The 57,406-nt window shown below is 71.7% G+C and carries 46 protein-coding genes, 1 tRNA gene and 2 rRNA genes (2 of these 49 only partly in view); 21 read left to right on the top strand and 28 right to left on the bottom strand.

All coding sequences use genetic code 11. From position 1 onward, the window contains the following. On the bottom strand, positions 1–577 hold the 5' portion of the coding sequence (gene miaA / locus OHA81_RS23495) for a tRNA (adenosine(37)-N6)-dimethylallyltransferase MiaA (RefSeq protein WP_329198898.1). 362 nt of this gene lie to the left of the window's left edge; the window shows 577 of its 939 coding nt (coding positions 1–577); it begins with the start codon at positions 575–577; the stop codon falls past the left edge of the window. Positions 578–741: 164 nt separating this feature from the next. On the opposite strand from miaA, the gene OHA81_RS23490 reads away from it, so the two are divergent. Together OHA81_RS23490 and OHA81_RS23485 are read left to right on the top strand one after the other, a co-directional pair. Then, the gene (locus tag OHA81_RS23490; RefSeq protein ID WP_329198896.1) at positions 742–948 is read left to right on the top strand and encodes a hypothetical protein; all 207 of its coding nucleotides are present in this window, start codon (positions 742–744) and stop codon (positions 946–948) included. A 23-nt stretch (positions 949–971) separates the two neighbouring features. Next, the gene (locus OHA81_RS23485; RefSeq protein WP_329198894.1) at positions 972–1,229 is read left to right on the top strand and encodes an antitoxin; all 258 of its coding nucleotides are present in this window, start codon (positions 972–974) and stop codon (positions 1,227–1,229) included. 69 nt (positions 1,230–1,298) lie between these two features. Here the strand turns inward: OHA81_RS23485 and OHA81_RS23480 are convergent, their stop codons facing one another. Next, positions 1,299–2,048 (bottom strand): class III extradiol dioxygenase subunit B-like domain-containing protein, encoded by a 750-nt coding sequence (locus OHA81_RS23480; protein ID WP_329198892.1) that lies wholly within the window; start codon positions 2,046–2,048, stop codon positions 1,299–1,301. Between the two features lie 78 nt (positions 2,049–2,126). Continuing rightward, positions 2,127–3,647, bottom strand: coding sequence for a tRNA (N6-isopentenyl adenosine(37)-C2)-methylthiotransferase MiaB (gene miaB, locus OHA81_RS23475; protein ID WP_329198890.1), 1,521 nt, complete (start codon positions 3,645–3,647; stop codon positions 2,127–2,129). A gap of 119 nt (positions 3,648–3,766) precedes the next feature. On the opposite strand from miaB, the gene OHA81_RS23470 reads away from it, so the two are divergent. Next, positions 3,767–4,762 (top strand): TAXI family TRAP transporter solute-binding subunit, encoded by a 996-nt coding sequence (locus OHA81_RS23470; protein WP_443056627.1) that lies wholly within the window; start codon positions 3,767–3,769, stop codon positions 4,760–4,762. A 45-nt stretch (positions 4,763–4,807) separates the two neighbouring features. On the opposite strand, the gene OHA81_RS23465 is transcribed toward OHA81_RS23470, so the two are convergent. Together OHA81_RS23465 and OHA81_RS23460 are read right to left on the bottom strand one after the other, a co-directional pair. Next, positions 4,808–5,809 (bottom strand): ROK family protein, encoded by a 1,002-nt coding sequence (locus OHA81_RS23465; protein WP_443056626.1) that lies wholly within the window; start codon positions 5,807–5,809, stop codon positions 4,808–4,810. 27 nt (positions 5,810–5,836) lie between these two features. Further along, complete coding sequence (locus OHA81_RS23460; RefSeq protein ID WP_329198888.1) at positions 5,837–6,934, bottom strand: LacI family DNA-binding transcriptional regulator; 1,098 nt, start codon at positions 6,932–6,934, stop codon at positions 5,837–5,839. Between the two features lie 333 nt (positions 6,935–7,267). Between OHA81_RS23460 and OHA81_RS23455 the strand changes: the two genes are divergently transcribed. Both OHA81_RS23455 and OHA81_RS23450 read left to right on the top strand, forming a co-directional pair. Beyond that, entirely contained in the window at positions 7,268–8,554 is a 1,287-nt protein-coding gene (locus OHA81_RS23455) for a glycoside hydrolase 5 family protein (RefSeq protein ID WP_329198886.1), read from the top strand. Positions 8,555–8,656: 102 nt separating this feature from the next. Further along, a complete protein-coding gene (locus OHA81_RS23450) occupies positions 8,657–10,804 on the top strand; it encodes an endo-beta-N-acetylglucosaminidase (protein ID WP_329202498.1) in 2,148 nt (715 codons plus the stop codon). Between the two features lie 3 nt (positions 10,805–10,807). On the opposite strand, the gene OHA81_RS23445 is transcribed toward OHA81_RS23450, so the two are convergent. Continuing rightward, complete coding sequence (locus tag OHA81_RS23445; protein WP_329198884.1) at positions 10,808–12,220, bottom strand: sensor histidine kinase; 1,413 nt, start codon at positions 12,218–12,220, stop codon at positions 10,808–10,810. Between the two features lie 12 nt (positions 12,221–12,232). After that, positions 12,233–12,949, bottom strand: a complete 717-nt coding sequence (locus OHA81_RS23440; RefSeq protein ID WP_329198882.1) for a response regulator transcription factor — start codon at positions 12,947–12,949, stop codon at positions 12,233–12,235. Positions 12,950–13,224: 275 nt separating this feature from the next. Here OHA81_RS23440 and OHA81_RS23435 point away from each other — a divergent pair, with 275 nt between their 5' ends. From OHA81_RS23435 to OHA81_RS23405, 8 genes are all read left to right on the top strand, one after another. Continuing rightward, positions 13,225–14,010 (top strand): amino acid ABC transporter ATP-binding protein, encoded by a 786-nt coding sequence (locus tag OHA81_RS23435; RefSeq protein ID WP_329198880.1) that lies wholly within the window; start codon positions 13,225–13,227, stop codon positions 14,008–14,010. 87 nt (positions 14,011–14,097) lie between these two features. Then, positions 14,098–14,943: a glutamate ABC transporter substrate-binding protein gene (locus OHA81_RS23430; RefSeq protein ID WP_329198878.1), complete on the top strand. Its 846-nt coding sequence runs from the start codon at positions 14,098–14,100 to the stop codon at positions 14,941–14,943. 83 nt (positions 14,944–15,026) lie between these two features. Beyond that, the gene (locus OHA81_RS23425; protein WP_190186239.1) at positions 15,027–15,701 is read left to right on the top strand and encodes an amino acid ABC transporter permease; all 675 of its coding nucleotides are present in this window, start codon (positions 15,027–15,029) and stop codon (positions 15,699–15,701) included. Beyond that, positions 15,698–16,582 carry an amino acid ABC transporter permease gene (locus OHA81_RS23420; protein WP_329198876.1) on the top strand — a complete coding sequence of 295 codons (885 nt, stop codon included), beginning with the start codon at positions 15,698–15,700 and terminating at the stop codon, positions 16,580–16,582. The genes OHA81_RS23425 and OHA81_RS23420 overlap by 4 nt, the downstream gene beginning before the upstream one ends. 199 nt (positions 16,583–16,781) lie before the next feature. After that, positions 16,782–18,374 (top strand): FAD-dependent monooxygenase, encoded by a 1,593-nt coding sequence (locus OHA81_RS23415; RefSeq protein WP_329198874.1) that lies wholly within the window; start codon positions 16,782–16,784, stop codon positions 18,372–18,374. A gap of 32 nt (positions 18,375–18,406) precedes the next feature. Next, positions 18,407–18,493, top strand: coding sequence for a putative leader peptide (locus tag OHA81_RS34640; RefSeq protein WP_361132002.1), 87 nt, complete (start codon positions 18,407–18,409; stop codon positions 18,491–18,493). A gap of 91 nt (positions 18,494–18,584) precedes the next feature. Then, the gene (locus OHA81_RS23410; protein ID WP_329198872.1) at positions 18,585–19,139 is read left to right on the top strand and encodes a cysteine dioxygenase; all 555 of its coding nucleotides are present in this window, start codon (positions 18,585–18,587) and stop codon (positions 19,137–19,139) included. Further along, positions 19,136–19,546, top strand: a complete 411-nt coding sequence (locus OHA81_RS23405) for a rhodanese-like domain-containing protein (RefSeq protein WP_329198871.1) — start codon at positions 19,136–19,138, stop codon at positions 19,544–19,546. Before OHA81_RS23410 ends, OHA81_RS23405 begins: the two co-directional genes overlap by 4 nt. Before the next feature lie 40 nt (positions 19,547–19,586). Here the strand turns inward: OHA81_RS23405 and recX are convergent, their stop codons facing one another. The 4 genes from recX to OHA81_RS23385 form a co-directional block, all read right to left on the bottom strand. After that, positions 19,587–20,150 carry a recombination regulator RecX gene (gene recX, locus OHA81_RS23400; protein WP_329198869.1) on the bottom strand — a complete coding sequence of 188 codons (564 nt, stop codon included), beginning with the start codon at positions 20,148–20,150 and terminating at the stop codon, positions 19,587–19,589. 3 nt (positions 20,151–20,153) lie between these two features. Further along, complete coding sequence (gene recA / locus OHA81_RS23395) at positions 20,154–21,260, bottom strand: recombinase RecA (protein WP_329198867.1); 1,107 nt, start codon at positions 21,258–21,260, stop codon at positions 20,154–20,156. 295 nt (positions 21,261–21,555) lie between these two features. Beyond that, positions 21,556–22,092 carry a hypothetical protein gene (locus OHA81_RS23390; RefSeq protein ID WP_329198865.1) on the bottom strand — a complete coding sequence of 179 codons (537 nt, stop codon included), beginning with the start codon at positions 22,090–22,092 and terminating at the stop codon, positions 21,556–21,558. Between the two features lie 160 nt (positions 22,093–22,252). After that, the gene (locus OHA81_RS23385; RefSeq protein ID WP_329198864.1) at positions 22,253–23,116 is read right to left on the bottom strand and encodes a S1 family peptidase; all 864 of its coding nucleotides are present in this window, start codon (positions 23,114–23,116) and stop codon (positions 22,253–22,255) included. A gap of 336 nt (positions 23,117–23,452) precedes the next feature. On the opposite strand from OHA81_RS23385, the gene OHA81_RS23380 reads away from it, so the two are divergent. Then, positions 23,453–23,878 carry a hypothetical protein gene (locus OHA81_RS23380; RefSeq protein WP_329198862.1) on the top strand — a complete coding sequence of 142 codons (426 nt, stop codon included), beginning with the start codon at positions 23,453–23,455 and terminating at the stop codon, positions 23,876–23,878. A gap of 123 nt (positions 23,879–24,001) precedes the next feature. Beyond that, positions 24,002–24,778, top strand: a complete 777-nt coding sequence (locus OHA81_RS23375; RefSeq protein ID WP_329198860.1) for a Clp protease N-terminal domain-containing protein — start codon at positions 24,002–24,004, stop codon at positions 24,776–24,778. Here the strand turns inward: OHA81_RS23375 and OHA81_RS23370 are convergent. Together OHA81_RS23370 and OHA81_RS23365 are read right to left on the bottom strand one after the other, a co-directional pair. Continuing rightward, positions 24,732–25,856, bottom strand: a complete 1,125-nt coding sequence (locus OHA81_RS23370; RefSeq protein ID WP_329202496.1) for an AI-2E family transporter — start codon at positions 25,854–25,856, stop codon at positions 24,732–24,734. The two genes, OHA81_RS23375 and OHA81_RS23370, sit on opposite strands and share 47 nt — an antisense overlap. A gap of 234 nt (positions 25,857–26,090) precedes the next feature. Further along, positions 26,091–26,285 (bottom strand): DUF3046 domain-containing protein, encoded by a 195-nt coding sequence (locus OHA81_RS23365; protein ID WP_190186251.1) that lies wholly within the window; start codon positions 26,283–26,285, stop codon positions 26,091–26,093. Between the two features lie 80 nt (positions 26,286–26,365). On the opposite strand from OHA81_RS23365, the gene OHA81_RS23360 reads away from it, so the two are divergent. After that, positions 26,366–27,295: a hypothetical protein gene (locus OHA81_RS23360; protein WP_329198856.1), complete on the top strand. Its 930-nt coding sequence runs from the start codon at positions 26,366–26,368 to the stop codon at positions 27,293–27,295. Here OHA81_RS23360 and OHA81_RS23355 read toward each other — a convergent pair. The 3 genes from OHA81_RS23355 to OHA81_RS23345 form a co-directional block, all read right to left on the bottom strand. Beyond that, positions 27,292–27,600 (bottom strand): AzlD domain-containing protein, encoded by a 309-nt coding sequence (locus OHA81_RS23355; RefSeq protein WP_329198854.1) that lies wholly within the window; start codon positions 27,598–27,600, stop codon positions 27,292–27,294. The genes OHA81_RS23360 and OHA81_RS23355 overlap by 4 nt on opposite strands. Then, entirely contained in the window at positions 27,597–28,295 is a 699-nt protein-coding gene (locus tag OHA81_RS23350; protein WP_329198852.1) for an AzlC family ABC transporter permease, read from the bottom strand. The genes OHA81_RS23355 and OHA81_RS23350 overlap by 4 nt, the downstream gene beginning before the upstream one ends. A gap of 190 nt (positions 28,296–28,485) precedes the next feature. Beyond that, the gene (locus OHA81_RS23345; protein WP_329198850.1) at positions 28,486–29,325 is read right to left on the bottom strand and encodes an AraC family transcriptional regulator; all 840 of its coding nucleotides are present in this window, start codon (positions 29,323–29,325) and stop codon (positions 28,486–28,488) included. Positions 29,326–29,405: 80 nt separating this feature from the next. Here OHA81_RS23345 and OHA81_RS23340 point away from each other — a divergent pair, with 80 nt between their 5' ends. The 4 genes from OHA81_RS23340 to OHA81_RS23325 all read left to right on the top strand — a co-directional run bounded on the left by OHA81_RS23340 (position 29,406) and on the right by OHA81_RS23325 (position 36,573). After that, the gene (locus OHA81_RS23340; protein WP_329198849.1) at positions 29,406–33,998 is read left to right on the top strand and encodes an ATP-dependent helicase; all 4,593 of its coding nucleotides are present in this window, start codon (positions 29,406–29,408) and stop codon (positions 33,996–33,998) included. A 189-nt stretch (positions 33,999–34,187) separates the two neighbouring features. After that, a complete protein-coding gene (locus OHA81_RS23335) occupies positions 34,188–34,868 on the top strand; it encodes a hypothetical protein (protein ID WP_329198848.1) in 681 nt (226 codons plus the stop codon). Between the two features lie 100 nt (positions 34,869–34,968). Beyond that, positions 34,969–35,772 carry an Fpg/Nei family DNA glycosylase gene (locus tag OHA81_RS23330; RefSeq protein ID WP_329198846.1) on the top strand — a complete coding sequence of 268 codons (804 nt, stop codon included), beginning with the start codon at positions 34,969–34,971 and terminating at the stop codon, positions 35,770–35,772. A gap of 36 nt (positions 35,773–35,808) precedes the next feature. Beyond that, complete coding sequence (locus OHA81_RS23325) at positions 35,809–36,573, top strand: SDR family NAD(P)-dependent oxidoreductase (RefSeq protein WP_329198844.1); 765 nt, start codon at positions 35,809–35,811, stop codon at positions 36,571–36,573. Between the two features lie 432 nt (positions 36,574–37,005). Here OHA81_RS23325 and OHA81_RS23315 read toward each other — a convergent pair whose 3' ends face one another. The 8 genes from OHA81_RS23315 to OHA81_RS23280 all read right to left on the bottom strand — a co-directional run bounded on the left by OHA81_RS23315 (position 37,006) and on the right by OHA81_RS23280 (position 50,900). Then, on the bottom strand, positions 37,006–37,386 hold the full coding sequence (locus tag OHA81_RS23315; RefSeq protein WP_329198842.1) for a helix-turn-helix domain-containing protein: 381 nt from the start codon (positions 37,384–37,386) through the stop codon (positions 37,006–37,008). Positions 37,387–37,495: 109 nt separating this feature from the next. After that, a complete protein-coding gene (locus tag OHA81_RS23310) occupies positions 37,496–37,996 on the bottom strand; it encodes a CinA family protein (RefSeq protein WP_443056788.1) in 501 nt (166 codons plus the stop codon). Positions 37,997–38,070: 74 nt separating this feature from the next. Next, on the bottom strand, positions 38,071–38,727 hold the full coding sequence (gene pgsA, locus OHA81_RS23305) for a CDP-diacylglycerol--glycerol-3-phosphate 3-phosphatidyltransferase (protein WP_329198840.1): 657 nt from the start codon (positions 38,725–38,727) through the stop codon (positions 38,071–38,073). Further along, positions 38,724–40,211, bottom strand: coding sequence for a 30S ribosomal protein S12 methylthiotransferase RimO (rimO, locus tag OHA81_RS23300; RefSeq protein WP_329198838.1), 1,488 nt, complete (start codon positions 40,209–40,211; stop codon positions 38,724–38,726). Before rimO ends, pgsA begins: the two co-directional genes overlap by 4 nt. A 113-nt stretch (positions 40,212–40,324) precedes the next feature. After that, on the bottom strand, positions 40,325–41,212 hold the full coding sequence (locus OHA81_RS23295) for a helix-turn-helix domain-containing protein (protein WP_329198837.1): 888 nt from the start codon (positions 41,210–41,212) through the stop codon (positions 40,325–40,327). A 263-nt stretch (positions 41,213–41,475) separates the two neighbouring features. Then, positions 41,476–44,250 (bottom strand): DNA translocase FtsK, encoded by a 2,775-nt coding sequence (locus tag OHA81_RS23290; RefSeq protein WP_329198835.1) that lies wholly within the window; start codon positions 44,248–44,250, stop codon positions 41,476–41,478. 157 nt (positions 44,251–44,407) lie between these two features. Beyond that, entirely contained in the window at positions 44,408–45,091 is a 684-nt protein-coding gene (locus OHA81_RS23285) for a response regulator (RefSeq protein ID WP_329198833.1), read from the bottom strand. Between the two features lie 274 nt (positions 45,092–45,365). Continuing rightward, positions 45,366–50,900: a HAMP domain-containing protein gene (locus tag OHA81_RS23280; protein ID WP_329198831.1), complete on the bottom strand. Its 5,535-nt coding sequence runs from the start codon at positions 50,898–50,900 to the stop codon at positions 45,366–45,368. Between the two features lie 229 nt (positions 50,901–51,129). Between OHA81_RS23280 and OHA81_RS23275 the strand changes: the two genes are divergently transcribed. Further along, entirely contained in the window at positions 51,130–53,652 is a 2,523-nt protein-coding gene (locus OHA81_RS23275; RefSeq protein ID WP_329198830.1) for a SpoIIE family protein phosphatase, read from the top strand. Between the two features lie 18 nt (positions 53,653–53,670). Here the strand turns inward: OHA81_RS23275 and OHA81_RS23270 are convergent, their stop codons facing one another. The 4 genes from OHA81_RS23270 to OHA81_RS23255 all read right to left on the bottom strand — a co-directional run. Then, positions 53,671–54,297, bottom strand: a complete 627-nt coding sequence (locus OHA81_RS23270; protein ID WP_329198829.1) for an HdeD family acid-resistance protein — start codon at positions 54,295–54,297, stop codon at positions 53,671–53,673. A 147-nt stretch (positions 54,298–54,444) separates the two neighbouring features. Then, a tRNA-Thr gene (locus tag OHA81_RS23265) sits at positions 54,445–54,520 on the bottom strand. Between the two features lie 5 nt (positions 54,521–54,525). Then, a 5S ribosomal RNA gene (rrf, locus tag OHA81_RS23260) occupies positions 54,526–54,642 on the bottom strand. A 73-nt stretch (positions 54,643–54,715) separates the two neighbouring features. Continuing rightward, positions 54,716–57,406 (bottom strand): 23S ribosomal RNA (locus tag OHA81_RS23255) (it continues 432 nt past the right edge of the window).

Below are 57,406 nucleotides of genomic sequence, written 5' to 3'. Positions count from 1 at the left end.
CCGTGTCGTAGACGGACTCGTGGCCCGGCAGGTTGGCGGTGTACGGCTGCCCGGTGATCTCGATGACCTCCAGGGCCCGGACGATCCGGCGGCCGTTGCTGGGCAGGATGGCGTGGGCGGCGTCCGGGTCGACGGCGGCCAGCCGGGCGTGCAGGGCGCCGGGGCCGCGCAGGGTGAGCTCGTCCTCCAGCCGGGCCCGCACGGCCGGGTCGGTGCCGGGGAAGTCCATGGCGTCGAGCGCGGCGCGGACGTAGAGCCCGGAGCCTCCGACGAGGACCGGCGTGCGCCCCTGCGCGAGCAGGGCGTCGATCTCGGCGCGGGCGAGGCGCTGGTACTCGGCGACGCTCGCGGTCTCGGTGACGTCCCAGACGTCCAGGAGGTGGTGCGGGATCCCTCCGCGTTCCTCGGGCGTCAGCTTGGCGGTGCCGATGTCCATCCCCCGGTACAGCTGCATGGAGTCCGCGTTGACGACCTCCCCGCCGAAGTGGTGGGCCAGGGCTACGCCCAGGTCGGACTTTCCGGCCGCGGTGGGACCGACGACGGCGATGACCCGCGGGGCGGGAGCTGCATTCCTCACTGCCACAGTCTCGCAAACCCTGCGCCGGATACCCGATCGAGTGACGTGACGGGATGCGGTCGGGGTCGTTGCCTTGGCGGGGTTCCGGGCCCGGCGCGCCCGGGGGAGGCCGGTCCGGCCAAGGCGGAACTCCACTCGCACGAGTAACGTTTATGGGAGTAGACATGGGTGTTTTCAGCCGGTTTTTTGGCCGTAAGGATCAGGGTTCGACCGAAGAGGCCGCTCCCGAGGGCCTGACGGCCACGCCCGGGGAAGCGGAGGCAGTGGCGGCTGAGGCGGAGGTCCCGGCGGCGGAGCCCGTGGAGATCCCGAAGCAGCAGTCGGTGGAGGCCGCCGCGGACAGCGAGACCGGCGAGGGCGCCCGTACGTAGCTCCCGGCAATGGACGGTGACCAATGGGCCTCTTGGACAATCTGAAGGCCAAGCTCGGGCCGGCGAAGGACAAGGTCGGCGACCTCGCGCAGCAGCACGAGGGCAGGATCGGCGAGGGTCTGGACAAGATGGCCAAGGTCGTGGACTCCAAGACCAAGGGCAAGTACAGCGGCCAGATCACGGCGGGCACGAGCAAGGCGAAGGGCGCCCTGGGCAAGATCGCCCACAAGGACGATCCCGGTCACGGTCCCGGCGGGCCGACGCCGCCGGCGACCGGCTGAGTCGTCCGCGAAGGGGTGCGGGGTCCGAGGGGCCCCGCGCCCCTTCGGCGTACCGCCGCCGGGCGGGTTTCAGGACCAGGCAGCGACGAAGTAGCCCACCCCGTACGGGGCGTCCTCGTACAGCAGCCGGCCGTCGAGCCCCGCGCCCTCCGCGGCGCCGGCGAGGACCTGCCACGGCGCCCGGCCGGCGGCCTGGAGTTCGGCGGCGAGCGTGACGTCGAGTCCGGCGAGGGCGGCGGTGTCCGCGGTGGCGAGGGCGGCTGCGGCGGCGGCGTCGAAGGCTCCGGCGCGCTCGTCGAGGTAGCCGGGCGCCTTCAGGGTCCGGCAGGCGCTGCCGTCGCCCATGACGAGCAGGGCGACCCGGTCCTCCCGGGCGGCGAGGTCGCGGCCCGCGCGCAGGGCCTCCCCGGTCTCCAGGGAGTGCGCCACCGCGAGCCCCTCGACGGGCGCGGCGCCCCAGCGCGCGTGGTCCAGCAGCCAGGCGCCGACGGCCAGGGCCGGCGGGAGCGGCCGCGTACCGGCGTCCGGCTCCTCGCCGGGCCGGACCCCTTCGCCGGGGCGGACGCCCTCGCCGAGCCGTACACCGGAGTCGACGCCGAAGCCGTGGAAGCCTCCCCGGGAACCCTGGGGGTACGGGCCGGCCTGGTCGTCGGACGACGCGGCGCCCACGACGACCAGCAGGCCGGGCCTGGAGGCCGCGAGCACGGCGAGCGCGTCGGAGCAGGCGGTACGGGCCCCGTCCAGTTCGGCGGCGGCCCCCGCGGCGACCTCCGGCACGAGGAGCGGCGGGGCGGGACAGACGGCAGCGGCTACGAGCATGATCCGCAGCCTAGCCGGGCGCGGCCCGCTCCGGGCCCCCCGCGGGGCCCCCTCGCACCCGCCCGGCGCGCCGCGGGATCAGGCGGTCACGGCGCAGCCGGAGCTGGTCGGCGGCAGCGGGGCCGGGACGCCCAGGGTGGGGATGCCGAGCATGACGCCCGCCGGCTGGGCCGGGGCGGCGTTGCGCTTCTCCCACGCGTCGCCGGCGCGGGTGCGCCGCACGGAGCGGGCCGGGCCTTCGGCCAGCAGGTGGTGCGGGGCGGCGTAGGTGATGTCGACGGTCACGACGTCACCGGGGCGGACCTCCTGGTCCGGCTTCGTGAAGTGCACGAGGCGGTTGTCGGGGGCGCGGCCGGAGAGCCGGTGCGTGGCGCCGTCCTTGCGGCCCTCGCCCTCCGCGACCATGACTTCGAGGGTGCGGCCGACCTGCTTCTTGTTCTCCTCCCAGGAGATCTCCTCCTGGAGGGCGACCAGGCGCATGTACCGCTCCTGGACGACTTCCTTGGGGATCTGCCCCTCCATCTCCGCGGCGGGGGTGCCGGGGCGCTTGGAGTACTGGAAGGTGAAGGCGTTCGCGAAGCGGGCCTCGCGCACCACGTGCATCGTCTGCTGGAAGTCCTCCTCGGTCTCGCCGGGGAAGCCGACGATGATGTCGGTGGAGATCGCCGCGTGCGGGATGGCGGCGCGCACCTTCTCGATGATGCCGAGGAAGCGCTCCTGGCGGTACGAGCGGCGCATGGCCTTGAGGATCGGGTCCGAGCCGGACTGCAGCGGCATGTGCAGCTGCGGCATCACGTTCGGGGTCTCGGCCATGGCCGCGATCACGTCGTCGGTGAAGTCGCGCGGGTGCGGGGAGGTGAAGCGGACCCGCTCCAGGCCCTCGATCTGTCCGCAGGCGCGCAGCAGCTTCGAGAAGGCCTCGCGGTCGCCGAGGTCGGAGCCGTAGGCGTTGACGTTCTGGCCGAGCAGGGTGATCTCCGAGACGCCCTCGGCGACCAGTGCCTCCACCTCCGCCAGGATGTCGCCGGGACGGCGGTCCTCCTCCTTGCCGCGCAGCGCGGGGACGATGCAGAAGGTGCAGGTGTTGTTGCAGCCGACGGAGATCGAGACCCAGGCGGCGTACGCGGACTCGCGGCGGGTCGGCAGCGTCGAGGGGAAGGCCTCCAGCGACTCGGCGATCTCGACCTGCGCCTCTTCCTGCACGCGGGCGCGCTCCAGCAGGACGGGCAGTTTGCCGATGTTGTGGGTGCCGAAGACGACGTCGACCCACGGGGCCCGCCGGACGATCGTGTCGCGGTCCTTCTGCGCGAGGCAGCCGCCCACGGCGATCTGCATGCCGGGGCGCTTGGTCTTCATCGGGGCGAGCCGGCCGAGGTTGCCGTACAGCTTGTTGTCGGCGTTCTCGCGGACGGCGCAGGTGTTGAAGACGACGACGTCGGCGTCGCCGTCGGAGCCCTCGGGCGCCCGCGTGTAACCGGCGTCCTCCAGCAGACCGGAAAGCCGCTCGGAGTCGTGCACGTTCATCTGGCACCCGTAGGTGCGCACCTCGTAAGTTCCCTTGACGTCCACTGCCGTGCTCCGGTCGCTGCTGCTGGTCATGGAACAAGGGTAGGCGCTCCCCGGATGCCCTCCGGCCCGCAGCCGCGGGGGCGGTGGTCCACCGGTGCACGGCGTCCGGGCCGTGACAGGACGCCGGGCGGGGTGGCAGGATCGCCGGCGTGCACCTCGTACCGCCCCGCGTGAGCCGGCGTCGCGCCCTGTGGGGCCTGGCGGCGGTGCTCGCCGTGTGCGGGCTGCTGGTGTGGTGGCTGAGGCCCTTCGGGGAGCCGGAGCCCAGCGGCAGCCTCACTTTCAGCACGGGCGTCCGTACCGGCGTCTACCACCGCTACGGGGAGCTGCTGGAGCAGGCGCTCGCCACCGACATGCCCCGTGTGACGGTGAAGCTGGAGCCCAGCGAAGGCTCCCAGCAGAACCTCCAGCGGGTGGCCGCCGGGGAGGCCGACTTCACCATCGCGACGGCGGACGCGGTCGCCAAGTACCGGCTCGACGGGAAACCGGGGGCGGAGCGGCTGCGGGGCGTCGCGCGGCTCTACGACGACTACGTGCAGTTGGTGGTGCCCGCCGGATCGCCGGTGCAGTCGGCGCGGGACCTCAAGGGGAAGCGGGTCGCGGTCGGCCAGGCCGGGTCCGGGGTGCGGCTGATCTCGGACCGGCTGCTGGCGGCGGCAGATCTGGACCCGGCGCGGGACATCACCCCGGTGTCGATAGGCATCGACACCATGCCCGCGGAGCTGGAGGCGGGGCGGATCGACGCGTTCTTCTGGTCCGGCGGCCTGCCGACCAACGCGGTACGGGAACTGTCCGAGCGGTTCGAGATCCGGCTCGTGCAGCTGGGCGACCTCGTCGAGCGGCTCCAGGGCAGCGGCACCCCGTCCCGCTACTACCGGGCGGCGGTGATGCCGCAGGACGCGTACGCGCGGGCCCGCAATACCTCGGCGGTGGCCACCTTGGCGGTGCCGAACCTGCTGGTGACCAGGGACGACACCGGTCCTGAGCTGACCGAGCGGTTCACCCGGACGGTGATTTCGAGCCGGGACCGGATCGGGCACGAGGTGCACGCCGCGCAGCTGGTGGACCTGCGGACGGCGATCTACACCGATCCGCTGGCGCTGCACGAGGGCGCGGCGCGGTACTACCGCTCGGTCAAGCCGTAGGCGGGGCAGCCGTCGGCCGGTCCGCTCCGTCTCCGGGCAGCCCCGTCAGCCGGTCCGCCCCGACAGCAGCATCGTCGCCGCGGCGGCCGCGCCGATCAGCCCCGCGTCGGTGCCCAGGCTCGCGGGGACGACCCGCAGGTCCCGCACGAAGGACAGGGTCGCGTACGAGGCCAGGTGCCGCCGGACCGGTTCGAAGAGGGTGTCCCCGGAGGCGGCCACGCCGCCGCCGATGACCGTGATGCCGGTCTCCACCAGGGTCGCGGTGGCCGCGATGGCGGCGGCCAGGGCCCGGCCCGCCCGGTCGAACGCGGCGACGGCGACGGGGTGGCCGGCCCGGGCGGCGGCGGCCACCCCCGCGGCGGTGGCGTCCTGGTCCCCGCCCGGGGTCCAGCCCTGGGCGAGGGCCCAGCGGGCGATGGCCGTGCCCGAGGCGAGGGATTCGACGCAGCCCCGGCCGCCGCAGACGCACGGCTCGCCGTCGAAGGCGACGCTGATGTGGCCGATGTGACCGGCGTTGCCGGTGGGGCCGGGGTGGAGCCGGTTGTTCAGGATGAGGCCGCCGCCGACGCCGGTGGAGACCACCATGCACAGGGCGTCGGCGTGGCCCCGGGCCGCGCCCAGCCAGTGCTCGGCCGCCGTCATGGCCACGCCGTCGCCGGCCAGCACGGCCGGGATCCGGGCGCCGTGGGCCGCCAGCTCCGCAGAGACCCGGTCCAGGACGGGGAACCCGCGCCAGGCGGCGATGTTGACCGGGCTGACGGTGCCGCGCGAGGTGTCGACCGGGCCGGCGCTGCCGACGCCGCAGCGGACCACCGACGGCCACAGCGGGCTCCGCGCGAGGTCGGCGACGACCTCGGCGACGGCGGCCATCACCCCCTCGGCGTCGGTCCCGCGCGGGGTCGGGCGGCGGGTGCCGGCCGTCATCGCCCCGTCGGGGTGCACCAGCGCGCCGGCGATCTTCGTCCCGCCGATGTCGATCGCCACGGTGAGGCCGTCGGCCGAGCCGGGGCCGCGGTGCGCGGAGGGGGCGGAGGGGGAAGTGGTCACGGCGGCGCTCCTGGAAGGGGTCGGGGTTCAGTATGCGGCCGGGGCCTGCGCCGTACTGTCGCGGGGTTCCAGCCGGGGCAGCTCGCTCTCCCGCACCCGCGGCGGGCCCCCGGCCAGGACGGCCAGCAGTTCCTCGGCCGCGAGCCGCCCGAAGCCCGCCGTGTCACGGACGAGGGCGGTCAGCCGTGGATGGGTGACCCGGCACAGGGCCGAATCGTCCCAGGCCACGAGCGAGAGCCGGGCGGGGACGGGGATCCCGAGGCCGGCGGCGACGGCGGCGCCGGCCACCGCCATCACGTCGTTGTCGTAGACGAGCGCGGTGGGCGGCTCGGGGTCGGCGAGGACCCGCCGGGTGGCGGCGGCGCCCTCGGCGTCGGAGTAGTCGGTCACCACCGACCGGACGTGGGCCGGGCCGAGGCCGTGCCGCTCCGCCCAGGCGCGCAGCGAGGCCATTCGGCGGGCCGTGTGGGCGAGGGCGGGCAGGCCCGCGACGTGGGTGATCCGGCGGTGCCCGAGCCGGTGGAGGTGGTCCAGTACCTGCGCCATGGCTCCGGCGTCGTCCGCCCGGACGGTGGAGAGGGCGGCGGGCGGCCCCTCGGGGCCCACGGAGCCGTCCGGCCCGGTGGTCACCGCCGCCGCGGCCGGGTCCGTCGCCGTCGCCGTCGTGCCGACCATCACCGCGGGAAGGCCGAGTCCGGTCAGGAGTTCCGGCCGGGGATCCCGGGTGCGCGGGTCCACGACGATGACCCCGTCGACGCGCCGTTCCGCCCACCAGCGCCGGTAGACCGCGCACTCCGCGTCCACGTCCTCCACCACCTGGAACAGGAGGGCGATCCGGCCGGCGGCCAGCACCTCCTGTATGCCGGAGACGAGTTGCAGAAAGAAGGACTCCACCCCGAGGGTGTGCGCGGGCCGCGCCAGGACCAGCCCGACCACTCCGGCGCGCGCCCCGGACAGGGCGCGGGCCGCGCTGTTGGGCTGCCAGCCGAGCTCTTCTGCGACGCGCCGGATCCGGGCCCGGGTGTCCTCGGAGACGCCCGGCCGGCCGTTGAGCGCGAAGGAGACGGCGCTCTCCGACACCCCTGCCCGGCGGGCGATGTCCTTGATGGTGGGTCTGCGGGCCATGGCCGGCTCATCCTCCTGCGGTGGCGCGAACTGCGATGGCCGGACCGTACGCGATCCGGCCCGGCCCGGCCGCTTCCCCCGCCGATGGGCCCTGGCTCCGAAGTCGCTTTCCTGAGGGGTCGGTTCGGGCACGACCGTGACTGCGCCACTCGGGCGGAGCGCACGAGTACACCCCTTGCCGAGCGCCCCGCACCCACGAGCACGGCAGCGGGCACGGACGTTGCCCAGCCCTGCACACCGGCCGCTCCGGCGCGAATGGCCCTGTTGACTTCCCCTTGGACTCCCGGCAGTTTTCGGTGGGTCCGGTGCCTTCCTGCGAACTCCGGGACCCCCATGCCCGACGGCCGCCCCCTTCCGCCCCCCGTCCGCAGTCCGCGCTTCGGCGTCAACTACACCCCCGCGCGGGGGTGGTTCCACCACTGGCTGGACTTCGACCTCGGTGACGTGCGGGCCGACCTCGACTCGATCGCCGCCCTCGGCCTGGACCACGTCCGGGTCTTCCCGCTCTGGCCGGTGTTCCAGCCGAACCGCACGCTCATCAGGCCCCGCGCCGTCGAGCAGCTGCTCGCACTCGCCGACGCGGCCGCCGAGCGCGGACTGGACGTCGCCGTGGACGGCCTGCAGGGGCACCTGTCGAGCTTCGACTTCCTGCCCGCGTGGACCCGGACCTGGCACCGGCGCAACATCTTCCGCGACCCGGACGTGGTCTGCGCGCAGGAGGAGTACCTGACCACGCTGGCCGCCGCCCTCGCGGACCGGCCCAACTTCCTCGGCATGACCGTGGGCAACGAGATCAACCAGTTCGCCGACGCCCCGCACCCCGACCCCGACCGCATCGACGCGGCCCGGGCCGCGCGCTGGCTGGAGCGGATGCTGGCCGCCTGCGACAAGGGGGCCCCCGGCCGGTTCCACGTCCACGCCGAGTACGACGCCGCCTGGTACCAGGACGGGCACCCCTTCACCCCGGCCCAGGCGGCCCGGCTGGGCGCGGCCACCGCCGTGCACTCCTGGGTGTTCAACGGCACGGCTCAGCGCCACGGGGCCACCGGGACGGCGACCGAGCACCACGCCGCGTACCTGATCGAGCTCGCCAAGGCCTGGGCGGTGGACCCGCACCGGCCGGTGTGGCTCCAGGAGGTCGGGGCTCCGGCCCCGCTGGTCCCGCCCGAGCAGGCGGCGCGGTTCACCGGGGCCACCGTGGCCAACGCGCTGGACTGCGCGGACGTGTGGGGCGTGACCTGGTGGTGTTCGCACGACGTGTCGCGGGAGCTGGCCGACTTCCCGGAGCTGGAGTACGGCCTCGGCCTGCTCACCAACGACCGCCGGGTCAAGCCCGCCGGAGCCGCGCTGGCCCGGATCGCCGCCTCGTGGCGGGGCCGCGAGCACCGGCCGCCGCCCCGCTCGACCGCGCTCGCCGTCGACGTCGGCGGGGCGGAGGCCGCGCCGGGCCGTTCGGTGTGCGGGCCGGGCGGGGCGTTCTTCGAGGCCTGGGCGGCGCTGACCGCGCGGGGGCTGCGCCCGGCGGTGGTCCTGGCGGATCTGGCCCGGGACCCGGCGCACCTGTCGGCGCGCGGGATCACCGAGGTTCTGCACGTGCACGACGTGACCGGCACCGCCTGACCCCGCCACCGACGCACCGCCCGAGGAGCCACCGTGCCCGAGCCCGGCAGCAGCGCCGCACCCCGTACACCCGAACCCGGCACACCCGAACCCGGCACGCCCCTGCCCGGCACACCCGCACCCGGCACACCCGACGCCCGCACCCCCCGTGCACGGCCCGCCCGGCGCGGGCTGCTCGCCGCCGGGGCCGCCTCCGCAGCGGCCGCCCTCCTGGGCTCCGGCACCCCGGCCCGCGCCGCCACCGCGCCGGCCGCGACCCCGGCCCCGCCCGGCCCGCCCGCGGCCTCCGCCGCGCCCGCCCTGGCCCCGTACGCCTCCTACTGGTTCCCGGACTCGCTCCCCCCGGGCGTCCCCAGCCCCGGGATCACCTGGCGCTCCCTCACGCGGTGGACGCCCGAATCGGACCCCGACCTGGCCCACAACAGCGCGAGCGTCCCCCTCGCGCCCCGCTTCGCCCCGGTGCCGCCGCATCCGGACGCCCGCGCCGGCCAGGCCCGTATCGCCTCGCTGGTCTCCTTCGCGCCGACCGCGGGGAACCCCTCCCAGGGGTCCGCGACGGCCGACTACTACGCCCTCACGCACTGGGCGTACCTCGACGAGCTGGTGTTCTGGGGCGGCTCGGCCGGCGAGGGCGTCGTGCTCGCGCCGAACGCGCCCGTCATCGACGCCGCCCACCGCAACGGCGTCCGGGTCCTGGGCAACGTCTTCCTTCCGCCCGTCGCGTACGGCGGCGACCTCCGGTGGACCCGGGACCTGGTCCAGCGGGACCCCCTGGGCCGTTTCCCTCTGGCGGGGAAGCTCGTCCAGGTGGCGCGGGCGTACGGCTTCGACGGCTGGTTCGTCAACGCCGAGACCGACGGCGGGGACAGCGCGCTCGCCACCCGGATGCGGGAGTTCCTGCGTGCGCTGCGCGCCGCCGGCGCGCCGCACGGCCTGCGGATCACCTGGTACGACGCGATGAACAGCACCGGCGGGGTCGGCTGGCAGGGCGAACTGAACGCCCTCAACCAGGAGTTCTTCGAGGACCGGGCCGGCCCGGTCGCGGACACGGTGTTCGTGGACTTCCGCTGGAGCGCGCGCTCCCTGGCCGATTCCGGCGCGCTCGCCGAGCGGCTGGGCCGCTCCCGCCACGAGTTGTGGGCGGCCGTGGACACCGGGTCCCGGGGCTGGGACACCTCCGTCGACTGGGACGCCATCGTCCCGCGCGGGCGCGACCACGTCGTCAGTTACGGCTTCTACCGGCCGGAATGGACGCTCGGCCACCTCGGCGACCGCTCCCCCGGCGCCTTCCACCAGGCCGACGACCGCTTCTGGACGGGCGAGTCCCTCGACCCGGCCCGCCCCGCACCCGAAACGGGCTGGCGGGCTCCGGCCACCGTCGTGGCGGACCGCTCGACCGTCGTGGCGCTGCCCTTCGCCTGCGCGTTCAACACCGGGCACGGGCTGCGCTGGTACGAGGACGGGAAGGTCACCTCGGACACGCCGTGGAACCACCTCGGGCTCCAGGACCGGCTCCCGGGCCGCCGCTGGGTGGTGGACACCACCGGCCCGCGCCCCCGCGTGACCCTGGACTTCGCCGACGCGTGGCGCGGCGGCTCCAGCCTGCTCGTGACGGGCGCCCTGGCCGCCCCGGCCGTCATCGGCCTGCACTCCACCCGTCTGCCGCTGTCCGGCCCCACCGCCGTGGAACTGATCCACGCCACCGAGTCGGGCACGGTCGCGGTGGAGGTCGGGATCGCGTTGCGCGAGCCCGCCGCCCCTGGCGAGCCGCTCCCGTACACCTGGTTCAAGGCGGCGACCCGTGGCGCCGGACAGGGCTGGCAGCGCGCCCGGGCCGTGCTCGACGCGCCGCGCGGGACGACGGCGTACGCGATCGCGGTACGGATCACCCCGCGCGGGACGGCGCCGGTGCGCTGGCGGCTCGGGGCCCTGTCGGTACGCGACACCGCCGCGCAGCGGCCCCCGGCCGCCCCGAGCACCCTGAAACTGGACGCCTCGGCCCAGCGGGACGGCACGGCCGAGGTCCGCCTCTCCTGGCGCCGGGCAGCGGGGCCGGTCCGCCACTACGAGGTCCACCGGCGCCTGCCCGACGGCACCCGCCGCTTCCTCGGCGGCACCTGCGGCACGGCCCTGTACCTCCCCGCAGTCACCCGCTGCGGCGGGGAGCCCGCGGCGGCGTTCGAGGTCCGGGCCGTGGACGAGCTGTACGCCCGCTCCGGCGCGGCCCGCGCCACCCTGCGGTGGGCCTGAGCGTCAGGAGGCGTGGGGGGCGGTGCGCGGGACGGTGACCGTCACCCGCAGCCCGTGGGGCGGGTTCGTCGCGTACGACAGGGACCCGCCGCCCGAGGCGAGCAGCGCCCGGGAGATGGACAGCCCGAGGCCGGAACCCTTGACGTTCTGGTGGCGTCCGCTGCGCCAGAAACGGTCGCCGATCCGCTGGAGCTCCTCCTCGGTGAGGCCGGGCCCGCGGTCGGCGACGACGACCTGGACCGTACGGCCCTGTGCGCAGACCGCGACCTCGACCTCCTCTCCCTCGGGGGTGAACTTGAGGGCGTTGTCGATGACGGCGTCCAGCGCGCTGGACAGCGCGATGGGATCGGCCCACCCGGTGACGGCGGCCGGGCCGGCCTCGGTCAGCCGTACGCCCTTCTCCTCGGCGTAGGGGCGCCAGGCGGTGACCCGTTCGGCGGTGAGCGCGCCGATGTCGGTGAGGCTGATCTCGGCGGTGGCGTGTTCGGCCAGCGCCAGGTCCAGCAGGTCGTCCAGGACCTGTGTCAGGCGTTTGCCCTCGGTGCGCACGGAAGCGATCTCCTCGTTGCCCTCGGGCAGTTCGAGGGCGAGCAGCTCGATCCGCAGGAGCAGCGCGGCGAGCGGGTTGCGCAGCTGGTGGGAGGCGTCGGCGACGAACGCCCGCTGCTGCTCCAGGACGTCTTCCACGTTGTCGGCCATCTCGTTGAACGAGTGGGCCAGGCGCTGGAGTTCCGGGGGCCCGCCGGCGGCGGCGACGCGGGAGTTCATCCGTCCGGTGGCGATGCCGTGCGCGGCGGCGTCCAGGGTCCGGACGGGCTTGAGGACCCAGCTGGTGAGCCGCAGGGCGGCCCCGAACGCCAGCAGCATGGCGGCGGCGAGGCCGCCCGCGATCAGCAGCCAGCCCTGCAGGATCCGCGCCCGCAGCTGACCGGTGGGAGATTCGGTGGCGACGACGGCGACGACGTCCCCGTCGAGGACGACCGGGGAGGCGACGAGCAGTTTGGCGCGGGTCTGCCAGGGCCAGACCTGGCCCGGGTCGTGGCTGCGGCGCCCGGCGAGGGCTTCCTCGAAGGCCCGGCGGCCCTCACCGGATTCCGGGAGCTGCCACCAGCCGGGGGCGCGGACCATGGCGTTGTCATCGCGGTAGAAGATGCCGACGCGGATGCCGTACAGCTCCTGGTAGCGGGCCAGCTCCAGTTGGAGGGTCTCGCGGCGCTGGTCGGCGCCGGTGGCGGCGGAGCCCTCGGCGTCGATGACGAACTGGGCGAGGGCGGCGAAGCGGGCGCTGTCGTCGATCCGGTCGACGACCACCCGTTGCTGCTGCCCGGCAGCGAGGCTGACGGCGAGCGGGAAACCGAGCGCGAGCAGGACGCCCGCCATGAGGACGATGAGCAGGGGCAGCAGCCGGGCGCGCACGACGGGACCTTGCTACGGGGCGGGCGGGGCGACGAGCCGGTAGCCCACCCCGCGGACGGTTTCGATGAGGGCGGGCATGCGCAGCTTGGAGCGCAGCGAGGCGACATGGACTTCGAGGGTCCGCCCGGTGCCTTCCCAACTGGTGCGCCACACCTCGCTGATGATCTGCTCGCGCCGGAAGACGACCCCGGGGCGCTGGGCGAGCAGCGCGAGCAGGTCGAACTCCTTGCGCGTGAGGGGGACGTCGGCGCCGTCCACGGTGACGCGGCGGGTGGGCAGCTCGATGGCGACGGGACCGAGCCGGACCACGGACGGGGCGCCGGTCCCGGTGGCCGCGGCCTCCTCCGAGGCGCCGGTGCGGCGGGCGACGGCGTGGATGCGGGCGAGGAGTTCGCCGGTGTCGTAGGGCTTGACGACGTAGTCGTCGGCGCCCATGTTCAGGCCGTGGATGCGGGAGCGTACGTCGCCGCGCGCGGTCACCATGATGACGGGCGTGGCGGTGCGCTTGCGGATCTTGCCGCACACCTCGTAGCCGTCCTGGTCGGGCAGGCCGAGGTCGAGCAGGATCACCCCGTAGGGAGGGGCGGAGGCCTGGGCACCGGGCGGCAGCAGGGCGTGGAGCGCCTCCTCGCCGCTGCGGGCATGGGTGACCTGGAAGCCGTGCCGGGCGAGGATCGCGGACAGCGCGGCGGCGACGTGGTCGTCGTCCTCGACGAGCAGCAGTCTCACGGGGCCCCTTCCTCGGTTGGTCTGTGGCGCACGGCGTGGCCACCCTGCATCCACGCCGATGCAGACTCCCACGTCAAGAGGGTTCCGGTCTTGCGAGTCTTCCGTTATCCACCCGGTACGCGTAAGGAGGGGCCCACAGGGGGACGGGGTGCGCCCACGGAGCGTATCCGGGCGAGGCCGGATCGTTATGCTCAATTCTCCCTCAGATGTGATGACGGTGTGAGTGCCTCGTCACTACTGTCCTCCCAACCGACGGAGGACGGAGCAAGAAGCCGATGAGCGGAGTATCAGTGACCAAGGACGTGCAGGACGCGGCCGGTGCCGCGGACGACCTGGTCGTACTGAGCAACGTCAACAAGCACTTCGGCGCGCTGCACGTGCTTCAGAACATCGATCTGAGCATTGCCCGCGGTGAGGTCGTCGTGGTGATCGGTCCCTCGGGATCGGGCAAGTCCACGCTGTGCCGGACCATCAACCGGCTGGAGACGATCGATTCGGGGACCATCACGGTCGACGGCAAGGAACTGCCCTCCGAGGGCAGGGAACTGGCGCGGCTGCGAGCCGATGTCGGCATGGTCTTCCAGTCCTTCAACCTGTTCGCGCACAAGACCGTGCTGCAGAACGTGATGCTGGGCCAGCTCAAGGTCCGCAAGGCGGACCGGGCGGCGGCGCTGGAGAAGGCGAAGTCGCTGCTGGACCGGGTGGGCGTCGGCTCGCAGGCGGACAAGTACCCCGCGCAGCTCTCCGGTGGCCAGCAGCAGCGCGTGGCGATCGCCCGGGCGCTGGCGATGGACCCGAAGGTGATGCTGTTCGACGAGCCGACCTCGGCGCTCGACCCGGAGATGATCAACGAGGTGCTGGAGGTCATGCAGCAGCTCGCCCGGGAGGGCATGACGATGGTGGTCGTCACGCACGAGATGGGCTTCGCCCGCTCGGCGGCCAACCGTGTCGTCTTCATGGCGGACGGGAAGATCGTCGAAGAGGCCGCGCCGGAGCAGTTCTTCGCCAACCCGCGCAGCGACCGTGCCAAGGACTTCCTGTCGAAGATCCTGCACCACTGACGGTCCTTGTCTGGTAGTGATCCGGTGGCGGCCCGGATCCACGTGTCGCTCGCCGTCCAACAACGTCTGACCCGAGGGAAGTTCACGATGAAGCTTTACAAGGCCGGTGCGGCCGTTGCCGCCGCCGTCGCTCTCGCCCTGACCGCGACCGCCTGCGGCGGCGGCAGCAAGTCCTCCGGTGGCGGCGAGTCGGCCGGTGACGGCAAGAAGATCGTCATCGGCATCAAGTTCGACCAGCCGGGTGTGGGTCTCAAGACCCCGGACGGCAAGTTCACCGGTTTCGACGTCGACGTCGCGACGTACGTGGCCAAGGAACTCGGCTACGAGGCCAACCAGATCGAGTTCAAGCAGGCCGTCAGCTCCGAGCGCGAGAACCTGATCTCCAACGGCGACGTCAAGCTGGTCGTCGCGAGCTACTCGATCAACGACAAGCGCAAGGAGAAGGTCGACTTCGCCGGCCCGTACTTCCTGGCGCACCAGGACCTGCTGGTCCGCGCCGACGAGACCTCGATCACCAAGGCCGAGGACCTCAACAAGAAGAAGCTCTGCTCCGTCACCGGCTCCACCTCGGCGCAGAACGTCAAGACCAAGCTCGCTCCCGAGGCCGACCTCCAGGAGTTCCCGGGCTACTCCGAGTGCCTCACCGGCCTGGAGAACAAGGCCGTGGACGCGCTGACCACGGACAACTCGATCCTGGCCGGCTACGCCGCGCAGGAGAAGAACAAGGGCAAGTTCAAGCTGGCCGGGCTGAGCCTGAGCAACGAGAACTACGGCATCGGCCTCAAGAAGGGCGACAAGGACCTGCAGACCAAGGTCAACGCCGCCCTCAAGAAGATGGTCGCCGATGGTGCCTGGGACGCGGCCGTGAAGAAGAACTTCGGGCCGGCCAACTACAAGAACGAGCCTGCCCCGCAGATCACCGAAGGCAGCTGATTCCCCGGTGGGGAGCGTCGCCGCCCGCCTGCCGCGGGCGGCGGCGCGCCCCACCGGCCATCCTGGGGAGAGCGCAGGGCAACGTGTTCGACTTTCTTGATTCCGGGCAGTACGACCTGCTCGGAGCCTTCTGGGTGACGGTTCAGCTCACCCTCTACTCGGCGGCGGGCTCCCTCATATGGGGCACCGTCCTGGCCGGGATACGGGTCAGCCCGGTCCCGCTGATGCGCGGCTTCGCCGCCGTGTACGTCAACGTGGTGCGCAACACGCCGCTCACCGCGCTGATCCTCGGCTGCTCACTGGGCCTCAGCCAGACCCTGGGCATCACGCTCGGCGGTGACACCTTCAAGGAGACCGGCTTCCGGCTGGCCGTCCTCGGCCTGACCGCCTACACCGGCACCTTCGTCTGCGAGGCGCTGCGCTCCGGCATCAACACCGTGCCCGTCGGGCAGGCCGAGGCCGCCCGCGCGCTGGGCCTGAGCTTCTTCCAGGTGCTCACGCTGATCGTGCTCCCCCAGGCCTTCCGGGCCGTCATCGCACCGCTCGCGAACGTACTGATCGCCCTCACCAAGAACACCACGGTGGCGGCGGCCATCGGCGTGGCCGAAGCGGCCCTGCTGATGAAGGAAATGATCGAGAACGAGGCGCAGGCGCTCTTCGAGGTCTTCGCGGTGTTCGCCTTCGGCTTCGTCGTACTCACCCTGCCCACCGGCCTGCTGCTCGGCTGGGCGGCCAAGCGAATGGCGGTGAAGCGATGAGCACCGTGCTGTACGACACCCCCGGCCCGAAGGCCAAGGTCCGCAACTGGATCTACTCCGCCGTCTTCCTCGTGCTGCTCGGCCTCGCCCTGTGGTGGGCGCTGGGCCTGATGGCGGACAAGAACCAGCTCGACGGCGACAAGTGGAGCCCGTTCGTCACCGACGGGCAGGTCTGGACGACGTTCCTGATCCCCGGCCTGCTGGAGACGCTCAAGGCCGCTGTGATCGCCATGGTGATCGCGCTTCCGCTCGGCGCGCTGTTCGGCATCGGCCGGCTCTCCGACCACGCCTGGGTGCGGATCCCGGTCGGTGCGGTCGTGGAGTTCTTCCGCGCCATTCCGGTCCTGATGCTGATGCTGTTCGGCAGCGCCCTGTACGTGCAGTACTCCAACGTCGAGTCCGAGATCCGGCCGCTGTACGCGGTGGTCACCGGCCTGGTCCTGTACAACGCCTCGGTCATCGCGGAGATCGTCCGGGCCGGCATCCAGTCGCTGCCGCGCGGACAGACCGACGCGGCCAAGGCGATCGGCATGCGCAAGGGCCAGACCATGGCCCACGTCCTGCTCCCGCAGGCGGTCACCGCCATGCTGCCGGCGCTGGTGAGCCAGCTCGTGGTGATCCTCAAGGACACCGCGCTCGGTGGTGCGGTCCTCGGTTACGGCGAACTGCTGTCGATGAGCCGGCAGATCTCGGCGAACTACAGCAACACCATCCCGAGCCTGATCGTGATCGCGGCGCTGTTCGTCGGGGTGAACTACGCCCTCGCCTCCTCCGCCTCCTGGCTGGAGGGCCGGCTGCGGCAGTCGAAGAAGAGCACCGGTGCGGTCGTCGGTGTGGCGGAGGCCAGCGACCTGGCCACGGGCAACAACAGCACGGGATGAAACCCGGCCGACGCGGATCGCGTGCCCGCTGACGGTAAGTCCGCTGATGCGAAGTCAGTCATAGTGCGTAGCCTGTGTGGTGCGGCGGAATCCTCCGCCGCACCACACAGTGCTGTCCGGACCGGTGTCACTTGACGCAGGCACTTCCAGTCGGTTGCATACGTTGTGTGATCACATACCGGACATCGGGAGCCGCATCATGGACCCGGTGATCGTCGTCGGCGCGGGACCCGTCGGGCTGTCCCTGTCCCTCGCCCTGGCCGGCCAGGGCGTGCCCTCCGTCGTACTGGACGAAGGGCCCGGCAAGGACGAGCCCCGGCCGGCCCGTTCCGTCGTCCTGCATGCCGACACCGCCTCCATGGCCCACCGGCTCGGCTGTACGACGCTGCGCGACGAAGGGGCGTACTACGCGGCCTGGCGCACGATGCGTCGGGGCCGGGACGCGCAGCGGATCACGTTCGAGGACCACCCGGCGCCACTGCACCTGCCGCAGCACGCCCTGACGCGCGGTCTGCGGGACGCCGCAGCCACCCACCCACTGGTCCGGCTGATCGCCGACACCCGGCTGGACGCCCTGGAGCAGGACGGCCGCGGGGTCACCGCCCACACCCGGGGCGCCGAGACCACCTGGTGGCGCGGGAGCCACCTCGTGGGCTGCGACGGGGCCCGCTCGACCGTACGCAAGCTGCTCGGCATCCGCTTCCCCGGCCGGACCGCCGTCGAACGGCACGCCGTGGCCGCGCTGCGCACCGAACTGCCCTGGCCCGGCGAGGGCTTGCTGCACCGCGGCGCGACGGGCGAGGTCACCGCCCGGCCGCTGCCCGACGGGGTGTGGCGGCTGGACTGGCTGCTCCCGCCCCGCGGGGGGCTCGTCACCCCCGACGCGCTGGTGACCCTGATCCGGGACACCCTGGCGGCGTGGTGCGGGGGCACGACTCCCCCGTACGACCTGATCGACACCGGCGTGCACACCCTGCACCACCGCCTCGCCCGGCGCTGGCGCGACGGCCGGGCCTACCTCGCCGGGGACGCGGCGCACCTGCTGGGCGCGCTCGGCACCCAAGGGGTCGAGGAGGGGCTGCGGGACGCCGAGAACCTGGCCTGGAAGCTCGCGCTGGACTGGCACCAGGGGGCCTCGGAGGCACTGCTGGACAGCTACGAGGACGAGCGGCGCCGGGCGGTCGCGGCCCGGCTGCGCGTCGCCGACCAGGCGCTGCCCGCCCTGCGCGGCGGGGGCGGACTGCGCACCTACCTTCCGGGAGCGGCGCGTTCGGCCGAGAGCCTGCTCACCGACGGCCACCTCGGCCGGGGCGCGCTGGGCGGGGAGCCGACGTACGCCCCGCCCGTGGCCGTACGGGAAGTGCCGACCGCCACCGAACCCGGCGGGCCGGTGGCGAACGTACCGGTGACCGCGCCCGACGGGTCGACGGTGCCGCTGCGGGACCTGCTGGGGCGGGGCCGGCTGCTGGTGGTCCTGGTCGCCCCCGGCACCGGGGTGTGGGACCGGCGGCACTGGCTGGGCGCCGGGCTGATGCCCCGGCTCGCGGCGGCCGTGAGCGCCCTGCCCGTCCGTGCGGAACTCCTGGTGGCCGACGGCTATCCGGGGGCCGCGGCGCACACCGTGCTGCTGGTGCGCCCCGACGGCCACCTCGCGGCGACCTTCGCCGGGGTGCGTCCGGCGGAACTGTACGAGGCGGCCGACGCCGTCCGCTGCGGCGCTCCGGCTGCGGCGGAGGGCGCCGCGTCCCCGCTCGAGGAGACGTCCATCACTCCCACGGGGGTGATCGATTGACCCCGCTCCCGTCCCGTGCTTCACTCGCGGGCATGACCGGCAGCGACGTACGCCTGTGGCGGAGGGTCCACATGGACCTGCTCCGCTACGCGGGCTGCGTGTGTCGCCCTTCCTGCTGATTCGCCCCTTCTTTCGCGCCTCCCCGTAGTCCCGTGTCCTTCCGGGACCGCCGGCGCGCACCCCCGCGAACTCCCAGGACGGTCATTGCCCATGTCTGCGCCCACGCACGCGCCCGCCCCCTCCTCTTCCCCGGCCCCCACCCGTGCCCCTGCCGCACCGACCACGGCCGAGCTGCTCGCCTTCGTGCTCCGCACCGCGGCCGACCCCGACCTCGTCGCCTCCCTCCCGCTGGACCCGGAGGGACGCACGTGGATCCGGCTGGACGGGCCCGGTGGCAGCGAGGCCTGGCTGATCGGCTGGCCTCCCGGTACCGGCACCGGCTGGCACGACCACGCCGAGTCACGGGGCGCGTTCGCCACCGCCCGCGGGAAGCTCACCGAGCATTCGCTGGCCGTGCGCCTGCCCTCGGAGGGCTGGCGGAGCCTGGAGCTGGCGGCGGACGTGGACCGCGGCCGCGGCGTCCCGGCGGGCGCGGGGCGGGGCTTCGGTGAGCACCACGTGCACGAGGTGCTCAACGAGTCGCGGACCGAGCACGCCGTCTCGGTGCACGCGTACTACCCGCCGCTCCCGCTGATCCGCCGCTACAGCCGCACCGGCCCAGTGCTCAGGCTGGAACACGTCGAGCGTCCGGCGGACTGGCAGTGAGCGCCGCACCGCAGGGCATCGACGCCCTCGTCGACCGGCTCCGCACGACGTACGCGCGCGTCTCGCCGGACGAGGCACACGCCGCGTCGCTGGAAGGGGCTCTGCTGGTCGACATCCGCTACCAGGCGCTGCGCGAGCGGGACGGCCTGATCCCGGGCGCCGTGGTCGTCGAGCGCAACGAGCTGGAGTGGCGCCTCGATCCGCTGGGCTCCCACCGCCTGCCCGAGGCCACCGGTCACGGCCTGCGGGTGGTGGTGATCTGCAACGAGGGCTACGCCTCGACGCTGGCCGCGGCCTCACTGCACGCGCTGGGCCTCCACCGCGCGACCGACCTGACGGGCGGCTTCCAGGCCTGGAAGTCGGCGGGCCTGCCCGTCACCCCGGCGGACGACGCCGCGGGGCCCTGACTCCCGGGCCCTGCCAGGGCGGACGCGGCGTCCCCGGGGCTCAGTCCCCGGGGAAGCCCTCCCCGTACTCGCCCTCGTCCTCGGTTTCCAGCGCGCGGCGGACCACCCGCAGGGCCATGCCCTCCGGGTATCCCTTGCGCGCCAGCATCCCGGCGAGCCGCCGGATCCGCTTGTCGCGCTCGAGGCCCCGGGTCGCCCGGAGCTTGCGCTCCACGAGCTCCCGGGCCGTCTGCTCCTCCTGCTCGGAGTCCAGCTGCTCCAGGGCTTCCTGGACGAGGGTGGCGTGCACCCCCTTGGTCCGCAGCTCCTGGGCGAGTGCCCGGCGGGCCAGCCCCCGGCCGCGGTGGCGGGACTCGACCCAGGCGCCGGCGAAGGCGGCGTCATCGATCAGGCCCACCTCCTCGTACCGGGAGAGGACCTCCTGCGACACCTCCTCGGGGATGCCGCGCTTGGCCAGGGCGTCCGCGAGCTGCCGCCGGGTACGCGGCATCCCGGTGAGCAGGCGCAAGCAGATCGCCCGCGCCTGCTCTTCGGGACTCTGGGGCGGCAGCTCCTGACGGTCCTCCCGGCCGCCCTCCCCGCCACCCCTTTCCTGCTCCCGCACGGATCAGCTCTTGGCCACGGCGGCCTTGGCCGTCGTCTTGGCCTTCGCCGCCGGGGCGGGCACGGCCGAGGCGTCGGCCGGAGCCTCCGCACCGGCCTCCGCGGCGGCGTCCTTGCGCACGCCGACGCCCAGCTTCTCCTTGATCTTCCGCTCGATCTCGTTGGCGAGATCCGGGTTGTCCTTGAGGAAGTTGCGGGCGTTCTCCTTGCCCTGGCCCAGCTGGTCGCCCTCGTACGTGTACCAGGCACCGGCCTTGCGCACGAAGCCGTGCTCCACGCCCATGTCGATCAGACCGCCCTCGCGGCTGATGCCCTGGCCGTAGAGGATGTCGAACTCGGCCTGCTTGAAGGGCGGCGCGACCTTGTTCTTGACGACCTTGACGCGGGTGCGGTTGCCGACCGCGTCGGTGCCGTCCTTGAGGGTCTCGATGCGGCGGATGTCGAGGCGCACGGAGGCGTAGAACTTGAGCGCGCGGCCACCGGTGGTGGTCTCGGGCGAGCCGAACATCACACCGATCTTCTCGCGGAGCTGGTTGATGAAGATCGCGGTGGTCTTCGACTGGTTGAGCGCACCGGTGATCTTGCGGAGCGCCTGGCTCATCAGACGGGCCTGGAGACCCACGTGCGAGTCGCCCATCTCGCCCTCGATCTCCGCACGGGGCACGAGCGCCGCGACGGAGTCGATGACGATCAGGTCGAGCGCGCCGGAGCGGACCAGCATGTCCACGATCTCCAGCGCCTGCTCGCCGGTGTCCGGCTGCGACAGGATGAGGTTGTCGGTGTCGACGCCGAGCGCCTTCGCGTACTCGGGGTCGAGCGCGTGCTCGGCGTCCACGAAGGCGACGGTGCCGCCCGCCTTCTGCGCGTTGGCGACGGCGTGCAGGGTCAGGGTCGTCTTACCGGAGGACTCCGGTCCGTACACCTCGATCACACGGCCGCGGGGCAGCCCGCCGACGCCGAGCGCGATGTCCAGCGCGGTCGACCCGGTGGGGATGACCTCGATGGGGTCGTTCGGCTTGTCGCCGAGGCGCATGACCGCACCCTTGCCGAATTGCCGTTCAATCTGTGCGAGCGCGGCGTCGAGAGCCTTCTCGCGGTCGGTGCCTGCCATGGGTTCCACCCGGTTTGCTTGAGTCGATCGCTTCACGCCATTGACGCTAACGCCTGCCACTGACAATGCGCTCCCACACCCGGTTCGGCTGTGGATAACCCATGAGAATGCGTGTTCGATTTCCATGTCAAGCCAACCCGCCGCCGGCCGTGCTGCGCGGGACGGCCCGGCGATGCCGGGCGGACGGCCGGGCGGACGGCGCCGGCCGCGCGCTCTGTGCCGTCGCCGGCGATGAGGGCGTCGTCCGCCCGTCGGATGGTTCGGATGGCGGCGCCGGCCTCCTCGCCGTCCGGTATCAGTCCTGGTTCGCGCCGGCCAGGGCCTGGCTGATCACGCGGGTGGCGAAGTCACGGTCGTCGGTGAGCCGGTTGATGTGCTCCGCGAGCAGCAGGGCCGTGGCTTCCAGGGCGTTCATCTCGTCCCCGGTCCAGTCCCCGTACTGCTTCCTCCACAGGTTGGGACTGAGGCCGGTGGCGGCCGCGACGACCAGGCCGGTCATGGTGGGGACGACCTCGGAGCGGATGCTCTTGGGCATCATGCGCATCGAGGCCACGAAGCCGGGCACCACGTACTCGATGACGTCCTTGTCGTGCTCCTCGTAGGCCATCCGCAGCCACTGCGTGAACATGTAGATGAGCGTGCACGTGCCGTCCACCACGGCGTCGGCCTCCTCGCGACCCAACGACGCGGTGAACTGGTCGATCAGCCGCTGCTGTTCGGGGTCGGCCGCGTCCTTGCCCCCGTAGACGCTTCTGAGCCGCGAGTCGATCACCATGAGCGCCGTGCCCACATCGCCGGCGGGGGCGTATTGGGAGTCGCAGGGCGATGGCACAGGAATCCTCCTCGGGCGACCGGGTGACCGTGAGCAACGCGGCGTGTCCGTACAGTAGCCCGCCGGGGAGGGGTCGGACCGGCGAATCCCGAGGGGGCCGCCGGCAACGCGAGGTGCCGCCCCCGCCGCGGGAAGGCGGTGGGGGCGGCGGCCCGGGGGGTTACGGCTTGGGGAGGGTGCAGCCGGGGCGGGTGAGGTCGATCTTGTTGCCGGCGCCTATGCAGGGGACGATGATGTACGTCTCCTGGGCGTAGTTGATGCCCTGGCGGACCGTGACCGCGCCGTTCTGGTCCACCTCGCACGGGTTGTTGTCCGTGCAGCGCCCGCCGTCCTCGTTACCGGTGTTGTTCACGGCGACGACCTTGCCGGTCGTGGTGTCGATCACCGGGGAACCGGAGGTGCCGCCGATGGTGTTGCACGACGAGGTGTAGCGGACCGAGTCCTTCCAGGTCCAGGAACCTTCCTTGAGGAGGTAGGCGAACCCGTCGACGTTGCAGCTGTAGGTCCGCTTCCAGTAACCCGATACGACCTTGATCGGCGTCCCCTGCACCGGGTGGGCGTCGTTGAGGGTGAGCGCGCTGATGCCGTACTGGCTCTGGATCTGCGCGTACGTGGAGGTCAGCTGGTAGATCGTGATGTCGGTGTCGGTCATCGTCGCGTAGGCGACCTTGCTCGCCCGCAGCGTCGCCACCTTGTTGCCGTTCGCGCCCAGCAGCGAGAACGACCGGGTGGAGCGCTGGTCCTTGATGACCTGGCCCGGCTCCGGGAATCCCGTCTCCAGGCAGTGGCCGTTGGACAGCACGAGCGCGGGGTCGTTCGGCTGGGAGCCGGGGGCGCGCACGACGGAGCCGGAGCAGTTGCTGAGCGCGACCGTCCCCGCGTAGTTGACCGTGACGGCCTGCGCGGCCCGCTCCCGCGACGGAGCCGGCGCGGCCGCCTCCTGGGGTACGGAGGCCACGGCCGGTGCCGCTCCCGCTCCGATCAGCAGCAAGGAGAGCACGGCGCCGGCGAGAGGCTTGTTCATGTGGGGGTTCCCCTCTGGTGACATGCAACCGAAGATCCTCCGGTTGTCATGCGCATTGTTGGGACCCCGCGCCCAACCCACAAGAGGGCATGGTCGGTTGGGGAAAGCCGCTATCACCGCGGCGGTTGGCCGCCCGCTGGCCGAAACCACACCCCGGCCGTCCCCCACACCACCCCCAACTGCCCCAACCTGCCCATCCGGTTACGAACGTAGGCGGGCGCGGCATACCCGCCCCCATGGGTCTGCGGCCGGACCCGGCCCCGAACTCCCCCCTGTCCACCGGTACTCTGCGGTGCCCCCGAAGACCGAGGGCGCTCATTCCGCTTTGGAGGAACCATGGCCATCAAGAAGGCCACGATCCAGCAGCAGGTGGCCGAGGCCATCGCCCGGATCAACCCGGCCGACCGGCCCATCGTCACGATCCAGGCCATCGCCGGCCCCAGCGTCTGGCTGATGAGCATGCTCGGCCTGATCGGCCAGATGTTCCTCACCTACTACTTCGTCACCGTGACCGAGCAGGCCGTGGTCCTCCACAAGGCGAGCCGGATGAGCAACCGGCCGCAGGAGATCGTCTTCGCCATACCGCCGGCCCAGGCCGTCGGCGCGGTCACCGAAGTCAAGCGCAACGCCGTCTGGAGCTCGTTCCGCTTCCAGCTCCCGGGCCAGGAGAAGCCGACCCGGATGAACGTCCACCGCCTCTGGCGCAACGAGATGGACCAGGTCATCGGACTGCTGACGAGCCAGTCCCAGCCGGTCGCCTGACGCGGTCGCGACGGTGGCCGGATCCCACCCCCGGGAACGGGGCCCGGCCACCGGACACCTTCATACATGCCGACTGACAACCCAGGGTTGACACCCTTTCGACTGTCAACCTACGGTTGCACCATGACGAATCCCTCCGTGGAACCCGTTCGCATGACCAGTCCGGTACGCCTCGACGACCTGATCGAGGCGATCAAGAAGGTCCACCCCGACACCCTGGAGCAGCTCAGCGGAGCCGTCGTCGCCGCCGAGCACCTCGGTGACGTCGCGGACCACCTGATCGGCCACTTCGTCGACCAGGCACGCCGCTCCGGCGCCTCCTGGACCGACATCGGCCGCAGCATGGGTGTCACCCGCCAGGCCGCCCAGAAGCGCTTCGTCCCCAAGGCCGACAAGGCCGGGGCCGACGGGGGCGAGGGCGCCGAGCCCGACGCCGCCCAGGGCTTCGCCCGCTTCACCCCCCGTGCCCGCGGCGTCGTCGTGGCCTCGCAGAACGAGGCCCGCGCCCGCGGGAACACCGAGATCCGCACCGGACACCTGGTGCTCGGCCTGCTCGCCGAGCCCGAGGGGCTCGCCGCGCTCGTCCTGAGCCGGCAGCACGTCCCCGAGGACGCCGTGCGCGCCGCCGTCACCGCGCTCCTGCCCGAGCCCGTCGACCCGGCCGAGCTGCCGGCCCTGACCCCCTTCGACGCCGGCGCGAAGAAGGCCCTGGAGCTGACCTTCCGCGAGGCCCTGCGCCTGGGCCACCCCTACGTCGGCACCGAGCACATCCTGCTCGCCCTCCTCGAACTCGAAAACGGGGAAGGCGTCCTCAGCGGTCTCGGCCTGGAGAAGGGCGCCGTCGAGGCAGCCGTCACCGACGCCCTGGCAGCCGTCGTCGAAGGGACGCAGGGGGAGTAGCGGAGTCGGCGCCGGCTCCCCGCCCGCCGCCGTCGGGCGTGTCGGCGCCCTCCGTCAGCTCATAGCGCTTCACGTACGCGCCGAGGAAGGCCTGGAGCGTGGCGACGGCCGGGATCGCGATGAGCGCCCCGACCGCCCCCAGCAGTGCGGTGCCCGCGATGACCGAGCCGAAGGCGACCGCCGGATGGATGTCCACCGTCTTCGCGGTGAGCTTGGGCTGGAGCACGTAGTTCTCGAACTGCTGGTAGACCACCACGAATCCGAGCACGTACAGCGCGTACCAGGGTTCGACCGTGAAGGCGATCAGCATGGGCAGCGCGCCCGCCAGATAGGTGCCGATGGTGGGGACGAACTGCGACACCAGGCCGACCCACACCGCGAGCGCGGGTGCGTACGGCACCTGGAGGACGGCGAACACCACGTAGTGGGCGACGCCGGAGATCAGTGCCATCAGTCCGCGCGAGTAGAGGTACCCGCCCGTCTTCGCGACGGCGATCTCCCACGCGCGCAGCACCTCCGACTGCTTGGCCGGCGGCAGTACGGAGCACAGCGCGCGCCGCAGCCGCGGCCCGTCGGCGGCGAAGTAGAAGGAGAACAGCCCGACGGTCAGCAGCTTGAACAGGCCGCCGAGCACGGTGGCGGACACGTCGAGCACTCCGCTCGCGCTGTTGCGCACGTACTTCTGCAGCCAGTCCGAGTGCAGCAGGCTGTCCTGGATCTCCAGCCGGGACAGATCCGTGTGGAACGTCGTGTTGACCGATCTGATCACGGAGTCGAGGGTGCGCGGGAAGCCCTCCACCATGTCGACGATCTGACCGGCGAGCATCGAGCCGAGCAGGGCCACGAACCCGGCGGCCGCGACGAAGACCCCGAGGAAGACGAGGAAGGTGGCGAGTCCGCGGCGCATGCCGCGGGCCGCCATCCGGGACACCGCGGGCTCTACCGCGAGCGCGAGGAAGAAGGCGATCAGGATGTTGACGAGCAGCCCGATCAGCTGGTGGAAGGCCCAGCTGCCGAGCTGGAAGCAGGCGACGAGGGCCAGTACGAGGATCACCGCGCGGGGCAGCCAGCGCGGCATCCGGGCCCCGGCCACCGCCGCGGTCGCCGCCGTGGTCGCCGCTGCCGTGTCCGCCGCGGGCCCGGCGGCCGGGCCGGCGTGCTCGGGGCTGTCCTCGTGTTCCGGCCGGTCCTCGTGTTCGGGGTGATCGGGGTGTTCGCCCTGCTCGGGCCGTCGGGGGGTCGTCTCTTCAGTCGCTGCCACGCACCCCAGTCTGACCCACCCCTGGGCGGAACGGTCCGGCCGGCCTCCGCCTCAGCGCAGTGAGGCGGGCACGTCCATCGCCGAACACACCGCGCGCCACACGTCCTTGGCCTCCCAGCCCGCTTCCAGCGCCTGGTGGACGGTGCGTCCGCCGAGCTCCGTCATGACGTGGTCCCGCGCGAAGGAGTCCGCGTAGGCCGCCCCGAAGTACTCGGCCATCCGCTCCCAGAAAATCGTCAACCGCATGCCACCAGTATCGCGCCCCGGAGAGTGCACCGGCCGCGTTCGCACCCCCGGCCCCGCATCCGGCGCCCTACGGTTCCCGCATGCCTGGAGACGAAGCCCCGCCGGCCGCGACGACCCCGCTGACCCGCGCCGAGCGGTTCATCTGGCTCACGGCGCGGGTGCTGGAGCAGCGCCGGTTCGCGTTCCACTTCCTCGGCGGCGACGCCGACGGGGTGGACGCCGCCCTCGGGGCGTACCTGGGCGCCGACGGCGGCTACGGGCACGCGCTCGACCCGGATCTGCGCGGACCGCTGAGCCAGCCGCTGCACGCCGCGTACGCCCTGCGGGTGCTGGACGCCCTCGGCCGCTGCGGGGGGCGGCGGGTGGAGCAGCTCTGCGGACACCTGGCCGCGGTCTCCACCTCCGACGGCGCCCTCCCGGTGGTGTCGCCCGCCCCGGGCGGCCTTCCGGCGGCCCCGCACCCCCCGGCGCACGGCGGTCCGCAGGGCGCTCTGCTGACCACGGGCCCGGTCGTCGGCGCCCTGCACCGCAACCGCGTCTGGCACGCGTGGCTCTTCCGGGCCACGGACTTCTGCTGGGACCGCGTCGAGACGCCGCGCCACTGGCACCCCTACGAGGTCCGCGGCGCGGTGGCGTTCCTCGACGGCGTCCCCGACCGCAGCCGGGCCGCGGCGGCCGCCGACCGGCTGGGGCGGCTGGTGCGCGAGCAGCGCCTGGTGGTGCTGGATCCGGCGCGCCCGGCCGGGGGGCCGACGGCTCCCGCGGACGCGCCGGACGAGGAGCTGTACCCGTACGACCTGGCGCGCCGCCCCGAGTCGTACGCGCGCGGCTGGTTCACCGACGCGGAGATGGGCCGGTCCCTGGACTTCCTCGCCTCCCGGCAGCAACCGGACGGGGGCTGGCCGGCGGCCCGGCCGGCCACGGCTGCGGGCAGCCCCCTGGAGCGGCGCCCCATCGCCACCCTGGAGGCGCTCCTGACGCTCCGCGCCTACGGCCGCACCCTCGGCTAGCCGGCCATGGCGCGCAGGCCCGCCGTGACGAGGACCGCGATGCCCACCACGACGAGGAACGGGGCCCGCAGCAGCAGCGCGACGGCCGCCGCGGCCAGTCCGGCGGCGCGGGCGTCGAGGACCAGCTCGTGGCCGGTGCTGAACGTCTGCTGGGCGGTGAGGGCGGTGAGCAGCGCGACCGGCAGCAGCGCGGCCAGCCTGCGCACGGCCGGCCGCTCCAGCGCTCCGGCGGGCACGAGCAGGCCGGCGAGCTTGACGGCGTAGCAGCCGACGACGGTCAGCCCGATGGCGATCCAGACGTTCATGAGCGGCGTCCCTTCATCCACAGCACGACGGGAGCGGCCAGCGCCGCGATCAGCACGGGCACCCCGGAGGGCAGTACGGGCAGCAGGCCGAGACCCAGGACGAGGGCGAGGGCGGCGACGGCCCGTTCGGTGGGGCCCTTCACCATCGGTGCGAGCAGGGCGAGGAAGACGGCGGGACCGGCGGCGTCCAGTCCCCACACGGTGGTGTCGCCGATCGCCTCGGCGCCGAGCGCGCCGAGCAGGGTGGTGAGGTTCCACAGCACGTACAGGGTCAGCCCGGTCACGGTGAACCCGAGCCGCGCCGACCTGCGCCCGGGCTGGGCGAGGGCGACGGCGGTCGTCTCGTCGATGACCCAGTGCGCGGCGAGCGGCCGCAGGGCCTTGGGGAAGGCGAGCAGCTGGGACAGCCGCAGCCCGTAGAAGGCGTTGCGGGTGCCCAGGAAGAAGGCCCCGGCGGCGGCGGTGAACGGGTTGCCGCCCGCGGCGAGGGCGCCGACCAGCGCGAACTGCGAGGCGCCGGTGAAGACGAGCAGGCTCAGCACGCAGGCCTGGAGCACGCTGACACCGGATCCTGCGGCGGTCACCCCGAACGCGAATCCCGACAGGCCGACGGCCACCCCGACGCCGAGCGCGTCCCGTATGACGGCGCTGCGCGGCCGTTCGTCGACCCCCTGGGGGGCCTCTTGTATCACCATCTGATGTTCTCCCACGCCCTGACGTTATGCGGGGGCCGGCAGGCGGTCTTGTACGTTCTTGCGCGCGCCCGGGACCTGCGGGCCGGGGCGGAACCCCCGGACCGGCGGGGCGGCCCGGGCCGGCGGGATGCCCGGGCCGGCGGGATGCCCGGGGCACCGGACGGCCCGGGACCGGTCGGACCGCCCGGGGTCAGCCGGTGTGCCTGCGCTCCCGCCGGTACGCGCCCGGCGGGACCCCGACGATCCGCGTGAAGTGCCGGTTCAGGTGCGGCTGGTCGGTGAAGCCGACGGCGACTGCGGCCTCCGCGGGCGCGGTGCCCGCGTCCAGCAACCGCCGGGCGCGCCGCACCCGGGCGTCGGTCAGCCAGGTGTGGGGCGGCATCCCGTACCTCTCCCGGAAGGCACGCAGCAGGGCGAACGGACTCGTCCCGAGCTCCGCCGCGAGCTGCTCCAGCGACGGCGGCTGCGCGATCCGTTCCTCCAGCACGGCCCTGGCCCGCTCCGCGTCCGCGCCGCCCGCGCGCCGGACCGTACGGGCCGGCAGCGGTCCGGCGTGCCGGGTCAGCATCCGCGCCACCACACCGCGCAGCAGCGTGTCGGCGGCCAGCGCGTTCCCGGCCTCGGCGGCCCGGTGTACCTCGGATATCACCTGCGAGGCCTGCGGGTCGGGGACCATGTCGGCGGTGAAGCCGGGGGTCCCGCGCAGCGTGCCGATCTCGGCGGCGACCTCGCTGATCAGCGCGCGGGACGGGTAGAGGGTGGCGTACGCCCAGCCTTCGGGCACCCCGGCGCGCGCGGTGTGCGCCACCTCCGGGTTGATCAGTACCACGCTGCCCGGCCCGGCGCGCAGGGTCGCGGCGGGCAGCCCGATCTCCTCGACGCCGCCGGTGACGGCCGCGATGACGTACCCGTCGTGGGCGTGGCGCGGGAAGGTGTGGCGGACGTAGTGGGCACGCAGCAGGTCGAGGCCGGGCAGTTCCGGGTACTGCCAGTGCCGCGCCCACTCCCGGCGGCCGTCGTCCGTGCCCATCCCCCCATTCTGCGCCCCGGCCCGTCGGCGCGTTCACGCAGGTCCGGGCGGTTGTCAGTGGCCGGGTGCACGATGGGGGCATGTCCGGTAGCGCGCTCGACTCGTTCTCCCCCGCGACCCGCTCGTGGTTCTCGGGGGCCTTCGTCATGCCCACCTCCGCCCAGGACGGGGCCTGGCGGGCGATCGGCGAGGGGTCCGACGTCCTGGTCGTGGCGCCCACCGGCTCCGGCAAGACCCTGGCCGCCTTCCTCGCGGCCCTCGACCAGCTGGCGTCGACCCCGCCGCCGGCCGAGCCGAAGAAGCGTTGCCGGGTGCTGTACGTGTCGCCGCTCAAGGCCCTGGCCGTCGACGTGGAGCGCAACCTGCGCAGCCCGCTGACCGGCATCCGGCAGGAGTCGGTGCGCCTGGGCCTGCCCGAGCCGGAGATCCGCGTCGGCATCCGCTCCGGTGACACCCCGCCGGCCGAGCGCCGGGCGCTGGTGACGCGGCCGCCGGACATCCTGATCACCACGCCGGAGTCGCTGTTCCTGATGCTGACGTCGGCGGCGCGCGACGCCCTCGCCGGGGTGGAGACGGTGATCCTGGACGAGGTGCATGCCGTCGCGGGCACCAAGCGCGGCGCGCACCTGGCGCTGTCGCTGGAGCGGCTGGACGAGCTGCTTCCCCGCCCGGCGCGCCGGATCGGCCTGTCGGCGACGGTCCGGCCCGTGGACGAGGTGGCCCGGTACCTCGCGCCGCGCGGCAAGGTGGAGATCGTCCAGCCGCCGTCGGCGAAGGAGTTCGACCTGTCGGTGGTCGTCCCGGTCGAGGACATGGGCGAGTTGGGCGGCTCTCCCGCCACGGAGGGCCGGGAGGGCGGGGACAAGCCCTCCATCTGGCCGCATGTGGAGGAGCGGATCGCCGATCTCGTGCAGGCCCACCGGTCCACGATCGTGTTCGCCAACTCCCGGCGCCTCGCGGAGCGCCTGTGCAACCGGCTCAACGAGATCGCGTACGAGCGGGCGATGGGAGAGGAGCTGCCCGAGGGGTCACCGCCGGCCGAGATCATGGCGCAGTCGGGCGCCGCGCAGGGCGCCCCGCCGCTGCTGGCCCGCGCGCACCACGGTTCGGTGTCCAAGGAGCAGCGGGCTCTGGTCGAGGAGGACCTGAAAGCGGGCCGGCTGCCCGCCGTGGTCGCGACGTCCAGCCTGGAGCTGGGCATCGACATGGGCGCGGTGGACCTGGTGGTGCAGGTGGAGTCGCCGCCCTCGGTGGCGTCGGGGCTCCAGCGCGTCGGCAGGGCGGGCCACCAGGTGGGCGCGGTCTCCACGGGCGTCGTGTTCCCCAAGTACCGGGGCGACCTGGTGCAGGCCGCCGTGGTGACCGAGCGGATGCGGACGGGCTCGATCGAGTCCTTGCGCATTCCCTCCAACCCGCTGGACGTCCTCGCCCAGCAGCTGGTCGCGATGACCGCGATGGACACCTGGCAGCTGGACGACCTGCTGGCCCTGGTGCGGCGGGCCGCGCCCTTCGCGGCGCTGCCGGAGTCGGCGTTCACCTCCGTGCTGGACATGCTGGCGGGCCGCTACCCCTCGGACGCGTTCGCCGAGCTCAGGCCCCGTGTCGTATGGGACCGGGTGGCGGGCACCATCACCGGCCGGCCGGGGGCGCAGCGGCTCGCGGTGACCTCGGGCGGCACGATCCCGGACCGGGGCCTCTTCGGCGTCTTCCTCGCGGGGGCCGACCCGAAGAAGGGCGGCGGCCGGGTCGGCGAGCTGGACGAGGAGATGGTGTATGAGTCCCGGGTCGGGGACGTGTTCACCCTGGGCACGAGCTCCTGGCGCATCGAGGACATCACGCGCGACCGCGTCCTGGTCTCACCGGCGCCCGGGGTTCCGGGCCGGCTGCCGTTCTGGAAGGGCGACCAGCTGGGCCGTCCTCTCGAACTGGGCCGGGCGGTCGGTGCGTTCCTGCGCGAGCTCGGCGGGCTCACCGACGAGGACGCCCGGCTGCGGCTGCTGGCGGCCGGGCTCGACGCCTGGGCCGCGGAGAACGTCCTCGCCTACCTCGCCGAGCAGCGCGAGGCCTGCGGTCATGTGCCGGACGACCGGACGATCGTGGTCGAGCGGTTCCGCGACGAGCTCGGCGACTGGCGGGTCGTCGTCCACTCCCCCTTCGGCGCGCAGGTGCACGCCCCGTGGGCGCTGGCCCTCGGCGCCCGCCTCGCCGAGCGGTACGGGATGGACGCGCAGGTGATGCACGCGGACGACGGCATCGTGCTGCGCCTGCCCGACGCGGACCTGCTCTCCATGGACCTGCTCGACCACGATCCGGCGGCGCCCGCGCAGTCCTTCGCGTTCGATGACGAGCAGGCCCCGCTGGGCGCGGCGGACGTCGCCTTCGACCACGGCGACGTCCAGCAGATCGTCACCGACCAGGTGGGCGGCTCGGCCCTGTTCGCCTCCCGGTTCCGCGAGTGCGCGGCGCGCGCCCTGCTGTTGCCGCGCCGCAGTCCGGGCAAGCGCACGCCGCTGTGGCAGCAGCGCCAGCGCGCCTCCCAACTGCTCCAGGTGGCCTCCGAGTTCGGGTCCTTCCCGATCGTCCTGGAAGCCGTACGCGAATGCCTCCAGGACGTCTTCGACGTGCCGGGCCTGACCGAACTGATGGGGGACATCGAGGCGCGCCGGGTCCGGCTGGTCGAGGTCACCACGCCGGAGCCGTCGCCGTTCGCGCGGTCGCTGCTGTTCGGCTACGTCGCCCAGTTCCTGTACGAGGGGGACTCGCCGCTGGCCGAGCGCCGGGCGGCCGCGCTCTCGCTGGACTCCCGGCTGCTGGCGGAGCTGCTCGGCCAGGCGGAACTGCGGGAACTGCTGGACGCCGAGGTGCTGGAGGAACTGGAGCGCGAACTCCAGTGGCTGACCGAGGACCGCCGGGCCAAGGACGCCGAGTCGGTGGCCGACCTGCTGCGCCTGCTGGGCCCGCTCACCGAGGAGGAGTTGTCCGAGCGCGGCGCGCAGCCGTCGTGGGCCGCCGAACTCGGCGCCGCGCGCCGGGCGATCCGGGTCCGGGTGGGCGGCGCCGACCACTGGGCGGCGATCGAGGACGCGGGGCGGCTGCGGGACGCGCTGGGCACCGCGCTGCCCGTCGGGGTCCCGGAGGCCTTCACGGAACCGGTCAAGGACCCGCTCGGCGACCTCCTCGCCCGGTACGCCCGCACCCACGGGCCGTTCACCACCACCGCCGTGGCCGCCCGCTTCGGGCTGGGCGCGGCGGTCACCGAAGGCGCCCTGCACCGGCTGGCGGCGGCGGGCCGGGTGGTGCAGGGCGAGTTCCACCCGGCGGGCATCGGGCAGGAGTGGTGCGACGCCGCGGTGCTGCGCAGGCTGCGCCGCCGTTCTCTGGCGGCCCTGCGCCAGGAGCTGGAGCCGGTGCCGCCGGCCTCCCTGGCCACCTTCCTGCCCCAGTGGCAGCACCTGGGCGGCGCCCTGCGCGGGATCGACGGCCTGGCCCGGGCGATCGAGCAGCTCCAGGGGGCCCCGGTGCCGGCCTCCGCCCTGGAACGCCTGATCCTGCCCTCACGGGTCTCGGGCTACTCCCCCGCCCTGCTGGACGAGCTGACCACCACGGGGGAGGTGGTCTGGGCCGGGGCCGGCGCCCTCCCCGGCAAGGACGGCTGGCTCTCGCTCTACCTCGCGGAGGCGGCGCCCCTGCTCCTGCCACCGCCGCATCCGCTGGAGACGACCCCGCTGCACCAGGCCGTCCTCGACGCCCTCTCGGGCGGCTACGGCCTGTTCTTCCGCCAGCTCGTGGAGTCGGTCCGGGCGAAGTGGCCTGAGGCTTCCGAACTCCAGCTGTCCGAGGCGCTCTGGGACCTGGCCTGGTCGGGGCGGCTGACCAACGACACCCTGGCCCCGTTGCGCTCCCTGCTGGGATCGGGCCGCACCGCCGGCGCCACCGCGCACCGGGCGCGGCGCACGGTCCCGCGCGGCCGCTACGGAACCCTGAGCGCGGCGGCCTCCCGGACCGGCCCGCCCACGGTCTCGGGCCGCTGGTCGCTGCTGCCCGGCCAGGCCCCGGACCCGACGCACCGGGCGCACGCCCTGGCCCGGACCCTGCTGGACCGGCACGGTGTGGTGACCCGCGGCGCGGTGGCGGCGGAAGGGGTGGAGGGCGGGTTCAGCGCCGTCTACCGCGTCCTGTCCGCCTTCGAGGACAGCGGCCAGGCCCGCCGGGGGTACGTGGTCGAGGGACTGGGCGCGGCCCAGTTCGCGATGGACGGCGCGGTGGACCGGTTGCGGGCGGCGGAGCGGACGCCGCCCCCGCTGGCCGCGGTGGTGCTGGCCGCCGCCGACCCGGCGAACGCGTACGGCGCGGCCCTGCCCTGGCCGGAGCCCCCGGCCGGGGCCACGCACAAGCCGGGCCGCAAGGCGGGCTCCCTGGTGGTGCTGGTCGACGGGGAACTCGTCCTCTACCTGGAGCGCGGCGGCAAGACCCTGCTGGCGTGGCCCCCGCCGGAGGATCCCCGCCTGGAGGCGGCCGTCTCGTCCCTGGCCGCGGGCTGCCGCGCGGGCAAGGTCCCGCCCCTGACGGTCGAACGGATCAACGCGGCCGCCGCCCTGACCTCCTCCCTGGGCCGTTCGCTGGAGGCAGCCGGCTTCCACGCCACCCCCCGCGGCCTGCGCCTGCGCCCGTGACTGCCCGGTTCCGTCCCGCGTGACCGCCCGGTTCCGTCCCGACCATCGCGCTTACGTTGCGCTTATGTCCTGAGCACGTCACGAAGCGCGCCAGGAGCGGATCAGCCCGTTCCCCCGCCCCTAAGATCACCACCAGGCATCGGGTTGACGATGCGCAGTCAAACGTACAGTCCATGGGGGACACCAGAAGTGAGCACCACAGCCATGCGCAGGACCGCACTCGGCACCATCGGCCTGGCGGTCACCGCCACCCTGACGCTGAGCGGCTGCAAGAGCGGCAACGAAGACGCGCCCCCGGCGGCGCCCAGCTCGCCCGCGAGCAGTCCCGCCCAGTCCGGCGCGGCCGAGAGCCCCAGCGCCGCCGCGAGCCCGTCGGCAGCCGCAAGTGAGGCGCCCGCAGGCGCCGCGGGCACGGCCAAGCCCGGCCAGAGCTTCAAGATCGGCCAGACGGCGACGGTCCCGTTCACCTACGGCAGCACCCAGGGCACGATCGCCCTCACCGTCACCTCCATCGAGCAGGGCCAGGCGGCGGACCTCGACTCCCTCAAGCTCGGCGACAAGGTGAAGGGGATGGTGCCCTACTACATCCACTACACCGTCAAGAACGTCGGCACCACCGACCTCGCGTACTCCTCGGTCGGCCACATCAAGGGCCTGCTCCCGGACGGCGGCGAGGCGAACGGCGTCTCGGTCATCGGCAAGTTCGAGAAGTGCAAGGACGATGCGCTTCCCAAGGGGTTCACCAACGGCCAGTCGCAGACCAACTGCGCGATCGCCATGGCCCCCTCGGCCCAGGTGAAGATCACCGGAGCCGAGTACTGGGGCGAGCCGTACAGCACGGTGGGCAACAAGGCCCTCACCTGGAAGTGACCCGCCGCCGCGCCCTCCCGGCCCCCGCGTAGGACACCCGGCCGCGGGGGCGCCGGCTGTCGCCCGTCCGGCGCGAGCCCGGGCGGGCGACAATGGGACCATGCCCGAAGGAGACAGCGTCTGGCGCGCCGCGGCCCGGTTGCACGCGGCCCTGGCCGGGCGGGAGATCACCCGCAGCGACCTGCGCGTCGCGCGCCTGGCCACCGTGGACCTCACCGGCCGCACCACCTTGAACGTGATCCCGCGCGGAAAGCACCTGCTCACCCGCATCGACGGCGACGGCGGCCTCACCCTCCACAGCCACCTGCGCATGGACGGCGCCTGGCACGTCTTCCCCGCCGGGCGGAAGTGGCACGGCGGCCCCGACTACGAGATCCGCGCCATCTTGGGTACCGCCTGCGACACCGCCGTCGGCTACCGCCTCCCCGTCCTGGAACTCCTGCGCACCGCCGACGAGGACAAGGTCGTCGGCCACCTGGGACCCGACCTCCTCGGCCCCGACTGGGACGCGGACAAGGCCGCGGCGAACCTGCTCGCCACCCCCGAACGCCCCCTCGGCGAAGCCCTGCTGGACCAGCGCAACCTCGCGGGCATCGGCAACGTGTACATGTGCGAGCTCTGCTTCCTCGCCCAGGTCACCCCGTGGACCGCGGTCGGCGCCCTTGCGGATCCCGAGGTCACCGCCGTCCGCCTGGCCGGCGCCGCGCAGCGCCTCCTCGCGGCCAACCTCGGCGCCGGCGAGACCCGCAACACCACCGGCAGCCGCCGCCGGGGCCAGGCCCTCTTCGTCTACGGGCGCGCCCCGCGCCCCTGCCTGCGCTGCGGCACCCCGGTACGCCGGGTCGTGAAGGAGGACCGCCCCACGTACTGGTGCCCCCGCTGCCAATCCGGGCCCACACCGTAGTTGACGCCCCGTCAGCTACGGTCGTACGGTCCCGGCATGCCCACAGCCCCGTACGACCTCACCGGCCGCACCGCGCTCGTCACCGGCGCCGCCAGCGGGATCGGCCGCGCCACCGCCGTGCTCCTCGCCCGGGCCGGCGCGGCCGTGCACTGCGCCGACCGCGACGCGACCGGCCTGCGCGAGACCGCCCGCCTGGTGTGCGAAGCAGGCGGCAAGGCCACCGTCCACACCCTCGACGTGACCGACCGTGCCGCGCTGCGGGCCGCCGTCGCGGCCGCGGGCCCGCTCGACATCACCGCCGCCATCGCCGGGATCATGCACTCCAGCAGCGTCCTGGACACCACCGACGAGGACCTCGACCGGGTCCTGGACGTCAATTTCAAGGGCGTCCTGCGCACCTGCCAGGAGGCCGTCCGCGCCATGATCACCGCCGGACGTCCCGGTTCGGTGATCACCATGGCCTCCGGCGCCGTGGACGCCGCCCAGCCGGGCCTGCTCTGCTACAGCGTCGCCAAAGCGGCCGTCGTCCAGCTGACCAAGACCCTCGCGACCGAGACCGGCCCACACGGCATCCGCGTCAACGCCGTCGCGCCGGGATGGATCCGCACCCCCATGACGGGCCGCCACAGTGCCGAGGAACGGGAGCGGACCGAGGCGGCGATGATCCGGATGTCGCCGCTGCGCCGGGTCGGGGAGCCCGAGGACATCGCCCAAGCGGTGCTCTACCTCGCCTCCGACGCCTCGTCCTTCATGACGGGCCAGATCCTCCGCCCGAACGGCGGAGTATCGATGCCCTGGTGACCGGCGCCCTCGTGGCCGCCGCCCGAGGGCGCCTGCGCCCCGGACCGGGCACGCAGTGCACGGGGAGCAGCCCCAGCCCCCATCCGCCGACGGCCACCGCGCCCTCCATGGGCCCCGCGTCCGCGGGCTCCAGCGACAGCCGCAGCACGGCCCACCACCAGAGCACTCCGGCCGTCAGCACGACGGGTATGAGTAACAACCGCACGGCCGCCTCCCAGGAAGGCCGGAATCCGGACGGCCCCATCCTCCCGCACCGCCCTCGCCGCCGCACCCAGAACACCGAGGAGCCCCGGCACACCGAGGAGCGCCGGCACGCCGAGGGCCCCAGCACCCCGACGGGCCCCGGCACGGCAAGGAGCCCCGTCCGGTGCCTCACGCACCGGCCGGGGCTCCGGCCACACTCATACGCGCTTCACGCGCTCGCGCTCGCCTTCACGCGGCTACGACGTTCACCGCTTCCACGGGCGCCTTGATGGTCACCCGCTCCGTGGTACCCGCGACCGAGGCCACGGACACCGAATTGAGCATCGGGCGCACCGGTGCCGGCACCGGTTCGCTTGCCGTGGCCGACTGCGCAAGCTCCGCCAGCGACAGTTCGTCACTGACTTCGCGCATCAGCTCGGACATCCGTACGTCCAACGCGTCGCAGATCGCGGAGAGCAGCTCGGAGGATGCCTCCTTCTGCCCCCGCTCCACCTCGGAGAGATAGCCGAGCGAAACTCGGGCGGACGAGGAGACTTCGCGCAGAGTACGGCCCTGGCGCTGGCGCTGCCGACGCAGCACGTCACCCAGCAGGCGACGGAGCAGAATCATCGGTGGCTCCCTCCTCTGACCGTGTAGCCGTAACCTTCACGCCCCACCGTACCGCCTCGCGCCGCGGCCGTGCGGGGAGCTATGTCGTGTTCACTCAGGGCTGCAAACATCAAATCCCCCCGTTCTGTTCCGTATCCTGCCCCCGCAGATTCTCGCGGAGTTCGCTCGAAAGGAGTTCGAGCACTGTCCGTGCGCTCTCCCTACGGATTTCCGTCCGGGAGCCGTTCAACCGCAGCCGGGCCGTTTTCCTGCCCCCCGGACCGGCCACGGCGACGAAAACGGTGCCCACCGGCTGCCCGTCCTGGGGGTCCGGACCGGCCACCCCGGTCGTCGCGATCCCCCACGAAGCCCCCAGCGCCCGGCGCACCCCCGCCGCCATCTCCTCCGCGACCTGCGCGTTCACCGCGCCTTCGGCCGCCAGCAGCTCCGCGTCCACTCCCAGGAGCCGGTGCTTGAGCTCGGTCGCGTACGCGGTCACCGAGCCGCGGAAGGATTTCGAGGCACCCGGCACGGCCGTCAGTTCCGCGGCGACCAGACCGCCGGTCAGCGACTCCGCCACGGCGAGCGTCTGGTCACTCTGCGCAAGCAGCCCGAGTACGGCCCCGGACAGTTGTGCGATCGAGTCCGGCGCGGTGAGACGTCCCGCGGCTCCACCCGCCTCCGGAAAATCACCCGCCGCTCGCGTCACTGCGCGGCCCGCTCCGCGGCCAGTCCCCTGCGGCGCAGGACGACGGCCTGGCGGATGTAGTCCAAACCGGTGACCACGGTCAGCACGACGGCGACCGCCATCACCCAGAACCGCAGGGTCGCCAGCGGGCCGGTGAGGGCGAGCACGTACATGCCGACCGCCGTCCCCTGGGCGAGGGTCTTGAGCTTGCCGCCCCGGCTGGCCGGAATGACTCCGTACCGGATGACCCAGAAACGCAGGAGGGTGATCCCCAGTTCCCGCCCGAGGATCACCCCGGTCACCCACCAGGGCAGGTCACCCAGCCACGAGAGACAGATGAGCGCCGAGCCCATGATCGCCTTGTCGGCGATGGGGTCGGCGATCTTCCCGAAGTCGGTGACGAGGTTGTACGTCCGGGCGAGGTGCCCGTCGAAGATGTCCGTGATCATGGCGACGGCGAAGGCCGCCCACGCCAGCGCCCGCCAGACGGGGTCGTAGCCCCCGTCGGCGAGCAGCAGCAGGACGAATCCCGGCACGAGCACGAGCCGGATCATCGTCAGGATGTTGGCGATGTTCCACAGGCTGGCCTGATTGACGGCCGCGGTCCCGAGCCCCGCGCCGGGCGAGGGCCGGCGGCCGGTCCCGCCCGCCGCAGGTGCCGGGACTCCGGTCATCCGGCCGCCTCCTCAAGATCCAGGCCCAGGGGCTCGGCCACCAGGTCCACACCCAGCGTGCCGACGACCTTCGCCGTCACCATACGGCCGGGCACCAGACCGGTGCTGTCCGTGAAGACCACCTGGCCGTCCGTCTCGGGCGCCTGGTGGGCTGCGCGCCCGTAGGCGCCCTCGCCGTCCTCGTCGATGTCCTCCACGGTCTCGACGAGTACCTCCAGGGTCTCCCCGATCCGCTCTTCCGCACGCTGGGAGGTCAGCTCCTCCGCGAGCCGCTGCATGTGCGCGAGCCGCTCGGCGATGGTCTCCGCGTCCAGCTTGTTCTCGTAGCCGACGGCCTCGGTGCCGTCCTCGTCCGAGTAGCCGAAGACGCCGATGGCGTCGAGCCGCGCGTGGGTGAGGAAACGCTCCAGCTCGGCGAAGTCCGCTTCGCTCTCGCCGGGGAAGCCGACGATGAAGTTGGACCGCACGCCGGCCAGCGGGGCCTTGCCGCGGATGGTGTCGAGCAGTTCGAGGAACCGGTCGGTGTCACCGAAGCGGCGCATCGCGCGCAGCACGTCGGGGGCCGAGTGCTGGAACGACAGGTCGAAGTAGGGCACGACCTTCGGCGTCGAGGTGAGGACGTCGATCAGGCCGGGCCGCATCTCGGCGGGCTGGAGGTAGCTGACGCGGACGCGCTCGATGCCGTCCACCTCGGCCAGCTCGGGCAGCAGCGTCTCCAGCAGCCGGATGTCGCCGAGGTCCTTGCCGTACGAGGTGTTGTTCTCGGAGACCAGCATGATCTCCTTGACGCCCTGCTCGGCGAGCCAGCGCGTCTCGCCCAGCACGTCGCTGGGGCGGCGGGAGATGAACGAGCCGCGGAAGGACGGGATGGCGCAGAAGGAGCAGCGCCGGTCGCAGCCGGAGGCGAGCTTGACCGAGGCGACCGGGCTCTTGTCCAGGCGGCGGCGCAGGGGCGCGCGCGGACCGGAGGCGGGCGCGAGGCCCTCGGGCAGGTCCGCGGGGGCCTCGGCGGGCTCCTGGGCGTGTCCGGGCAGGGCCACCTCGGCGTCCTGGCGGGCGGCGGGGCTGATCGGCAGCAGCTTGCGCCGGTCGCGCGGGGTGTGGGAGGCGTGGATGCCGCCGTTCAGGATGGTCTGGAGGCGGTCGGAGATGTCGGCGTAGTCGTCGAAGCCGAGCACGCCGTCGGCCTCGGGGAGCGCTTCGGCGAGTTCCTTGCCGTAGCGCTCGGCCATACAGCCGACGGCGACGACGGCCTGGGTCTTGCCGTGATCCTTGAGATCGTTGGCTTCCAGGAGGGCGTCGACGGAATCCTTTTTGGCGGCTTCGACGAAGCCGCAGGTGTTGACGACGGCTACGTCCGCATCGGCGGCGTCCTCGACGAGCTCCCAGCCATCCGCCGCCAAGCGGCCTGCGAGCTCCTCCGAGTCCACCTCGTTACGGGCGCAGCCAAGAGTGACAAGGGCGACGGTACGGCGTTCGGGCATGGACTCAAGACTACTTCGTCCCGGCGCCGGCCCCTGCCCCACGTCCCCCTTGCAAGATCCCCGGGAGGCCGGCAGGGCCTCCCGGGGATCCGGAACTGCATGGTCCGCGCTGGTCAGCCTGCCTGGGCCTGGCCCTGACGCGGGTCGTCCTTGGTGTAGGTGAGCCGTTCGACCTGCCCCGGCTGGAACTGGTCCTTGATCTCCTTGCCGTTCACGAACAGCTTGACGACCCCGGCGTCGCCGAGTACGAGGTCGATGGACTCCTTGTCGGTGAACGTCTTGGACTCGCCCAGGGCGAGCGTCCCGTCGAACAGCGACCGGCCGCTGTGGTCCTTCGCGGAGATCCAGCTCTCTCCGTCGTTGGCCGTCAGGACGACCGTGACGAGGTCCTTGGGCGCGGCGGCGATGGCGCTGTCGGAGGGCGTCGGCTTGGGCTTCGGCTGCTGCTGGGGCGCGGCCGGTTTGCCCGCCGGCTTGGGCGCGGCCGAGGCGCCGGAACCTTCCGCCAGGGGCCGGCTCCCCTTGCTGTCGCCGTCGCCGCCGAAGGCCGTGAAGCCCACGAACCCGATGACGGCGACGATCGCGGCGACCATGGCCGCCGTCCAGTTCGGCCGCTGCCGCTCGGGACGGATGCGTTCGGCTTCGAACATCGGCGCGGGAGGAGTGGGGGCCGGACGGCCGCCGTGGGCCGCGTCGTAGGCCTCGACCAGAGGTGCCGGATCGAGGTGGACGGCGCGGGCGAGCGTGCGGATGTGACCGCGGGCGTAGACGTCGCCGCCACACCGCGTGAAATCGTCTTCTTCGATCGCGTGCACGATCGGGATGCGCACGCGGGTGGTGGAACTGACCTCGTCGACGGTGAGCCCGGCGGCGATCCGGGCCTTCTTGAGGGCCGTCCCGATGGACGGTCCTTCGACGGTGCGTTCGACGAGACGGTCCTCGGACCGGTCGTCGGTCGAAGGCCGCTCTTCTTCGGGGGATTTGGCGTTGCCGATGGACACGAGGGCGCCTTTCGAGCGTGTAGCCACCTGCTGGATTCCCAGTCTAGGGGGGTGACGAAAGGGTGGAGCAACCGGAGGGGTGGAGTCCCTAGGCCATCCGAATGGCAATCGGGTCTCCGGCTGGTGCGAAGCCGGTTCGGCGGCCCCGCGCCGGAGCGCGGTGTCCGCCACTTCCTCAACTTGACGCTCGGCCAGGGGAAACGGTTGCCCGCAGGACCCTTACGACTGGTGCTCCCCGCCTTTACGACTGGTGCTCCCGGCCCTTACGGCTGGTCCTCCCCGCGGATGACCGCCAGCACCCCGTCCAGTTCGTCCGGCTTCACCAGCACGTCGCGCGCCTTCGAACCTTCGCTCGGGCCGACGACGCCCCGCGATTCCATCAGGTCCATGAGACGGCCCGCCTTCGCGAAGCCGACGCGCAGCTTGCGCTGGAGCATCGAGGTGGAGCCGAACTGGGTGGTGACCACCAGTTCCGCCGCCTGGCACAGCAGGTCCAGGTCGTCGCCGATCTCCTCGTCGATCTCCTTCTTCTGCTTCTGGCCGACGGTGACGTCCTCGCGGAAGACGGGCGCCATCTGGTCCTTGCAGTGCTGCACGATCCCGGCGATCTCCTCCTCGGTGACGAACGCGCCCTGGAGGCGGACCGGCTTGTTCGCGCCCATCGGCAGGAACAGCCCGTCACCCTTGCCGATCAGCTTCTCCGCGCCGGGCTGGTCGAGGATGACCCGGCTGTCGGCGAGCGAGGAGGTGGCGAACGCGAGCCGCGAGGGCACGTTCGCCTTGATCAGGCCGGTGACCACGTCCACCGAGGGCCGCTGGGTGGCGAGCACCAGGTGGATGCCGGCCGCGCGGGCCAGCTGGGTGATGCGCACGATCGAGTCCTCGACGTCGCGCGGGGCCACCATCATCAGGTCGGCGAGCTCGTCCACGATCACCAGCAGGTACGGGTACGGGCTCAGCTCCCGCTCGCTGCCCGGCGGCAGCGTAATCTTGCCGTCCCGGATCGCCTGGTTGAAGTCGTCGATGTGCCGGTAGCCGAAGGCCGCGAGGTCGTCGTAGCGCAGGTCCATCTCCCGCACGACCCACTGGAGCGCCTCGGCGGCCCGCTTCGGGTTGGTGATGATCGGGGTGATCAGGTGCGGGATGCCCTCGTAGGCGGTCAGCTCGACCCGCTTGGGGTCGACCAGGACCATCCGGACGTCCTCCGGGGTGGCCCGGACCATCACCGAGGTGATCAGGCAGTTGATGCAGGAGGACTTGCCGGAGCCGGTGGCGCCGGCGACCAGTACGTGCGGCATCTTCGCGAGGTTGGCCATGACGTAGCCGCCCTCGACGTCCTTGCCCAGCGCCACCAGCATGGGGTGGTCGTCCTCGGCGGCGTCCGCGAGACGCAGGACGTCACCGAGGTTGACCATCTCCCGGTCGGTGTTGGGGATCTCGATGCCGACCGCCGACTTGCCCGGGATCGGGCTGATGATCCGCACGTCCGGCGAGGCGACGGCGTACGCGATGTTCTTGGCCAGGGCGGTGATCCGCTCGACCTTCACGGCCGCGCCGAGCGTCACCTCGTAGCGGGTGACCGTCGGACCGCGGGTGAAGCCGGTGACCTGCGCGTCGACCTTGAACTCGGTGAACACGTTGGTCAGCGAGGCCACCACCGCGTCGTTGGCGGCGCTTCGGGTCTTGCCGGGGCCGCCGCGCTCCAGCAGGTCCAGCGAGGGCAGTGCGTACGTGATGTCCCCGCGCAACTGCAGCTGCTCGGCCCGGGCCGGCAGGGGTTCGCTGCGCGGCGGGGCCTTGGTGAGGTCCGGCACGGACAGGGTGCCGGAGGCCGCGGCGGTGTTGTCGTGCGGTCCGGCAGCCTGGGCGGCGGGCCCGGCCGCAGCCGGGCGTTCCTCCCGCGCGGGCGGCACCGGGGTGGTGACCTCCACCTCCCCGTGCTCGCGCTGGGCGGTGATCCCGTGCGTGAGGTCGGCGACCACCGGGGAGGGCGGCAGCCCGCCGTAGACCACCCCGTCCAGCGCGGCGGCGGCCGCCGCGGCGACGTCGACCGCGTCCATCTCCCGGTCCATCGCGGGCCGGGACGCGCTCGGGCGCGGCTTGCGCCGCCGGGCGAGCGCCTCCTCCTCGGCGGTGCCGGCCGGGTCGGCGGCCGCGGCCCGGGCCTGCCAGCGCGCCGGGTCGTGCCGGTCCGGCCGGTCCTGGGGGGCCGCGCCCGCCGGCTGTCCGAAATCCTCGTCGTACTCGTTCGGCTGGATCAGCCCGAGCCGGATCCCGAGCCGCCGCAGCCGCTGCGGGATGGCGTTGACGGGGGTGGCGGTGACCACCAGCAGCCCGAAGACCGTGAGGAGGACCAGCATCGGTACGGCCAGCGGCGCACCCATGGTGAAGATCAGCGGCTTCGAGGCGGACCAGCCGATGAGGCCGCCCGCGTCCTGCATCGCGGTGGTGCCCTCGCCGCGCCCGGGCGCCCCGCAGGCGATGTGTACGAGCCCCAGCATACCGATGACCAGGGCGGACAGGCCGATGCCGATCCGGCCGTTGGCGTCGGTCTGCTCGGGGTGGCGGATGAAGCGCACCGCCATCACGCCGAGCAGTATCGGCACGAGCAGGTCGAGGCGCCCGAACGCACCGGTGACCAGCATGGTGACCAGATCCCCGACGGGCCCGCTCAGGTTCGACCAGGTTCCGGCAGCGACGATCAGCGCCAGGGCGAGCAGCAGCAGCGCGACGCCGTCCTTGCGGTGGGCGGGGTCGAGGTTCTTGGCGCCCCGGCCGACGCTGCGGAAGACGGACCCGACCGCATGCGCGATGCCGAGCCACACGAAGCGCACCAGCCGCACCACGCCCCCGGTCGGGGACGGTGCGGGCTTGGCGGCGGCCTTCTTCACGGGCGCGCGCCTGACCGGCGCGGCCTTCTTGGCCGCGGGCTTGCGCGCGGGAGCCGCTTTCTTCGCCGGCGCGGTCGTACGCCCGGTGCGGCTCTTCGCGGCGCCCGCCGCGCTCTGGGAACCCTTGCCGGACGTACTTGAGGCCATGCGCCCGAGGTTACCGGTGCGCACGCCGGTGGACACGCGTGCCCACCCCTTCACCCGTTCGTGTCGCCCGGGGCCGTGACGGTCCGCCACACCTGACGCACCGCCAGCAGGCCCACAACGGGCGCCCGTAGGCGGGGGCCCGCTGCCCGCGGAGTGCTCAGCCCTGGAGGGGCAGTACGGCCGCCCCGCCGCCGGCCCCCGGTTCCAGCGCGTCCAGCGCCCTGCGCAGGCCGGTGAGCTTGCGCTCCAGGTGGGCCGCGGTCGCCACGACCGACGCGTCGGCCGCTTCCTCGCCGAGTTGCTTGGTCAGCGCCTCCGCCTGCTCCTCCACCGCCGCGAGCCGTGCGGACAGCTCGGCCAGCAGCCCGGGCGTCTCCTTGCCGGTGTCCACACCGCCCGAACCGCCGCCCTCCAGCTGGAGCCGCAGCAGCGACGCCTGCTCGCGCAGCTGGCAGTTCTTCGTGTAGAGCTCCACGAAGACCGAGACCTTGGCACGCAGCACCCACGGGTCGAACGGTTTCGAGATGTAGTCCACCGCGCCCGCCGCGTAGCCGCGGAAGGTGTGGTGCGGACCGTGGTTGATCGCGGTGAGGAAGATGATCGGGATGTCCCGGGTCCGTTCCCGCCGCTTGATGTGTGCGGCCGTCTCGAAACCGTCCATGCCCGGCATCTGGACATCCAGCAGGATGACCGCGAAATCGTCCGTCAGCAGCGCCTTGAGCGCTTCCTCTCCCGACGACGCCCTGACCAGTGTCTGATCGAGCGCGGAGAGGATGGCCTCCAGCGCCAGCAGATTCTCCGGCCTGTCGTCGACCAGGAGGATCTTGGCCTTCTGCACCATGCCCTGTCCTCCTCGCCCCGGCATGGGGCCTCCCCGGCTCCTGGCACCGGCCTGTTCGCCGGGCCCCGCCCCAGAGGACGGCATCCTTGCGCCGTCCGTCCTTGTGCCGGTCATCGTAGCCCCAGTCCCGAGATCGCCACACCCTGTCACCAGGATGTCACTGTGCACGAAGCAGAAACGGTGTGGGAGAGCAGAAGGTTCCCCGTATGCCGCCCTTCCACACCGGTTCCGCCACACTGAGTCAGCAATTGGTATCCGCGGACTCCCGAAATGATCACTTCCCTCGCATCCACTGTTCCATCACGGACAGCAGGTAATCGGGTTCCACCGGCTTGGTGACGTAATCGGAAGCACCGGAGTCGATCGCCTTCTCCCGGTCCCCCTGCATCGCCTTCGCCGTCAGCGCGATGATCGGCAGCCCGGCGAACTGCGGCATCCGCCGGATCGCCGAGGTCGTCGCGTACCCGTCCATCTCCGGCATCATGATGTCCATCAGTACGACCGTCACATCGTCGTGCTGCTCCAGGACTTCGATGCCCTCCCGGCCGTTCTCCGCGTACAGCACGGCCAGTCCGTGCTGCTCCAGCACACTGGTCAGCGCGAACACGTTGCGCACGTCGTCATCCACGATGAGCACCTTCTCGCCGTGGAAGTCGTACGTCCGCGGCACCGGCGGAAGGTCCTCGAGCTCACCGCCCCAACCGCTGCCGTCGCCCTGCGCGTCGTGCTGGCCGGGCACCGCCGTACGCGGCTCCCGGTCGCTCAGCGACTTGCGCCGCCGCCGGAACAGCGCGGCCGGACCGCCCTGCCCCTGCGCGGGCCGGTCCCCCTCGGCCGCCGGCAGCGCCGGACGCCGCTCGCCCGGCTCGACCGCCGGTGCGGGTACGGCGGCCGGGGCCGCCGTCGCCTCGGGCCGCGCCTCCTCGGCCGGCCGGCGGTACTCACCGCGCGCACCGCCGGGCGTCGGCGCGGCGTACCCCTGGGGCGGCAACTCGCTCGGGTGCAGCGGCAGGTACAGCGTGAAGGTCGATCCCCGGCCGGGCTCGCTCGCCGCGTGGATCTCCCCGCCGAGCAGCCGGGCGATCTCCCGGCTGATGGACAGGCCCAGTCCCGTACCGCCGTACTTCCGGCTCGTGGTCCCGTCGGCCTGTTTGAACGCCTCGAAGATCACCAGCATCTTGCTCGCCGCGATCCCGATCCCGGTGTCCGTCACCGAGAACGCGATCAGATCGGCGTCGGCGTCGCGCAGCGAACCCGCCTCCAGCAGCTGCTCCCGGATCGCCGAGGGCACGTCCGCCCCGGCCGGCCGGATCACCAGCTCCACGGCGCCGCCGTCGGTGAACTTCACCGCGTTCGACAGCAGGTTGCGCAATACCTGCAACAGCCGCTGCTCATCGGTGTGCAGGGTCGCGGGCAGCTCCGGCGAGACCCGTACCGAGAAGTCCAGGCCCTTCTCCGCGGTGAGCGGCCGGAAGGTGGCCTCCACGTAGTCCACCAGCTGCACCAACGCGATCCGCGTCGGCGAGACGTCCATCTTGCCCGCCTCGACCTTCGACAGGTCCAGGATGTCGTTGATCAGCTGCAGCAGGTCCGAGCCCGCCCCGTGGATGGTCTCGGCGAACTCCACCTGCTTCGGCGAAAGGTTCCCGTCCGCGTTGTCCGCCAGCAGCTTCGCCAGGATCAGCAGCGAGTTGAGCGGCGTACGCAGCTCGTGCGACATGTTCGCCAGGAACTCGGACTTGTACCGCATCGACACCGCGAGCTGCTCGGCGCGCTCCTCCAGGACCTGCCGCGCCTCCTCGATCTCCGTGTTCTTGACCTCGATGTCCCGGTTCTGACGGGCCAGCAGCTCCGCCTTCTCCTCCAGCTCCGCGTTGGCGGCCTGGAGCGCCTTCTGCCGGTTCTCCAGCTCGTCGGAGCGCTCGCGCAGCTGCTCGGTCATCTCCTGCGACTGCTTGAGGAGGACCTCCGTCTTGGAGTTGACGCTGATGGTGTTGACGCTCGTACCGATCATCTCGGCGATCTGGCTGAGGAAGTCCTTCTGGATCTGCGTGAAGGGGGTGAAGGACGCCAGCTCGATGACACCGAGCACCTTCCCCTCGAAGAGCACCGGCAGCACGATCACGTGCGCCGGCGGAGCCTCGCCGAGTCCGGAGGAGATCTTGAGGTAGCCGGGCGGGGTGTTCTCCACCAGGATCGTGCGCTTCTCCTCGGCGACCGTCCCGATCAGCCCCTCGCCGGGCCGGAAGGAGATCGGCATCTGCCCGCCCGCGTACGCGTAACTGCCGCGCATCCGCAGCTCGTACGAGCCGTCCCCGCCGCCGTCCGTCCCGATCTCGGTGCTGCCCCCGGTCGGCAGGGCCAGGAAGAAGGCGCCGTGCTGCGCGGAGACCACCGGGGTCAGCTCGCTCATGATCAGCGAGGCGACGTCGTCCAGCTCGCGCCGGCCCTGCATGAGGGCGGAGATGCGGGCCAGGTTGCCCTTGAGCCAGTCCTGCTCCTTGTTGGCCAAGGTGGTGTCGCGCAGGTTGGCGATCATCGTGTTGATGTTGTCCTGGAGGACCTGGATCTCGCCCGACGCGTCCACGTCGATCTTGAGGTTCAGGTCGCCGCGGGTCACCGCCGTGGCCACCGCCGCGATCGCGCGCACCTGCCGGGTCAGGTTCCCGGCCATCTCGTTCACGGACTCGGTCAGGTCCCGCCAGGTGCCGTCGACGTCACGGACGCGGGCCTGGCCGCCCAGGATGCCTTCCGTGCCCACCTCGCGGGCGACGCGGGTCACCTGGTCGGCGAACGACGACAGCTGGTCGACCATCGTGTTGATGGTGGTCTTGAGCTCCAGGATCTCGCCCCGGGCATCGATGTCGATCTTCTTGGTCATGTCGCCCTTGGCGATGGCGGTCGTGACCATGGCGATCTGCCGCACCTGACCGGTGAGGTTGGAGGCCATGAAGTTCACCGAGTCGGTGAGGTCCTTCCACGTCCCGGAAACGCCCGGCACGTGTGCCTGACCGCCGAGGCGGCCCTCCGTACCCACCTCGCGGGCCACGCGCGTGACCTCATCCGCGAAGGACGAAAGGGTATTCACCATCGTGTTGACGGTGTCCGCGAGCTGCGCGACCTCGCCGCGCGCCTCCACGGTGACCTTCTTCGTCAGGTCGCCGTTGGCGACCGCCGCCGAGACCTGCGCGATCCCGCGCACCTGCGCCGTCAGGTTCCCGGCCATGGTGTTGACGTTGTCGCTCAGGTCCTTCCAGATGCCGGTGACCCCGCGCACCCGCGCCTGACCGCCGAGGATGCCCTCGGTGCCCACCTCGCGCGCGACCCTCGTCACCTGCTCCGCGAACGAGGACAGCTGGTCCACCATCGTGTTGACCGTGGTGACCAGCTCCAGGATCTCGCCCTTGGCGTCGACCGTGATCTTCTTGGAGAGGTCGCCCATCGCGACCGCCGTCGTCACCTCGGCGATGTTGCGGACCTGCGAGGTCAGGTTGTTCGCCATGAAGTTGACGGACTGCGTGAGGTCCTTCCAGGTGCCGGAGACGCCCTTGACCTCGGCCTGACCTCCCAGGATCCCCTCCGTACCCACCTCGCGGGCCACCCGGGTCACCTGCTCCGCGAAGTTCGACAGCTGGTCGACCATCGTGTTGAGGGTGTTCTTGAGCTCCAGGATCTCGCCCCGGGCATCCACGTCGATCTTCTGCGACAGGTCACCGCGCGCCACCGCCGTCGCGACCTGCGCGATGTTGCGCACCTGCGAGGTCAGGTTCCCGGCCATGCCGTTGACGGAATCCGTCAGGTCACGCCACACGCCGGCCACCCCGGGCACCTGCGCCTGACCGCCCAGGCGACCCTCGGTACCCACGTCGCGGGCGACGCGGGTCACCTGCTCGGCGAAGGCGGAGAGCTGGTCGACCATCGTGTTGATGGTGTTCTTGAGCTCCAGGATCTCGCCCCGGGCATCCACGTCGATCTTCTGCGACAGGTCACCGCGCGCCACCGCCGTCGTCACCTGCGCGATCTGGCGCACCTGCGAGGTCAGGTTCCCGGCCATGAAATTGACGGAGTCGGTGAGCTCCTTCCAGGTGCCGGACACCCCCTCCACCCGGGCCTGGCCGCCCAGGCGGCCCTCCGTACCCACGTCCCGCGCCATCCGCGTGACCTGGTCCGCGAACGAGGACAGCTGGTCCACCATCGTGTTCACGGTGTTCTTGAGCTGGAGCATCTCGCCGGAGACGTCCACCGTGACCTTCTGCGACAGGTCGCCGTTGGCCACCGCCGTCGTCACCTGCGCGATGTTGCGGACCTGGCCGGTGAGGTTGCGGAAGGCGGTGTTCACCGAATCGGTGAGGTCCTTCCAGGTACCGGCCGCCCCGGGCACCTGGGCCTGACCGCCCAGCTCACCCTCCACCCCGACCTCACGGGCCACACGGGTCACCTCGGCACCGAAGGACTGGAGCTGGTCCACCATCGTGTTGACGGTGTTCTTGAGCTCCAGCATCTCGCCGGCCACATCGACCGTGACCTTCTGCGACAGGTCGCCGTTGGCCACCGCCGTCGTCACGGTCGCGATGTCCCGCACCTGGGTCGTGAGGTTGCGGAAGACCGTGTTCACCGAATCGGTGAGGTCCTTCCAGGTACCGGCCGCGCCCGGCACCTGCGCCTGACCGCCGAGCGTTCCCTTGGCCCCGACCTCGCTCGCCACGCGCGTGACCTCGTCCGCGAACGTCCGCAGGGTCTCGGTCATCTGGTTGATCGTCTCGGCCAGCTGCGCGACCTCGCCGCGCGCGCTGACCCGTACCTTCTGCGACAGGTCGCCATTGGCGACCGCTGTCGTGACCTGCGCGATCCCCCGCACCTGGGCCGTCAGGTTCCCGGCCATCGTGTTGACGGAGTCGGTCAGGTCCTTCCACACACCCGCGACGCCGGGCACCTTCGCCTGGCCGCCCAGCTCACCCTCCGTACCCACCTCGCGGGCGACCCTGGTCACCTCGGAGGAGAAAGAGGACAGCTGGTCCACCATCGTGTTCACGGTGTTCTTGAGCTGGAGCATCTCGCCGGCCACGTGCACCGTGACCTTGCGCGAGAGATCGCCCTTCGCGACCGCCGTCGTCACGAGGGCGATGTCACGCACCTGGGCGGTGAGCCGGTACGCCATCGTGTTGACGGAGTCGGTCAGGTCCTTCCAGGAACCGGACATGCCCCGCACCTGCGCCTGGCCGCCGAGCTTGCCCTCGGTACCCACCTCCAGCGCCACCCGGGTGACCTCGTCGGTGAACGCCGACAGCTGGTCGACCAGGTTGTTGACCGTCCGCCCGACCTTGAGGAACTCCCCGCGCAGCGGATGCCCGGCCCCGTCGGCGGTCTGTGTCCGCAGGTCCATCCGCTGGTCCAGGTCGCCCTCGGCGACCGCCGACAGCACCCGGCCCACCTCGGACACCGGCCGGGCCAGATCGTCCACGAGCTGGTTCGAGGCATCGATCGCGGCCGCCCAGGACCCCTCACAGGCACCTGTTTCCAGCCGTTCGCTGAGCTTGCCCTCGCGGCCCACCATCCGCCGCACCCGCGACAGCTCCCCGGTCAGGTGGAGATTGCGGTCGGCGACCTCGTTGTAGACGGCGGCGACCTCCGCCATCACGCCCTCGCCGGACACCGTCAGCCGCTTGCGGAAATTGCCGTCCCGCATCGACACCAGGGCCGTGAGCAGACGGTTCAGAGCGGCGGTATCGACCTCCGTCGTACCGTTCCGCCGGGACCGCCCGCCCTTCGCGCGCGTCCCCGTACGCCGCACCGCTGCGCCAGACTCCACCGTGTCCCTCCCGAAAGGGTCGACCACTGTTCCACCGAAACCCGGCGAGTCAAACGCCCGGCTAGACCATCCTGCCCAGTGTTTCACCCTGGCCGAACCCGGCCATAACACTTCGGCACCATTGCACACCGGCCGCACTCCCCGGGTGGAATCCCCTACGACGGCACCATGCGGACCGCGAAGGTAAGTAACCTGGCACCCGAATGTCCCACCGCGTCGAAGGAGTCTTGTGATCACGGCACGGGCGGCTGCCAGTTTCGATCCCCTAGGGCGCTCTGTCGCCGGGGCCCGCGCGTTCGTCCGCGATACCCTCCAGGGCTGGGGCTTCGCGGACATCGTCGACGACGCCGTCGTGCTCACCAGCGAGCTCGTCACCAACGCCGTGGTGCACGCCGGAACCCAGGCCGAAGTGCTGTGCCTGCGCACCGAGGGCGGCGTACGCGTCGAGGTCGCCGACCGGTACCCGGAGCGGGAGCTCCCGCTCCAGCCCCCCGGCGAACGCCCCTACGCCGACCCGGACCGCGAGAACGGCCGCGGCCTCATGCTCTGCGCCGCGCTCGCCACCCGCTGGGGAGTCGAGTACACGGGCACGCACAAACACGTGTGGTTCCGCCTCGACCTCCCGGACCGTCCGGTCGGTACCCGCTCCGCCGGACCGGTCGTCCCCGACCAGCTGCTCCCCCTCGCCGACAGCCGCGTCCGCGTCGCCGTCATCCAGATCGACGCCTCCGACTCCGTCTCCGCCTGGAACGAGGACGCCGAGCACATCTTCGGCCACACCGCGGAGAAGGTCCTCGGCCGCCCGCTCGCCGAACTCGCCGCCTGGCCCCAGACCCCCGGCACCGGAACCGGCATCGCCGAAGCCCTCCGGCTGTCGAGGTGGGAGGGCAGCTACGGCATCCGCGGCGCCGACGGCCGGGTCATCCCCGTTTACGCCTCACACCTGCGGGTACGCGACGCCCACGGCGAGCCGTCCATCGTCTGCCTCCTGGTCCACGACGACGAACGCGCCCTCCTCCAGACCCCCGCGCGGATCCCCTCCGACGCAGGCCAGCTCACCGAAGCCCGCCCCGCGGACCCCTTCGAGGTGTTCATCGGCTCCCCCGCCCCCGACGACCTGGACGGACTGCTCCAGCGCACCGTCGAGCGGGCCCGCGACATGCTCGACGCCGACGCCGCCTTCCTGCTCCTCGCCACCGACGACGAGACCGAACTCGAAGTCCGCGCGACCACGGGCCTGCCCTCCACCCGCCAGCGCTTCGCCCGCGTCCCCGTCGAAGCGGGCACCAACCGGTACGGCTCGGCCCGCATGCCCGCCGTCCACGACGACCTCGTCGCCGTCCCCGGCGCCGTCCCGCTCCTGGAATCCACCGGCATGCGCTCCGTGGTCACCGTCCCCCTCAAGGTCGAAGGCCGCCTCACCGGCTCACTCGGCGTCTCCGCCGAGAGCCCGGGCCGCTACTCCAACGAAGACGCCCTGCGCCTGCAGTTCGCCGCCGACCGGATCGCGCTCGCCGTCGAATCCGCCCGCCTCGGCGAGCTGGAACGCCTGCGCCGCGGCTCCCTCTCCTTCCTCGTCGAAGCCTCCGACCTGCTCGCCGGCACCCTCGACCGGGACCAGACCCTGGCCCTGATGGCGCAGATGACCGTCCCCACCCTGGCCACCTGGTGCGCCGTCTACACCATCGCCGACCAGACCTCGGACCCGTACCTCTCCTACGTACTGCACGAGGACGAGGAACGCATCGACGGACTCAAGGCCCTGCTCTCCCGCGTCAGCCCGCCCGAACCGCTGCGCGAGGCCGGCGCCCGCCCCTGGCCGGAATCCGCCGCCGCGGTCGGCGGGGAGACCGTCGTCCTCCCCCTCCTGGCCCGCAACCGCGTCATCGGCATGCTCACGCTCGGCAAACCGTCCGAGGAACACTTCCGCCAGGAGATCCTGGAACTCGCGGACGACCTCTCCCGCCGGGCCGCCCTGGCCCTGGACAACGCACGCCTCTACTCCGAGCGCACCGCCATCAGCCGCTCCCTCCAGCGCAGCCTCCTGCCGCCCGGCTCCCCCGCCATCCCCGGCATCGAGGTCGAGGTCATCTACCGCGCGGCCGGCGAGGGCAACGAGGTGGGCGGCGACTTCTACGACGTCTTCCCCATCCGCCCCGGCGTCTACGGCTTCGCCATCGGCGACGTGTGCGGTACGGGCCCGGAAGCGGCCGCCGTCACCGGCCTCGCCCGGCACGCCCTGCGCCTGCTGGCCCGCGAAGGCCTCGGCGGCCCGGCGGTGCTGGAACGCCTCAACGCCGCGATCCTCGACGAGGGCGCCCGCAGCCGCTTCCTCACCCTCCTGTACGGCGAGCTCCACCCCCAGCCGGACGGCGGCGCGCTCATGAAGGTCGTCTGCGCCGGCCACCCGCTCCCGCTGCGCCTGCGCCCGGACGGCGAGGTCATCCCCGCCGCCGAACCCCAGCCGCTGCTCGGCGTCATGGACGACCTCGACCTCTACGAGCAGACCCTCACCCTGGACCCGGGCGACGTCCTGCTCTGCGTCACGGACGGCGTGACCGAACGCCGCGAGGGCACCCGCATGCTCGGCGACGACGGCCTCGCGGAAGTCCTCACCACCTGTACGGGCCTCACCGCCGGCGCCGTCGCCGCCCGCATCCTGCGCGCGGTCGAACGCTTCGCGGCCGAACCCGCCTCCGACGACATGGCGATCCTGGCCTTCCGCGTTCCCCAGCCGCGCGAGGGCGCCTAGTCACGCGCGGCCGGGGGTTCACGCCGAAGGTTCACGCCGGGGCGCGGATCTGTTGCTGCGGGTGGCGGACCGCAGGGCGAAGGCCAGCACCACTTCGAAGACGCCGAGCAGGACGAGCCACAGCCCCAGCAGTCGGGTGAGGGCGACCGCGGAGTCGACCGGGAAGCAGAGCACCACGATCCCGGCGACGGTGCCGAGCGCGCCCAGGCCGAAGAACAGGCCCCGGTGGGCGATGCCCCGGTCAGCGATGGCGACGTACGCCGTGAGCACTCCGGTCAACAGCCAGAACACCCCGAGGATCAGGGACAGCGCACCGATGGTCTGCATCGGATGCCTCAGTACGAGAACGCCCGCCAGCAACGCCAGCAAGGCGACCAGTACGCCGGCCAGCCGGCCCCCGCCCTCCTGGCCGTGCGAAAAGGCCGTGACGAAGCGGAAGACTCCTGCCGCCAGGAGTTGCAGACCGATGATGACGGCCAGGATGTGCAGCGTCTCATGGGGCCATACCAGGACCAGAATGCCCGGGATCAGGGTCGCGAGGGCGAAGCCGAGCGCCCAGCGCCACGACGCTCCGACTTGCTTGAGGACGTCTTCCGGGTCGCTCTGTGTGTGCCGCGGTGCCGCCGCGTCGGGGGGAAAGGTCATCACGCCTCCCAGGCAGGCCGGACGGCCCCCAGGACACGTCGAAGCCGCCGGTCGTACCTGTCTTGCCCTTCAAAACCACCTTAACCAGGGCCGGTGCAACCCGCCAACGCAAAAAGGCCCCCGCCAAATGGCGGGGGCCTTTTCTGTTGGAGCCCTTTAACGGAATCGAACCGTTGACCTTCTCCTTACCATGGAGACGCTCTACCGACTGAGCTAAAAGGGCGGGTTGTTCGGCGGCGTCCTACTCTCCCACAGGGTCCCCCCTGCAGTACCATCGGCGCTGAAAGGCTTAGCTTCCGGGTTCGGAATGTAACCGGGCGTTTCCCTAACGCTATGACCACCGAAACACTATGAAGTTGACCAACCGGATGACAACACGGTCGTTACTTCAGAACTAACACAGTGGACGCGAGCAACTGAGGACAAGCCCTCGGCCTATTAGTACCAGTCAGCTCCACCCGTTACCGGGCTTCCACATCTGGCCTATCAACCCAGTCGTCTACTGGGAGCCTTACCCTCTCAAGGAGGTGGGAATACTCATCTTGAAGCAGGCTTCCCGCTTAGATGCTTTCAGCGGTTATCCCTCCCGAACGTAGCCAACCAGCCATGCCCTTGGCAGGACAACTGGCACACCAGAGGTTCGTCCGTCCCGGTCCTCTCGTACTAGGGACAGCCCTTCTCAATATTCCTACGCGCACAGCGGATAGGGACCGAACTGTCTCACGACGTTCTAAACCCAGCTCGCGTACCGCTTTAATGGGCGAACAGCCCAACCCTTGGGACCGACTCCAGCCCCAGGATGCGACGAGCCGACATCGAGGTGCCAAACCATCCCGTCGATATGGACTCTTGGGGAAGATCAGCCTGTTATCCCCGGGGTACCTTTTATCCGTTGAGCGACGGCGCTTCCACAAGCCACCGCCGGATCACTAGTCCCGACTTTCGTCCCTGCTCGACCCGTCGGTCTCACAGTCAAGCTCCCTTGTGCACTTACACTCAACACCTGATTGCCAACCAGGCTGAGGGAACCTTTGGGCGCCTCCGTTACTCTTTGGGAGGCAACCGCCCCAGTTAAACTACCCATCAGACACTGTCCCTGATCCGGATCACGGACCGAGGTTAGACATCCAGCACGACCAGAGTGGTATTTCAACGGCGACTCCACCATGACTGGCGTCACGGCTTCAAAGTCTCCCACCTATCCTACACAAGCCGAACCGAACACCAATATCAAACTGTAGTAAAGGTCCCGGGGTCTTTCCGTCCTGCTGCGCGAAACGAGCATCTTTACTCGTAGTGCAATTTCACCGGGCCTATGGTTGAGACAGTCGAGAAGTCGTTACGCCATTCGTGCAGGTCGGAACTTACCCGACAAGGAATTTCGCTACCTTAGGATGGTTATAGTTACCACCGCCGTTTACTGGCGCTTAAGTTCTCAGCTTCGCACGCCCGAAAGCGCACTAACCGGTCCCCTTAACGTTCCAGCACCGGGCAGGCGTCAGTCCGTATACATCGCCTTACGGCTTCGCACGGACCTGTGTTTTTAGTAAACAGTCGCTTCTCGCTGGTCTCTGCGGCCACCCCCAGCTCAGGAAGCAAGTTCCTTCACCAGTGATGGCCCCCCTTCTCCCGAAGTTACGGGGGCATTTTGCCGAGTTCCTTAACCATAGTTCACCCGAACGCCTCGGTATTCTCTACCTGACCACCTGAGTCGGTTTAGGGTACGGGCCGCCATGAAACTCGCTAGAGGCTTTTCTCGACAGCATAGGATCATCCACTTCACCACAATCGGCTCGGCATCAGGTCTCAGCCTTAATGAGGGACGGATTTGCCTACCCCTCGGCCTACACCCTTACCCCGGGACAACCACCGCCCGGGCTGGACTACCTTCCTGCGTCACCCCATCGCTTACCTACTACAAGTCTGGTTCGTCGGCTCCACCACTTTCCTTTCCCCGAAGGGTCCGGAACGGCTTCACGGACTTAGCATCGCCTGATTCGATATTGGGCGTTTCAAAGCGGGTACCGGAATATCAACCGGTTGTCCATCGACTACGCCTGTCGGCCTCGCCTTAGGTCCCGACTTACCCTGGGCAGATCAGCTTGACCCAGGAACCCTTAGTCAATCGGCGCACACGTTTCTCACGTGTGTATCGCTACTCATGCCTGCATTCTCACTCGTGAACCGTCCACAACTAGCTTCCGCTGCTGCTTCACCCGGCACACGACGCTCCCCTACCCATCACAGCAGGCGTTGGCCCTATTGCTGCAATGACACGACTTCGGCGGTACGCTTGAGCCCCGCTACATTGTCGGCGCGGAATCACTTGACCAGTGAGCTATTACGCACTCTTTCAAGGGTGGCTGCTTCTAAGCCAACCTCCTGGTTGTCTCTGCGACTCCACATCCTTTCCCACTTAGCGTACGCTTAGGGGCCTTAGTCGATGCTCTGGGCTGTTTCCCTCTCGACCATGGAGCTTATCCCCCACAGTCTCACTGCCGTGCTCTCACTTACCGGCATTCGGAGTTTGGCTAAGGTCAGTAACCCGGTAGGGCCCATCGCCTATCCAGTGCTCTACCTCCGGCAAGAAACACACGACGCTGCACCTAAATGCATTTCGGGGAGAACCAGCTATCACGGAGTTTGATTGGCCTTTCACCCCTAACCACAGGTCATCCCCCAGGTTTTCAACCCTGGTGGGTTCGGTCCTCCACGAAGTCTTACCTCCGCTTCAACCTGCCCATGGCTAGATCACTCCGCTTCGGGTCTAGAGCGTGCAACTCAATCGCCCTATTCGGACTCGCTTTCGCTACGGCTTCCCCACACGGGTTAACCTCGCTACACACCGCTAACTCGCAGGCTCATTCTTCAAAAGGCACGCAGTCACGACCGTTGTTCCGAAGAACAACGGCGACGCTCCCACGGCTTGTAGGCACACGGTTTCAGGTACTATTTCACTCCGCTCCCGCGGTACTTTTCACCATTCCCTCACGGTACTATCCGCTATCGGTCACCAGGGAATATTTAGGCTTAGCGGGTGGTCCCGCCAGATTCACACGGGATTTCTCGGGCCCCGTGCTACTTGGGAGATGAGCAAGCAAGCCGCTGA

The organism is Streptomyces sp. NBC_00667 (genome assembly GCF_036226825.1).
In the GTDB taxonomy this organism is placed as follows: domain Bacteria; phylum Actinomycetota; class Actinomycetes; order Streptomycetales; family Streptomycetaceae; genus Streptomyces.
The sequence above is the reverse complement of the archived record's forward strand: the minus strand, read 5'-3'. Positions and strand labels throughout refer to the sequence as shown.

Excerpts from the sequence above, each read along its gene's own strand:
- OHA81_RS23375 (WP_329198860.1), top strand. The coding sequence starts at position 24,002 with ATGACGAATCCCTCCGTGGAACCCGTTCGCATGACCAGTCCGGTACGC.
- OHA81_RS23380 (WP_329198862.1), top strand. The coding sequence starts at position 23,453 with ATGGCCATCAAGAAGGCCACGATCCAGCAGCAGGTGGCCGAGGCCATC.
- OHA81_RS23420 (WP_329198876.1), top strand. The coding sequence starts at position 15,698 with ATGAGCACCGTGCTGTACGACACCCCCGGCCCGAAGGCCAAGGTCCGC.
- OHA81_RS23490 (WP_329198896.1), top strand. The coding sequence starts at position 742 with ATGGGTGTTTTCAGCCGGTTTTTTGGCCGTAAGGATCAGGGTTCGACC.
- rimO (WP_329198838.1), bottom strand. The coding sequence starts at position 40,211 with ATGCCCGAACGCCGTACCGTCGCCCTTGTCACTCTTGGCTGCGCCCGT.
- OHA81_RS23340 (WP_329198849.1), top strand. The coding sequence starts at position 29,406 with ATGTCCGGTAGCGCGCTCGACTCGTTCTCCCCCGCGACCCGCTCGTGG.
- OHA81_RS23480 (WP_329198892.1), bottom strand. The coding sequence starts at position 2,048 with ATGCTCGTAGCCGCTGCCGTCTGTCCCGCCCCGCCGCTCCTCGTGCCG.
- OHA81_RS23455 (WP_329198886.1), top strand. The coding sequence starts at position 7,268 with ATGCCCGACGGCCGCCCCCTTCCGCCCCCCGTCCGCAGTCCGCGCTTC.
- OHA81_RS23360 (WP_329198856.1), top strand. The coding sequence starts at position 26,366 with ATGCCTGGAGACGAAGCCCCGCCGGCCGCGACGACCCCGCTGACCCGC.
- OHA81_RS23270 (WP_329198829.1), bottom strand. The coding sequence starts at position 54,297 with ATGACCTTTCCCCCCGACGCGGCGGCACCGCGGCACACACAGAGCGAC.
- OHA81_RS23345 (WP_329198850.1), bottom strand. The coding sequence starts at position 29,325 with ATGGGCACGGACGACGGCCGCCGGGAGTGGGCGCGGCACTGGCAGTAC.
- OHA81_RS23385 (WP_329198864.1), bottom strand. The coding sequence starts at position 23,116 with ATGAACAAGCCTCTCGCCGGCGCCGTGCTCTCCTTGCTGCTGATCGGA.
- OHA81_RS23430 (WP_329198878.1), top strand. The coding sequence starts at position 14,098 with ATGAAGCTTTACAAGGCCGGTGCGGCCGTTGCCGCCGCCGTCGCTCTC.
- OHA81_RS23460 (WP_329198888.1), bottom strand. The coding sequence starts at position 6,934 with ATGGCCCGCAGACCCACCATCAAGGACATCGCCCGCCGGGCAGGGGTG.
- OHA81_RS23435 (WP_329198880.1), top strand. The coding sequence starts at position 13,225 with ATGAGCGGAGTATCAGTGACCAAGGACGTGCAGGACGCGGCCGGTGCC.
- OHA81_RS23325 (WP_329198844.1), top strand. The coding sequence starts at position 35,809 with ATGCCCACAGCCCCGTACGACCTCACCGGCCGCACCGCGCTCGTCACC.
- OHA81_RS23330 (WP_329198846.1), top strand. The coding sequence starts at position 34,969 with ATGCCCGAAGGAGACAGCGTCTGGCGCGCCGCGGCCCGGTTGCACGCG.
- OHA81_RS23410 (WP_329198872.1), top strand. The coding sequence starts at position 18,585 with ATGTCTGCGCCCACGCACGCGCCCGCCCCCTCCTCTTCCCCGGCCCCC.
- OHA81_RS23415 (WP_329198874.1), top strand. The coding sequence starts at position 16,782 with ATGGACCCGGTGATCGTCGTCGGCGCGGGACCCGTCGGGCTGTCCCTG.
- OHA81_RS23315 (WP_329198842.1), bottom strand. The coding sequence starts at position 37,386 with ATGATTCTGCTCCGTCGCCTGCTGGGTGACGTGCTGCGTCGGCAGCGC.
- OHA81_RS23485 (WP_329198894.1), top strand. The coding sequence starts at position 972 with ATGGGCCTCTTGGACAATCTGAAGGCCAAGCTCGGGCCGGCGAAGGAC.
- OHA81_RS23290 (WP_329198835.1), bottom strand. The coding sequence starts at position 44,250 with ATGGCCTCAAGTACGTCCGGCAAGGGTTCCCAGAGCGCGGCGGGCGCC.
- OHA81_RS23355 (WP_329198854.1), bottom strand. The coding sequence starts at position 27,600 with ATGAACGTCTGGATCGCCATCGGGCTGACCGTCGTCGGCTGCTACGCC.
- OHA81_RS23350 (WP_329198852.1), bottom strand. The coding sequence starts at position 28,295 with ATGGTGATACAAGAGGCCCCCCAGGGGGTCGACGAACGGCCGCGCAGC.
- recA (WP_329198867.1), bottom strand. The coding sequence starts at position 21,260 with ATGGCAGGCACCGACCGCGAGAAGGCTCTCGACGCCGCGCTCGCACAG.
- OHA81_RS34640 (WP_361132002.1), top strand. The coding sequence starts at position 18,407 with ATGACCGGCAGCGACGTACGCCTGTGGCGGAGGGTCCACATGGACCTG.
- OHA81_RS23370 (WP_329202496.1), bottom strand. The coding sequence starts at position 25,856 with ATGCCGCGCTGGCTGCCCCGCGCGGTGATCCTCGTACTGGCCCTCGTC.
- OHA81_RS23285 (WP_329198833.1), bottom strand. The coding sequence starts at position 45,091 with ATGGTGCAGAAGGCCAAGATCCTCCTGGTCGACGACAGGCCGGAGAAT.
- miaB (WP_329198890.1), bottom strand. The coding sequence starts at position 3,647 with ATGACCAGCAGCAGCGACCGGAGCACGGCAGTGGACGTCAAGGGAACT.
- OHA81_RS23365 (WP_190186251.1), bottom strand. The coding sequence starts at position 26,285 with ATGCGGTTGACGATTTTCTGGGAGCGGATGGCCGAGTACTTCGGGGCG.
- pgsA (WP_329198840.1), bottom strand. The coding sequence starts at position 38,727 with ATGACCGGAGTCCCGGCACCTGCGGCGGGCGGGACCGGCCGCCGGCCC.